This window comes from Nocardia vinacea NBRC 16497 (genome assembly GCF_000308835.1).
Classification (GTDB): Bacteria; Actinomycetota; Actinomycetes; order Mycobacteriales; family Mycobacteriaceae; genus Nocardia; species Nocardia vinacea.
Window position 1 is genome coordinate 57,672 of record NZ_BAGN01000015.1, and the last position, 56,770, is coordinate 114,441.

At 62.9% G+C, this 56,770-nt stretch carries 54 protein-coding genes, 1 tRNA gene, 1 pseudogene and 1 riboswitch (1 of these 57 running past the window's edge); of the genes and pseudogenes, 29 read left to right on the top strand and 27 right to left on the bottom strand.

The window, feature by feature from the left end; all coding sequences use genetic code 11:
* Positions 1-1,390, top strand: the 3' portion of a protein-coding gene (locus ON44_RS52265) for an ATP-binding protein (RefSeq protein WP_245566983.1). Its footprint begins 356 nt before the window's first position; only the last 1,390 of its 1,746 coding nucleotides appear in the window; the start codon falls outside the window, past its left edge; its stop codon occupies positions 1,388-1,390.
* A 13-nt stretch (positions 1,391-1,403) separates the two neighbouring features.
* On the opposite strand, the pseudogene ON44_RS52270 reads toward ON44_RS52265, so the two are convergent.
* Positions 1,404-1,645 (bottom strand): annotated as a pseudogene (locus tag ON44_RS52270) (carboxylesterase family protein); the annotation flags it as partial.
* Positions 1,646-2,357: 712 nt separating this feature from the next.
* Between ON44_RS52270 and ON44_RS02245 the strand changes: the two are divergent.
* From ON44_RS02245 to ON44_RS49845, 8 genes are all read left to right on the top strand, one after another.
* A complete protein-coding gene (locus tag ON44_RS02245; protein ID WP_040686080.1) occupies positions 2,358-3,473 on the top strand; it encodes a radical SAM family protein in 1,116 nt (371 codons plus the stop codon).
* Positions 3,474-3,683: 210 nt separating this feature from the next.
* Positions 3,684-4,355 (top strand): dTMP kinase, encoded by a 672-nt coding sequence (locus tag ON44_RS02250; protein ID WP_157187027.1) that lies wholly within the window; start codon positions 3,684-3,686, stop codon positions 4,353-4,355.
* Between the two features lie 5 nt (positions 4,356-4,360).
* A complete protein-coding gene (locus ON44_RS02255; protein ID WP_040686082.1) occupies positions 4,361-5,605 on the top strand; it encodes an MFS transporter in 1,245 nt (414 codons plus the stop codon).
* A gap of 526 nt (positions 5,606-6,131) precedes the next feature.
* Entirely contained in the window at positions 6,132-6,800 is a 669-nt protein-coding gene (locus tag ON44_RS49840) for a hypothetical protein (protein ID WP_157187028.1), read from the top strand.
* Complete coding sequence (locus ON44_RS02265; protein WP_040686084.1) at positions 6,797-7,981, top strand: nucleotidyltransferase family protein; 1,185 nt, start codon at positions 6,797-6,799, stop codon at positions 7,979-7,981. The genes ON44_RS49840 and ON44_RS02265 overlap by 4 nt, the downstream gene beginning before the upstream one ends.
* Positions 7,974-8,858 carry a class I SAM-dependent methyltransferase gene (locus ON44_RS02270; RefSeq protein ID WP_083897607.1) on the top strand — a complete coding sequence of 295 codons (885 nt, stop codon included), beginning with the start codon at positions 7,974-7,976 and terminating at the stop codon, positions 8,856-8,858. The genes ON44_RS02265 and ON44_RS02270 overlap by 8 nt, the downstream gene beginning before the upstream one ends.
* Positions 8,830-9,258 carry a hypothetical protein gene (locus tag ON44_RS02275; protein ID WP_157187029.1) on the top strand — a complete coding sequence of 143 codons (429 nt, stop codon included), beginning with the start codon at positions 8,830-8,832 and terminating at the stop codon, positions 9,256-9,258. Before ON44_RS02270 ends, ON44_RS02275 begins: the two co-directional genes overlap by 29 nt.
* 9 nt (positions 9,259-9,267) lie before the next feature.
* Positions 9,268-9,996: a hypothetical protein gene (locus ON44_RS49845; RefSeq protein WP_157187030.1), complete on the top strand. Its 729-nt coding sequence runs from the start codon at positions 9,268-9,270 to the stop codon at positions 9,994-9,996.
* Positions 9,997-10,013: 17 nt separating this feature from the next.
* Here the strand turns inward: ON44_RS49845 and ON44_RS02280 are convergent, their stop codons facing one another.
* Entirely contained in the window at positions 10,014-10,658 is a 645-nt protein-coding gene (locus ON44_RS02280) for a hypothetical protein (protein WP_040686087.1), read from the bottom strand.
* A gap of 902 nt (positions 10,659-11,560) precedes the next feature.
* Positions 11,561-12,085 (bottom strand): hypothetical protein, encoded by a 525-nt coding sequence (locus ON44_RS02285; protein ID WP_040686088.1) that lies wholly within the window; start codon positions 12,083-12,085, stop codon positions 11,561-11,563.
* Positions 12,086-12,249: 164 nt separating this feature from the next.
* Here ON44_RS02285 and ON44_RS02290 point away from each other — a divergent pair.
* The 3 genes from ON44_RS02290 to ON44_RS02300 all read left to right on the top strand — a co-directional run bounded on the left by ON44_RS02290 (position 12,250) and on the right by ON44_RS02300 (position 15,827).
* Positions 12,250-12,322: transfer RNA gene (locus ON44_RS02290), tRNA-Thr, on the top strand.
* Between the two features lie 309 nt (positions 12,323-12,631).
* Complete coding sequence (locus ON44_RS02295; RefSeq protein ID WP_169338026.1) at positions 12,632-13,786, top strand: TetR/AcrR family transcriptional regulator; 1,155 nt, start codon at positions 12,632-12,634, stop codon at positions 13,784-13,786.
* A 205-nt stretch (positions 13,787-13,991) separates the two neighbouring features.
* Positions 13,992-15,827: an acyl-CoA dehydrogenase gene (locus ON44_RS02300; protein ID WP_040686125.1), complete on the top strand. Its 1,836-nt coding sequence runs from the start codon at positions 13,992-13,994 to the stop codon at positions 15,825-15,827.
* Between the two features lie 37 nt (positions 15,828-15,864).
* Here the strand turns inward: ON44_RS02300 and ON44_RS52275 are convergent, their stop codons facing one another.
* Positions 15,865-16,137: a hypothetical protein gene (locus tag ON44_RS52275; RefSeq protein WP_051181358.1), complete on the bottom strand. Its 273-nt coding sequence runs from the start codon at positions 16,135-16,137 to the stop codon at positions 15,865-15,867.
* On the opposite strand from ON44_RS52275, the gene ON44_RS53905 reads away from it, so the two are divergent.
* The gene (locus tag ON44_RS53905) at positions 16,093-16,281 is read left to right on the top strand and encodes a MarR family transcriptional regulator (RefSeq protein ID WP_245566980.1); all 189 of its coding nucleotides are present in this window, start codon (positions 16,093-16,095) and stop codon (positions 16,279-16,281) included. The two genes, ON44_RS52275 and ON44_RS53905, sit on opposite strands and share 45 nt — an antisense overlap.
* A gap of 346 nt (positions 16,282-16,627) precedes the next feature.
* Here the strand turns inward: ON44_RS53905 and ON44_RS02310 are convergent, their stop codons facing one another.
* From ON44_RS02310 to ON44_RS02330, 4 genes are all read right to left on the bottom strand, one after another.
* Positions 16,628-17,299, bottom strand: coding sequence for an MspA family porin (locus tag ON44_RS02310; protein ID WP_040686089.1), 672 nt, complete (start codon positions 17,297-17,299; stop codon positions 16,628-16,630).
* 323 nt (positions 17,300-17,622) lie between these two features.
* Complete coding sequence (locus ON44_RS02315; protein ID WP_169338027.1) at positions 17,623-20,049, bottom strand: ATP-binding protein; 2,427 nt, start codon at positions 20,047-20,049, stop codon at positions 17,623-17,625.
* A gap of 118 nt (positions 20,050-20,167) precedes the next feature.
* Positions 20,168-20,950, bottom strand: coding sequence for a Zn-ribbon domain-containing OB-fold protein (locus tag ON44_RS53690; RefSeq protein WP_306306456.1), 783 nt, complete (start codon positions 20,948-20,950; stop codon positions 20,168-20,170).
* A 135-nt stretch (positions 20,951-21,085) separates the two neighbouring features.
* Complete coding sequence (locus ON44_RS02330) at positions 21,086-23,401, bottom strand: ATP-binding protein (protein WP_040686090.1); 2,316 nt, start codon at positions 23,399-23,401, stop codon at positions 21,086-21,088.
* A gap of 280 nt (positions 23,402-23,681) precedes the next feature.
* Between ON44_RS02330 and ON44_RS02335 the strand changes: the two genes are divergently transcribed.
* The 3 genes from ON44_RS02335 to ON44_RS02345 all read left to right on the top strand — a co-directional run bounded on the left by ON44_RS02335 (position 23,682) and on the right by ON44_RS02345 (position 26,354).
* Positions 23,682-23,999: a hypothetical protein gene (locus ON44_RS02335; protein ID WP_040686091.1), complete on the top strand. Its 318-nt coding sequence runs from the start codon at positions 23,682-23,684 to the stop codon at positions 23,997-23,999.
* Positions 23,984-24,991, top strand: a complete 1,008-nt coding sequence (locus ON44_RS02340) for an alpha/beta hydrolase (RefSeq protein WP_040686092.1) — start codon at positions 23,984-23,986, stop codon at positions 24,989-24,991. Before ON44_RS02335 ends, ON44_RS02340 begins: the two co-directional genes overlap by 16 nt.
* 64 nt (positions 24,992-25,055) lie before the next feature.
* Positions 25,056-26,354: a YhgE/Pip domain-containing protein gene (locus ON44_RS02345; RefSeq protein ID WP_051181364.1), complete on the top strand. Its 1,299-nt coding sequence runs from the start codon at positions 25,056-25,058 to the stop codon at positions 26,352-26,354.
* 6 nt (positions 26,355-26,360) lie between these two features.
* Here the strand turns inward: ON44_RS02345 and ON44_RS51870 are convergent, their stop codons facing one another.
* The 3 genes from ON44_RS51870 to ON44_RS02360 all read right to left on the bottom strand — a co-directional run bounded on the left by ON44_RS51870 (position 26,361) and on the right by ON44_RS02360 (position 29,991).
* Positions 26,361-27,212 carry an aggregation-promoting factor C-terminal-like domain-containing protein gene (locus ON44_RS51870; protein WP_218007506.1) on the bottom strand — a complete coding sequence of 284 codons (852 nt, stop codon included), beginning with the start codon at positions 27,210-27,212 and terminating at the stop codon, positions 26,361-26,363.
* Between the two features lie 52 nt (positions 27,213-27,264).
* A complete protein-coding gene (locus tag ON44_RS02355; protein ID WP_157187031.1) occupies positions 27,265-28,635 on the bottom strand; it encodes a S1 family peptidase in 1,371 nt (456 codons plus the stop codon).
* Between the two features lie 363 nt (positions 28,636-28,998).
* Positions 28,999-29,991 carry an alpha/beta hydrolase gene (locus ON44_RS02360; protein WP_040686132.1) on the bottom strand — a complete coding sequence of 331 codons (993 nt, stop codon included), beginning with the start codon at positions 29,989-29,991 and terminating at the stop codon, positions 28,999-29,001.
* A 321-nt stretch (positions 29,992-30,312) separates the two neighbouring features.
* On the opposite strand from ON44_RS02360, the gene ON44_RS02365 reads away from it, so the two are divergent.
* Positions 30,313-31,710, top strand: coding sequence for an FAD-binding oxidoreductase (locus ON44_RS02365; RefSeq protein ID WP_040686094.1), 1,398 nt, complete (start codon positions 30,313-30,315; stop codon positions 31,708-31,710).
* 5 nt (positions 31,711-31,715) lie between these two features.
* Entirely contained in the window at positions 31,716-32,534 is an 819-nt protein-coding gene (locus ON44_RS02370) for an alpha/beta fold hydrolase (protein ID WP_040686095.1), read from the top strand.
* On the opposite strand, the gene trpS is transcribed toward ON44_RS02370, so the two are convergent.
* From trpS to ON44_RS02385, 3 genes are all read right to left on the bottom strand, one after another.
* The gene (trpS, locus tag ON44_RS02375) at positions 32,524-33,564 is read right to left on the bottom strand and encodes a tryptophan--tRNA ligase (protein ID WP_040686096.1); all 1,041 of its coding nucleotides are present in this window, start codon (positions 33,562-33,564) and stop codon (positions 32,524-32,526) included. The genes ON44_RS02370 and trpS overlap by 11 nt on opposite strands.
* A gap of 227 nt (positions 33,565-33,791) precedes the next feature.
* Positions 33,792-34,847 (bottom strand): alpha/beta fold hydrolase, encoded by a 1,056-nt coding sequence (locus ON44_RS02380; protein ID WP_040686097.1) that lies wholly within the window; start codon positions 34,845-34,847, stop codon positions 33,792-33,794.
* A 308-nt stretch (positions 34,848-35,155) separates the two neighbouring features.
* Positions 35,156-35,425: a hypothetical protein gene (locus tag ON44_RS02385; RefSeq protein WP_040686098.1), complete on the bottom strand. Its 270-nt coding sequence runs from the start codon at positions 35,423-35,425 to the stop codon at positions 35,156-35,158.
* A gap of 77 nt (positions 35,426-35,502) precedes the next feature.
* On the opposite strand from ON44_RS02385, the gene ON44_RS02390 reads away from it, so the two are divergent.
* Genes ON44_RS02390 through ON44_RS02400 form a run of 3 tightly spaced genes read left to right on the top strand, consistent with a single transcriptional unit; the run spans position 35,503 to position 36,608 of the window.
* Entirely contained in the window at positions 35,503-35,880 is a 378-nt protein-coding gene (locus ON44_RS02390; RefSeq protein ID WP_040686133.1) for a glyoxalase superfamily protein, read from the top strand.
* A 57-nt stretch (positions 35,881-35,937) separates the two neighbouring features.
* A complete protein-coding gene (locus ON44_RS02395; protein WP_051181365.1) occupies positions 35,938-36,396 on the top strand; it encodes a DUF2752 domain-containing protein in 459 nt (152 codons plus the stop codon).
* Positions 36,397-36,419: 23 nt separating this feature from the next.
* The gene (locus tag ON44_RS02400) at positions 36,420-36,608 is read left to right on the top strand and encodes a hypothetical protein (protein ID WP_040686099.1); all 189 of its coding nucleotides are present in this window, start codon (positions 36,420-36,422) and stop codon (positions 36,606-36,608) included.
* 7 nt (positions 36,609-36,615) lie between these two features.
* Here ON44_RS02400 and ON44_RS02405 read toward each other — a convergent pair whose 3' ends face one another.
* From ON44_RS02405 to ON44_RS02415, 3 genes are all read right to left on the bottom strand, one after another.
* Positions 36,616-37,959 (bottom strand): M1 family metallopeptidase, encoded by a 1,344-nt coding sequence (locus ON44_RS02405; RefSeq protein WP_085998465.1) that lies wholly within the window; start codon positions 37,957-37,959, stop codon positions 36,616-36,618.
* Positions 37,959-41,984 carry a Pls/PosA family non-ribosomal peptide synthetase gene (locus ON44_RS02410; protein ID WP_051181367.1) on the bottom strand — a complete coding sequence of 1,342 codons (4,026 nt, stop codon included), beginning with the start codon at positions 41,982-41,984 and terminating at the stop codon, positions 37,959-37,961. The genes ON44_RS02405 and ON44_RS02410 overlap by 1 nt, the downstream gene beginning before the upstream one ends.
* A 117-nt stretch (positions 41,985-42,101) precedes the next feature.
* Positions 42,102-42,524 carry a MarR family winged helix-turn-helix transcriptional regulator gene (locus ON44_RS02415; RefSeq protein WP_040686101.1) on the bottom strand — a complete coding sequence of 141 codons (423 nt, stop codon included), beginning with the start codon at positions 42,522-42,524 and terminating at the stop codon, positions 42,102-42,104.
* 82 nt (positions 42,525-42,606) lie between these two features.
* On the opposite strand from ON44_RS02415, the gene ON44_RS02420 reads away from it, so the two are divergent.
* Entirely contained in the window at positions 42,607-44,034 is a 1,428-nt protein-coding gene (locus tag ON44_RS02420; protein ID WP_083897612.1) for a DHA2 family efflux MFS transporter permease subunit, read from the top strand.
* 44 nt (positions 44,035-44,078) lie between these two features.
* On the opposite strand, the gene ON44_RS02425 is transcribed toward ON44_RS02420, so the two are convergent.
* Positions 44,079-44,714: a LysE family translocator gene (locus ON44_RS02425; protein WP_040686137.1), complete on the bottom strand. Its 636-nt coding sequence runs from the start codon at positions 44,712-44,714 to the stop codon at positions 44,079-44,081.
* 114 nt (positions 44,715-44,828) lie between these two features.
* Positions 44,829-44,942: riboswitch (SAM riboswitch) on the top strand.
* A 45-nt stretch (positions 44,943-44,987) separates the two neighbouring features.
* On the opposite strand from ON44_RS02425, the gene ON44_RS02430 reads away from it, so the two are divergent.
* Together ON44_RS02430 and ON44_RS49850 are read left to right on the top strand one after the other, a co-directional pair.
* Positions 44,988-46,352, top strand: a complete 1,365-nt coding sequence (locus tag ON44_RS02430; RefSeq protein ID WP_083897613.1) for an aminotransferase class V-fold PLP-dependent enzyme — start codon at positions 44,988-44,990, stop codon at positions 46,350-46,352.
* A gap of 16 nt (positions 46,353-46,368) precedes the next feature.
* Positions 46,369-46,518, top strand: coding sequence for a hypothetical protein (locus ON44_RS49850; RefSeq protein ID WP_157187032.1), 150 nt, complete (start codon positions 46,369-46,371; stop codon positions 46,516-46,518).
* 33 nt (positions 46,519-46,551) lie between these two features.
* Here the strand turns inward: ON44_RS49850 and ON44_RS02435 are convergent, their stop codons facing one another.
* Together ON44_RS02435 and ON44_RS02440 are read right to left on the bottom strand one after the other, a co-directional pair.
* Positions 46,552-47,019 (bottom strand): flavin reductase family protein, encoded by a 468-nt coding sequence (locus ON44_RS02435; RefSeq protein ID WP_083897614.1) that lies wholly within the window; start codon positions 47,017-47,019, stop codon positions 46,552-46,554.
* A 117-nt stretch (positions 47,020-47,136) separates the two neighbouring features.
* Entirely contained in the window at positions 47,137-47,610 is a 474-nt protein-coding gene (locus ON44_RS02440; protein WP_040686103.1) for a YbaK/EbsC family protein, read from the bottom strand.
* Positions 47,611-47,772: 162 nt separating this feature from the next.
* Here ON44_RS02440 and ON44_RS02445 point away from each other — a divergent pair, with 162 nt between their 5' ends.
* The 3 genes from ON44_RS02445 to ON44_RS02455 all read left to right on the top strand — a co-directional run bounded on the left by ON44_RS02445 (position 47,773) and on the right by ON44_RS02455 (position 50,989).
* A complete protein-coding gene (locus ON44_RS02445; protein WP_040686104.1) occupies positions 47,773-48,594 on the top strand; it encodes a crotonase/enoyl-CoA hydratase family protein in 822 nt (273 codons plus the stop codon).
* Between the two features lie 89 nt (positions 48,595-48,683).
* Positions 48,684-49,190: a MarR family winged helix-turn-helix transcriptional regulator gene (locus tag ON44_RS02450; RefSeq protein ID WP_051181368.1), complete on the top strand. Its 507-nt coding sequence runs from the start codon at positions 48,684-48,686 to the stop codon at positions 49,188-49,190.
* Positions 49,187-50,989 (top strand): MDR family MFS transporter, encoded by a 1,803-nt coding sequence (locus tag ON44_RS02455; RefSeq protein WP_281005000.1) that lies wholly within the window; start codon positions 49,187-49,189, stop codon positions 50,987-50,989. The genes ON44_RS02450 and ON44_RS02455 overlap by 4 nt, the downstream gene beginning before the upstream one ends.
* 137 nt (positions 50,990-51,126) lie before the next feature.
* Here ON44_RS02455 and ON44_RS49855 read toward each other — a convergent pair whose 3' ends face one another.
* From ON44_RS49855 to ON44_RS02485, 7 genes are all read right to left on the bottom strand, one after another.
* Entirely contained in the window at positions 51,127-51,675 is a 549-nt protein-coding gene (locus ON44_RS49855) for a hypothetical protein (RefSeq protein WP_157187033.1), read from the bottom strand.
* Positions 51,672-52,526 carry a hypothetical protein gene (locus ON44_RS02460; protein WP_040686106.1) on the bottom strand — a complete coding sequence of 285 codons (855 nt, stop codon included), beginning with the start codon at positions 52,524-52,526 and terminating at the stop codon, positions 51,672-51,674. The genes ON44_RS49855 and ON44_RS02460 overlap by 4 nt, the downstream gene beginning before the upstream one ends.
* Positions 52,526-52,840, bottom strand: coding sequence for a hypothetical protein (locus tag ON44_RS02465; RefSeq protein WP_040686107.1), 315 nt, complete (start codon positions 52,838-52,840; stop codon positions 52,526-52,528). Before ON44_RS02465 ends, ON44_RS02460 begins: the two co-directional genes overlap by 1 nt.
* Entirely contained in the window at positions 52,840-53,412 is a 573-nt protein-coding gene (locus tag ON44_RS02470; RefSeq protein WP_040686108.1) for a hypothetical protein, read from the bottom strand. Before ON44_RS02470 ends, ON44_RS02465 begins: the two co-directional genes overlap by 1 nt.
* An 806-nt stretch (positions 53,413-54,218) precedes the next feature.
* A complete protein-coding gene (locus ON44_RS02475; RefSeq protein ID WP_040686109.1) occupies positions 54,219-54,434 on the bottom strand; it encodes a hypothetical protein in 216 nt (71 codons plus the stop codon).
* Complete coding sequence (locus tag ON44_RS49860; protein WP_157187034.1) at positions 54,431-54,583, bottom strand: hypothetical protein; 153 nt, start codon at positions 54,581-54,583, stop codon at positions 54,431-54,433. The genes ON44_RS02475 and ON44_RS49860 overlap by 4 nt, the downstream gene beginning before the upstream one ends.
* Before the next feature lie 415 nt (positions 54,584-54,998).
* Positions 54,999-55,319 (bottom strand): hypothetical protein, encoded by a 321-nt coding sequence (locus tag ON44_RS02485; RefSeq protein WP_040686111.1) that lies wholly within the window; start codon positions 55,317-55,319, stop codon positions 54,999-55,001.
* Between the two features lie 200 nt (positions 55,320-55,519).
* Between ON44_RS02485 and ON44_RS49865 the strand changes: the two genes are divergently transcribed.
* Complete coding sequence (locus ON44_RS49865; protein WP_373283118.1) at positions 55,520-56,347, top strand: helix-turn-helix domain-containing protein; 828 nt, start codon at positions 55,520-55,522, stop codon at positions 56,345-56,347.
* 5 nt (positions 56,348-56,352) lie between these two features.
* Positions 56,353-56,685, top strand: coding sequence for a DUF397 domain-containing protein (locus tag ON44_RS02495; protein ID WP_157187036.1), 333 nt, complete (start codon positions 56,353-56,355; stop codon positions 56,683-56,685).
* Positions 56,686-56,770: the final 85 nt, after the last annotated feature.

The window sequence follows — 56,770 nt, forward strand, 5'->3', positions numbered from 1 at the left end:
CGCCACATCGGACACCACGACCCAACCGCCGTATCCGAATGCCGATGGGTTCTCAGAAGGGCAGGAGCCTGCCTTCTTCGGGCGGCAGCGTGCGATTGGTTCCATCCTGGAGATGGTTCGAGCATCGGCAAGTTCACAGCGCAATGCCGATGCCATAATGCTCACCGGTGCGTCCGGTATCGGCAAGACCGCGCTGCTACAGGCCGGCGTTATTCCGGCTCTGAGCACAGAGTCGACGCGGTGGGAGGTCGTCGTCACTACGCCAGATCGCAATCCTCTCCGCTCGCTGGCGCGAACATTCTGTGCCACAGAATGTTTCAGCACAGCCGAGCCTGATCTCGACGCCGTCCGGCGATGGGCTGGTGACCGTCGGCTGCTGCTGATCGTCGACCAATTCGAACAGTTGTACCGGCCTGATGTTGATGCGACGGTCCGCGAGAGGTTCCTGATCTGGCTGAAGCAGGTGTCGACGATCGGGTCGGTCCTCGTTGCGGTGCGATCCGACCAGCTCACCAGTTGCTCCCAGCATCCATGGCTGGCGCATGCCGTTCAGCACAACAGCTTCACACTGACCCCCCCAGATCGTCAGGAGTTGATGTCGGCCATCGTCGGTCCACCACGCACATGCGGAGTCATTGTCGACCCTGCCGCAGCAGAACTGCTGATCACCGAGTTGGAAGTAAACCGACCAGGCAGCGACGGCCCTACCGCCGACGCCGGCGCGCTACCCCTGCTGTCGGCGACCATGCGATCGATGGGGGCAGGGCACAGCGGACGTCGACTGGACCTTGCCGCCTATCGCCGGGTCGGAGGCGTGACCGGAGTAGTCAGTCGAATCGCCGAACAGACCTGGGAGGCGTTGACATCGGCAGAACAGCTCGATGCACGTCCCATCCTGCTGGCATTGGTGACCGTCCATCGCGACGGCACCATCACCCGCCGCCGGACATCGACCGCCGAACTCGCTCGAGTCGCCGCACGAACCAGCACCGGGCCCGAACTCGTTCACCGGTTGGTGCATGCACGACTAATCACCCTGGAATCCCGGTATGCCTGGCTCGTGCACGATGCCCTACTGAAGTGGGATCGACTATCTGGCTGGATAACCGAGTATCGATCACAACTGATCTGGCGGCAACGCATCGAGGACGACGCCGCCGAATGGGAGGCCGCCCATCGCGATCCCGGCTTGCTCTACAGGAGTATCCGGCTGACGACGGCAATCCAGCATGCCGACCCCACCATGACCACCCTGGCCACCGCATTCCTCCGCGCTTCCGCCAGAGCTGAACTCGCCGCACCGCCAGCTCAGCCCCCATCCGAGATTGAGTATCCGAAAACCGTCCGACATGAGGGCCAGGGTGCTGGTCCGCGGCGGCTGGTGACGTAGCTGCGGACGGATTCGCGGCGGCGTTGTCATGTACCCACCGCAGCGCAGCCTGCTGGTCTAGCAACCCCGTCGTAGAGAACGCCGGATCGGCCAGGAATCCCAACGCCCCAGCCGGTAGTTGCTGGTGACTACGACCATGTCCCTGGCGGCGACGAGCCGCGACGGATCGTAGGAATCGCTGCTGCCAACCTCGAACGCCCCGCTGTGAATCCATACGAGCACCGGCCGCTTCCTCGCCGCGGTCCCGGGCGGGGGTCCCCCCGCAATGCCCCCGACGCCGTCGTGACCACCGCGACATCGACCTAGTCGGCGTGTGCCCGGGACCACCGCATTCACTGACCCACCTCGCCAGCACACAAGCCGCGGCCAGAACCGCCAGCACTCGCAGCACCGGTCCGCGCCGCCGGGCGATCGGCTCGGGGGCAACCAGGATTCTGCCAGGTCTCGGACGGTCCGCACCGACACCGCCGGCGGGCACGGCCAAGACCCGCAGGAGCACCGGAACTGCGGCACAAGATGTCCCCTCGTACACCCCAGCCAACCATCGGACCTGTTCGGCACCAGCCACAGCGACATCGAAGATGCGACCAACAGATGCATCTTGGGCCATCGCGCTGTCATATCGAGGGACGCAGGGCGGCCACAGCGGAGCAGGTTCACGCATCCGCGATCGATCGCCGTCCCTGTCCCCCGCCGAGTATCCCTGAATCAGCTCCAAGTAGAGGCTCGTCGAACGGGAAGGCCCTCGAGACAGCGCAACTGTCCGGACCGGACAGCGAATTCAGGGTGATGACGTCGGATGATGGAAACAGCGTCGCGCCTAAGGTGCGGGTGGATGACTTTTAATGGGTAGGGTGAATGACGTTGATCAAATCAGATAAGCACCTACAAATATCTGAATGCTGTCTGCGTGCCGACTCAGTGTCGGATATATCCACTCTGCTCGAGATCGGGGGCCAATACAAATATGGTCGAGGTAAATGTAAATTCCACGGATGACCGATGGTGGAAGCGCCTACCGGTCTCGATAAATTGCGCCTACGGGGATCCGCTGATTCGTCAGCAAGAGCAGGACACTGCAGAAAAACTGCTTAGACTTCAGGCGGAGGATCATCTGGCACCCTACGGGTTCTGCACAAAAGGACTTCTGTCCAAGCAGGGAGAAAGTCTGCTGTCCCAGATACGTAGAACACCTAACCTTACGTTCAGATACTCGTTAACCGGTCTGGACGAAGGAAAGTACGACTGGGATTCCAGGATCGACACCATACAGCGGCTACACGCAATCTTTCCGAACCGAATCATAATCAGTGTCCGCCCTATTATTCCCGGACGAAACGATGACGAGGCCACGCTCGCACGCATACTCGACGTTGCCGCCGAAACCAGCGGCATTGCGATTATCGGCGGAATCCACGACAAGAATAAGCACAAGCAGCTTGCGCAGCGGGTCGATTCCTTCATGCGGCAATACTCCGAATCCATAGGTGTCAAGTATTTCTACAAGAGCAGCTGCTCCAGTGCGTACTTGACCGGCAGCCCATGCTGGATGCACGTCGACCGACGCGCACCAATAAACCTGCACAGGCTGACGGAAATCGGCATCGATTTCGAACTGGTCCAGGACGGCGAAGGATGCACGCGAATACAGATAGCGCGCGGCACGACCGGAGATATAAATTTCATCCGTTCGATCACCGCGTCGCGTCCAATTATCACCGACCTGATCAGTAATTTCAACGTTATCAGCGGCAGTCCGCGCGATCTCGACATTGAGCACACATCCAGCTGGTATGTCTGGGCGCGTAATCTCCCGCAATGCCTGGGATGCGATTACTGCATAATCGACGATATCTCCTATCTCCAGCGCAACCGTAAGAATCTCGGAGCCGATCCTTCCGAAATTCTTGCAGCGCTCGACTATGGGACAGTTAGCGTCCATCAATACAAAGGCGGATCGTACGAGGCTATGCCGGCCCGGTCCGAGCTAGGCATACAGTACGAGGATATTCGAATCGCACGAGAATGTCGGACCGAGTACTACCGGCAGCAATCCGAAACCGTATCGCATACTTCGGCCTGATCGGCCGAGGAAAATTCACCGCAATAAGAAGGGAGGGTGTCATGGCAGGGCCAATCTCGACGAGCGTCGGACCGGTTATCGTTTCGAACGGACGGATCCAGCGAATGCGGAAGCTTGTTGCTAAGCTGATCCGCGGGTAATTAGTGAGCTTTGTGTGTGCGGCGGCACCGGCCGCCGCACACACAAAGAATGATTTGAGGAGTGCCACGGTTGACTGCTATCACCTCGGCTGTCATGCGCAAGACCATGCGGCTGGTCAACAATGCACCCATTGTGTCGATCTCGGGCATTGACGGATCGGGCAAATCAGGGCTTATCGAGGCATTGGTAAGAAAGTTTCGGGAAGCCGGGATCAACGCCGCGAGTATGCGCTTCGATCTGGAGGACATTGTGTCAGGCTACTCTCTGCCCGACTATATATACTCGCTACATACCAGCGCAGACGAGTACCTCTCTGAGGAAATTATCGCCGATTGTATCGCATTCGAATACATGCGGTTCTATATGAAGGCGGTCGCGGCGCGTGAGCCGGACCTGGATTTGCTGATACTGGACCGATATCTTTGGGACTATCTTCTTACCAATGACATCGCATTCAATGCACTCACAGATACACAACGTGCGCTGATGAAGGTTCTTCCGATGCCGGCGGTCAGTATTTTTCTCGACTGCGATGTCGAGATCACATTGGCGAGAATCATGAATCGGGCGCGGGTCCGGACGAAGCTTGAGCGGGAAGACATACTGAAGGTAAAGCGGCAGAGATATGTCCAGCTCGGAGCCGAACTGGGTGGAGTCGTCATCGATGCTGCACAGTCGCCGGAGCAAGTACTGAAAGACGCGATGGCGGCGGTCCTTCCCCACGTCGTAACGCCCAGGTGAATAAAATGAATGAGCGCATCCGCCGTCCGCACGCGACGGGCCGCCTGCGGTTCTTCCTCGCGGCAATGTTTGTTTCGAGTTTCGGCACGTATCTAATGCCCAACATCATTGCATACACGATGTTGGAATCCAGCGGAAGCAATCAACGGTGGTTCGCCACGATCTTTCTTATTGGTCAGGTACTTCCATTCCTTGTAACACTGTCTCTTGCGAGCGTGGTCGACCGCGCTGGCCTCTATTCTAAACTCCTCGCGACGCAATCCGTTCTAGCCCTCTCATGCTTTACCTATGCGGCATTCTCGCACCTGTATCAGTCGCGGATCATGTTGATAATCGGACTGCAGGCTATTCTTACTGCGCTGGCTGCGATATCAACGCCTGCCGTGACCCGCAGTCTCACCATAATAGCCGCCGACGACCAGTGGCTGGAGGAAGCGGCGAGGAAAACCACGCTGTATCGAAGTGTTTCTCAACTCCTGGGGCAAGGGCTCAGCGGAGTTCTTATGGCCGCCGTTGGTGCAGGAATTCTGGTAGCCATAAATGGAGCCAGTTTTCTGGCGATGTTGATGGCAGTATTTTTGAATCGTCATAGCTATCAGGAGGTCGATCGGCGGGAGGATATCGCCAGCCGAAGACCGGCGATAGGAGGGGTTCTAGGGCCCCTACATGGCCGGCCGAGCTATCAGCTCAGTATTCTCTATCAACTTCTCACGAACATCGTGGTGGTTCACCCGTATCTAATCTTCACCCCTGTGATCCTCAGTCAGCGGTTGGGTGTTTCGGATGCTGCCGTACGTTGGGGGGTGCAGGGCGCAGCTTTCGCGTTCGGTGCGATCGTCGGAGCAGTCATCACGAAACGGATCAAGTTCCGCCAGAGACTGTCTCTCTCTGTCGGGTCGGGATTTCTGGAGATTCCTATAATGGCGATCCTCGCTTTAGCTCCGACATCGGTGCTACTGATACCGGTGGCAACGATCAGCGGTTTTCAGAGTGCGGTCAGCCGTATCCTATTCTCGCAGCAGATGTTCAAAGACTTCCCAAAGAATGAGATAGGCCGCATGGCATCGTTGGGAAGTCTTACCTGGATAGCCTCTTCAGCGATCGTCTCTTTGGCCAGCATGGCAATAGGTTCGAATCATTCGACCACCTTGTTCGCCACGTTGTCCGTAGTGAATGTTCTCATTACCGCCGCGTTTCTGGCTGCCGTAATACGAAGTGAGAAAAACAATGAGGAATTTGCAACAATATGACACGGATCTCGAGTCGGTGGCCGTCAGTTGCGCTAACGAGTTTGATCTCGTCAAGGCTAGGAAGCTAGGTGTCCAGACAATTCTCGTGGCGGGACACGTGAATGTTGGCATTGAACATACCCACCTCGTCGACTTTCTGGAAGTTTCAAACGAGTTTCCTTCGGACCATTTCACAACCGAATGCCTACTGTCCGGGGCGCGGGCCGTACGCTCGGCCACGGGCAGTATGACTGTCCGGCCCGGGAGTTGCTACGTCATTCATCCGAACGGTCTGGTGGAACCGTTCAGCGGATCTGAGCCAGCTCTCATGGGGTTCCAATCCAGCGCGCACGCGATACACAGCGCAACCCAGGGAATGACGGTGTCGGCAATGCTCGCCATGGACCGATTTCATGGATTCGACAGACGAGCTCTCCTCCATTCCGATTATATTGGGCTGGGTCCTGTTCGAATGGAAAGACTGCTGACGTCGACTGACAGATCCTACGCGCTGCGGCAGCTCGGCCGAGGTCTACCACGCGAGTCCGTGCGGTCGATCACCGGAGCCGTTCAGAATGCGCTCATTCCGGCCCTCGAGCTCGCAGAGGCGGAGCACCTGCCGCTGTACATCAGGCTTCCACTCTACCGATGGGAGGAGGAGCGCGCTGTCCTCGACGGCCGGGAGGGCGCAGCGCCGAGTCCGGACGTGCTGAGCAAGTTCTATGAAATTCACATTCGGGGTCTGATCTCGGCGGTGCGCAGGTACCCCGGTACGGACTTGACTCTCGTCGTCCCTATGTATCAGGACGAGTCCCAGGTGATATCGGCCATGGAAATCGCAAATGAGATCGGCAGTCTGAACTGTGGTCGCCCGGGCGTGGGAATTGTCGTCGAGACACCCTTCTCATCCATTTCTTTCGGTGACACGTCCCCGCGTCCATCTACTATCTGCGTTGGGACCAATGATCTCGCATGTGCGTTCACTGGGAGGACTCGCAAAGAACTCAACATGCTGAGCGGGTCGGAGACGGATTTGCTTATCGACCGATTGACGGACTACCTGCATACTGAGCTGGATTCGTTACTTCACCGCTTCGAAGATCGCCCCAAGACGGTCTTTTGCGGAGCATTCGGGGCTGTACTGAGCAACCGGCTCATGGCAAGAGGCGTAGTCGTAGACGCTGTGTCGATCCGACCGAAGAACGGTTTGAGATGAGATCACTGTCGGCGGCCGGCGCGTGGAGTATCTTCCCGGTTCGATCGACGGGAAGTCTGCTGTTTCGCAGGCTGCCGCGTGAATATCAGAGGTTCCTGTTCTGGTCAGCTTGCGGCGATTATGCCTCGGCAGATCGCGCTCTAGAGGGAAGTAACGAATGCGTCGGGCTCGACCACCTACTGCTCGTGGCGTATCACAACAGTGTGCTGCCGGCCGTTGCAGCAACGATCGGAAATAGATGTGACGGACTGATATCTATTGCGGCGCAGGCGTCCGCGGAGCGATTGGCGCTGAGACAAAAGTATGTGCGAGATGTCGAGGACAGCATCGCCGGCGCACTTGACGCGGATGATGTGATATATCGCATTATCAAGGGGGGAAGGCTCGCTCGATATTACCCGGATGCGGCTTTGCGATCCTATCGTGACATTGATATCCACATTCAGCGGCCGGACGGTCTTCGGGCAGCGGTAGCAGAGTTGGGAAAGCTGAACGCCAAGATTTATCGCGCGCCCTGTTCGCTTGACGAATGGAATATGAAGGGCTTTGTATTCAAGTGTGCTGTGCCGGTCTCGGCAAATGAGACTGTAATTGTCGAACTACATGTCGGTTCTGTACATCTGGGCTATGCCGGTGGTTGCTTGGCCAATCTCGATGAATCGGTCGAGCCGGGATCATCCGCATATGACCTGCTGATTCAATCGTGTGAATGGAAGAGTCGTTATGGATGGTACCAGCTTCGCGATTACACGGACTTCCATTTCTTGACCGGGGGCACCGGCGAGCTGCAGTCGTCCGTTCTGTCACAGGCACGCTCATCCGAGCTCATCATGTCCCTTTTGACTGTTGCCGCTGGTCATAGTTCGATGGTCGATGCTGCGATGGACCTACATCTGCTCGGGCGACGTGAGGCACTCGTAGGTCTTTTCCCGGAGATATACCGGTGTTCCCGTCGTGCTCTCCTGCCGATACACGGCATACAGTCAATATTTGGCATGGGTCCGTCGGCGCAGGCGGGTGTAACGACCTGGCTGGAGGGAGAATTGGACGCCGACGCCGTATCCAGTGCCGTCGAATGGGTGAGACGGAGCAATGGCGATATCGGCTTAACCTCACCGATGGGCACCATATTCCCGCCACAACAGGCAGTGTCAGAGTTTTTGGCGGCTAGCAATGAATAGCTTCGAATATGACCCGAAATCGACCGACTACACCGCAACTCGGCATATCCCAGATGAGGTCAGTGCAGGTGTAGCGTCTACAATACTGGATGAATGTCCGGGGGCAATCCTCGATCTGGGATGCGGTAACGGTCGCTTTCTATCTCGTTTCGAACTATCAGGCAGAGCAATTGGACTGGATCTGTCGACGGCGATGATACGGGAGTATCGTGGCAAGAACAGAAGCGGTTGCCCAGTACCTACGGTGCGCGGTGATGTCGCACAGCTGCCGTTCATTACCGACTCGTTCGGCGCTGTTCTCGTCGTTTCCGTGTTTCAGCTTCTGTCCAGCAGTGCCTTCGAGGCTTGCCTAGAGGAGATCGACCGCGTGCTTGTGATCGGCGGAAGGCTGTATTATGGCTGCACACTTTACGAAGGTATGGATAGTCATCTGTTCGAGTATGTTCGGTTTGCGTTACCGCGGTCATTGAACCGGTCGGTGGAGCGCTCCGAGGAGCGAATCGGATTCGATAGCATACCGTCGGGGATACTTCAGCGATTCAGTCTTGAAATGACCACATGTGTCGGCAGCTGGATGTATACGGCTCGAATCGCCGATGTTATAGCTGACGTGTGCGCGAGGAAGTTCTCCGAATCGTTCGATTGGTCGACCGACACGATCGAGATGTACCGAGAGACGGTATCGGCCTTCGTCGGTCGTTCGGGGCATAGAACCAGCGACGAGATATGCGTACGCAAGGTGTTCAACCTTACCCGATACTGTGGCGAAAGTGGTGGGCGATCGGCGATGCCCGGCGACCAGCCACCGTGCGGTGCTGCGGATCCGCTCGAGAACCAATGGAGTCGTCGTGGCACTTCACTCTCATTTTGTATTTGAACAGTCGCGGGTGGATAGTCTCCAAGACGGTGGCATGACTTACCGCCTGGTGCGGGCACTGGGGTCGACTGATACAAGTGGTCCGTTGGATCAGCCTGGACGGTTGTGTCAGTGTGTCGAATTGCTGGCGGATGTGGCAGGGGCCCACTTTGCGGTGTCGGTTTCCGCGTGCCACCGTGGGTTTCAATGGGTGCTGGGACGTTTGGCCGAGGGGCTGATCGACGGCCCTGCCGAAAAGCTCGTCATCGATACGCCGACAGCGGATGGCTGCAGATGCCTTACGGAAATCAGTCGTGAATATCTTACCCATGAGATTCTATCGGAACAGGTGGTCAGCAGCTTGTTGTATACGCCCGTCCGTGGCCTGTCGCATAATTATTGGTTTGCCCACCTGATTTGAAAGCCGCCAATGTTCGCATCATCCCTCGCTGCAGTTAGGTACATACGATCTGCGCTGGCCGCCGGAATCGAAGGCGAGACGTCGTCAGAGCCGTTTCTATCCGTAGGCAAAATCCGCCGGAATCTGCGACTGGCCGTCGAGTTGCGCAGAATTCGCAATCGGTTCGGCAAGCTTGACTACGTCGGTTTATCTTCTCCATGGATTCGCGATGTCGAGCTCTTTGCCGATAATTTGCGGTCGGTGTTCGTGTATGAAATACATCTTCATTTTGTGCCGGTGATGGTGGCGAATCTCCACAGCGTGTTCGGGTGGCAAGATGTTCGCTATTCGATAAAAGATATCTGTGAGGACTTGCGAAGTGGCAATGTTCTCACCGCAGGGAGCTGTGACTTCAATTCTCCATGGATCATCAACTTGGATTTCTGTGCTGATGTGCCTGCGGATCTTGTCGTTGATGTGGCGTTCAGCGTCCGTGAGCGCGTTGCACTGCAATCAGCACCAACGGCTGGGATCGTGGCCATAACGTTCCGCTGTGCCGATCATGACTTTCCGGCGCACTTACTCCGGGACTTGATAGCGTGTTTATCTGGCGCAGGGGTAGACGTCGCTGCCGCAAAATCGAGTAGCTACCGCGGAAACCTGAGCGAGCTGATGGGGCACATATGGGTTCGCGTCGATGCAGCGGGGCTCGCGGCCCCGAGTTCAAGCAGATGGCCTGGCATGAGCGGGCACCGCTGAGGGAGGTGCCCCACGCACTATACGACGATCCAGCGCTGTTTCTTGGCAAGCTCGATACGTGCAGTTCTGAAAGAGTCGGACGCCTTATGGAGCAGTCGTTCCGTGGGATCGATTGTTCTTATGCCATTCGGGCAGTCGAGAACGAAGAACGCGTTGAAGCCGCCATTGTCGATTGCGACAAGGCTGTAGCCACGCGGCTCCAGTAAGTTGGAATACGCTCGTAATGAAGCTCCGAAATACCATGATCGGCCGACTTCGTCGGAGTTCGGATCCACTGCAACCGAAGTGCTGTATTGAAAGATCTCTTGAAATTCGACCACGATAAGCCGCGGCAAGTTGAAATCAAAACTCTTCAGGACCCAGTAGTCGAAGCTATCGATATCGAGCATCAAGATGTCGATCGGCTGGTCGCCGAATAGTTCTTCGGCGTTTCGAGCTGTGACCTTGCTGCGCAGGATCTGGATATCCGCCCACCGAGTCTCCGGTCGTGATGCATAGAATCGGGCAGATCTCCTGACACGGCGGGCGGATATGTCCACGAGGCGACCGGAAAAGCCCCAGTTCAGAAGTAGGTTGGCCGAGTTACTCATTTCTGGGTTGCCACAGCCTATATCGAGCAGTCGGCGGTTGCCGTGTCCGATGTACTTCAGTATCGCCAGCATTATTCCGTCCTCATTGTTCTGGCTGTATACCGAAATGTCGGATAGTGTACTAATTGTACCGATATCGACAGGTGTCGTCGCGCAATCGATGGTATTAGCATATGCTTGTTGCTGCAGATGTCGCGCAATAAACGTGACCGCTCGATCGGTGCTGCATCTGTCGATATTCGGAAACAATAGGAACTCCAGGTTTCGGGCTGAGGTGCGACGGTATCGATCAGCACAAACTCGGACCACAGGTGACCGAGTGGATTTTCTGCCTCGGGCGCATGTAGCTTTCAACCGTTGGATGGAATTCATGCATTTTTCCATCCCCGGATCTCTCGAACCGACTTGTCGAATCTTAGCTTTCCGGAACCCTGTGAAGTCAACCGGTATCGACACAAAACCGCCGCTCACCAGGGTCGGATTCATGTCCGGTCCGGACAGAGGCGCTTGTACGGAGCCGGGACGGCCCGATGTGACGGGAGGTACGCGAAGGCGACCTCGTCCAGACGAGTAATTCCTATCGTGCGACCCCGCGCTATTCGGCCATCTTTCGGGGGACCAGGAATCACTCGGCTGTTGAACGAGCGAACCGTCCTGTCGTAGAAACTCCACCGCCGTGCCCAGGCTGGTACCCATCTTATTCAGGTGCTCGCCCACGTGGCGATGCGCTTGTAAAGCGCGGCTCCGAGTTGTCCTATCTGTCACGCTGCGATCGCTCGCGCACTGCGCGGCTTGCCGCCATCCAATAGCCCGCCACAGCTTCGGAGACGCCGGAATGGAAACAGGCCGTGGTGGCACGCTCGATCCAATTGCCGATGGGCGCGCTGGTCGTCCGAAAGGCCGGCGCGCGATCGTGCGAATTCTTACCTATGGATACCGTGGGCGAAACAACGGCTGTTTTGCGACCACTTGCTTCAGTCCTTCTCGGTAGTGACTGTCAGAGTCCCACGCGCGAAGGTCTTGAGGATGCGTTGGTGGGTTTGGCGGGGCAACTGGCGGTTGCCGGGCTCGCCGAAGCGGGTTCCAGGGCTCGCCGAGGAGCCGACCGATTCCGGGCCACGACCAGCAGCCCGAGGGTGGCACGGCTGCAGGCGACGGCCAATCGGCCGAATGCCGAGTTGAATTCGTCGCGTGGTGAGAACGGTTCCGGTCGGGGTTCCGGTGCCGTCGTACTCCGCTTGTTCGAGCGAAAATCCCACTGAGAGAAGGTCATCGAGCCGCGATTCGACCGCCTGCATCAGCGGCAGGTCGATATCCGCCGCTTCGGGGTCCGGCAGGCCGGCGACCTCGAGTAGCGTCGGCACACCGGTTCCGACCTGCTGCCAGACCCGGGCGACCGACGCGGACAACCCGTCGCCGACGACCAGAGCCCGATCCGGCTGCCGAGACGATAGGGTCGCCGCGCCGCCGTAGCTCAGTCGGTAGAGCGCTTCGCCCATAGTGAAAGGTCGGGGTTCGACCTGCCTCAATGCTCGACCAGGCGGGTATACGTCCGACCTAGAAGGGACCGCACACAGCCATCTAGTCTGCCCATCGTGCTGCGATGACCTGCTCGTTTCGCTATCCGGCCCCGAGACGATAGACTCGCGTGGCCGAAAGGCACGCCGCCTTAGCTCAGTCGGTAGAGCGCTTCACTCGTAATGAAAAGGTCGGGGGTTCGATTCCCCCAGGCGGCTCAATATCTTTTGCTATACGTGCAGGCTGGGCCTATTTTTTGGAGTCTCAGATTTGCTCGAGACGCTTTCGGCGCCATTCCATTGAGCCCCATGACCTACGTTCGCGATGGCTTCCTCGCCGCTTTCAACGGGGCGTCCGGATTCACGACCCATTCCTGACGGTTGTCGCGATCGCTGGACTTGCCGCCCTGCCCAGCCTGCTGGCCGTCGCGGATCCGGAGCTGCCTGGGAGACTGGTCGATGATGGACACCAGCCAGCCCGTGCGATCATCTGTCCGCCGCCGACCGCGCGATCGTCGCGCTACGATCGTGCGCGCGGCGAGCGAGGCCTTCGCCCGGCACGGCTATCACGGCACCTCGATGTCTGACATCGCCGCGGCGGTCGGAATCACCTCCACCGCGCTGTATCGACATTTCCGCAGCAAGCAACAACTGCTCGGACACTGTTTGCTCGATGGTCTGGACGTCACCGTGGCGCGGCTCGACAACGCCCACCGCGCCGACCCTTCGGGGGGATCGGTGCTGACCGAGTTGGTGCGGGTCGCGCTGGAATTGCGGGGTCTGCCGCGATTGTGGCAGCTCGAGTTCCGCAACTTGCTGCCGACGGATCGCATGGGAGTGCTCGCGCGTGCGGTGCGTTTGACTTGCTATCTCCGCACCGCGATCCGCGCACGCCGCCCCGACCTCGCCCCGGCCGATGTGGAATTGCTGAGCTGGTGTGTGCTGTCGGTCGCGGTCAGTCCGTCCTATCATCGGGTCGAGCTGCCGGGGCCGCTGTTCGCCGAGGTGCTCGACAACGCTGTGGCCGCAACGATCGACGTCCGGCTACCGACCGGCGTGGCCTCGGAGAGGCGCGCGGCGCGGGCAGCATGGGTGACCGGTGACGTCGAATTCGATCGCGGAGTGCGACCGGAACGGTTGATCGTCGCTGCCGCGCGCTTGTTCAATACGCGAGGGTACGCCGCGGTGAGCATCGAAGACATCGGCGCGGCGGTCGGGGTGAGTGGGCCTGCTTTGTACCACCATTTCGCCGGTAAGGCGGAGCTGCTCAACCAGATTATCGATCGCAACGATCAATGGATTCGCCTCTACATGTCGCGGGCATTGACCGAGGGTGACGATCCACGTCAGTCGCTGTTGCTGCTGCTGTCCTATTTCGCGCGCTTCGCTGTCGAGCAGCCCGATCTGATGGGGACGACGGTCAGCGAGGTCGCGCATCTGCCGCGGGATCTGGCCGAGCGCTACCGGCAAGCACACCGTGACGGCGTCATCCGCTGGGCGCGCATGCTGCAGACTGTGCGTCCCGAGCTGTCGTTGCCGACGGCGCGAGTGTCCATCCAGGCGGTTACCACCGTTGTCATCGACGCGGCACGCAATCCGCGGCTGAGCCGCCGAGGTGACATCGTCGAGGCTCTGGTGGCCGTGGGCGACGCGATCGCCTTCTCCGGCCGCACCCGCTCCTGATCCAGGGTAAGCGCTGTTCCCAGAAATTTATCGTTCATTAACTTACTGACCTTTTTGGGCTATTGCTGGCTGGCGTCATCAGACTGTAGCTTAGCGTCGAGTAACTTAACGGTGCTCCCGAGCTGCCTGAGATGTCCGGGCGCTCGGCGGGCGCGCGTATCATCTCGCCCGGCTGCAGGCCGGGCCTGTGCGAAGGCGAGTGCTGGTGGGGCATTACAAGAGCAACGTGCGTGATCTCGAGTTCAATCTGTTCGAGGTGCTCGGTCTCGAGGCGGTCCTGCAGTCGGGGCAGTTCGGTGACCTCGATGGCGAGACCGTGCGGTCGATGCTGGTCGAGGCGGCGCGCCTGGCCGAGGGACCGGTGGCGGAGTCCTATGCCGACGCCGACCGCAACCCGCCGGTGTTCGACCCGGCCACGCATTCGGTGCGGCTGCCCGATTCGCTTCAGCGATCCGTGCGCGCCTGGTACGACGGCGACTGGTGGCGGGTCGGCAAGGCCGAGGCGATCGGTGGGGTGCCCGCCCCGCGAATGCTGGCGTGGGCGATCAACGAGTTCCTCCTCGGCGCCCAGCCCGCGGCGTACATGTACCTGTGCGGGCCCGTCATGGCCGACATCGTCCACAGCCTCGGCACCGAGCAGCAGCGGCACTGGGCGGAACTGGCGATGCAGCGCAACTGGTCGGCGACCATGGTGCTCACCGAACCGGACGCCGGCTCCGACGTAGGTGCAGGGCGCACCAAGGCGATTCCGCAAGCTGACGGCACCTGGCACATCGAGGGCGTCAAACGGTTCATCACCTCCGCCGACTGCGGTGACCTGTTCGAGAACACCATCCACCAGGTCCTCGCCCGCCCCGAGGGTGCAGGCCCCGGCACCAAGGGGCTGAGCCTGTTTTTGGTGCCGAAGTATCGGTTCGATCCGCAGACCGGTGAGATCGGTAACCGCAACGGTGTTTTCGTGACCAACCTCGAGCACAAGATGGGTTTGAAGGCGTCCGCGACTTGCGAGCTGACCTTCGGCGGGCATGGCACACCAGCCATCGGGTATCTCGTCGGCGAGGTTCACGACGGTATCGCGCAGATGTTCGAGGTCATCGAGGAAGCCCGGATGATGGTGGGCACCAAGGCCATCGCCACTCTCTCCAGCGGCTACCTCAACGCCCTCGAGTACGCCAAGACTCGCGTGCAGGGCAGTGATCTGATCCAGAGCGCCGACAAGAACGCGCCGAAGGTGACCATCACCCACCACCCCGATGTGCGGCGCTCGCTGATGATGCAGAAGGCCTACGTCGAGGGACTGCGCGCGATCTACCTGTACACCGCCGCCCATCAGGATACCGTTGCGGCCCAGCATGTTTCAGGTGCCGACGCCGAACTGGCCGCGCGTGTGAACGATTTGCTGCTGCCGATCGTCAAGGGCGTCGGATCAGAGCGGGGTTATCAGTATCTGACCGAATCCCTGCAGTGCTTCGGGGGCTCGGGTTTCCTGCAGGACTACCCGATCGAACAGTACATCCGCGACTCGAAGATCGACTCGCTATACGAGGGCACCACCGCCATCCAGGCCCAGGACTTCTTCTTCCGCAAGATCGCCCGCGACCACGGTGTCGCACTCGCGCACGTGGCCGGCAAGGTACGCGAGACCACCGAATCCACCAGTGACGGCGGCAGGCTCAAAGCCGAGAAGATCCTGCTCGCCACCGCCCTCGAAGACGTGCAGGACATGGTGGGCAAACTGACCCAGCACCTGATCGCCGCCCGCGAGCAGCCGACGGAGCTGTACAAGATCGGCTTGGTCGCGGTGCCGTTGCTGCTCGCTGTCGGTGATCTCCTCGTCGGTTGGCGGCTCATCGTGGCGGCCGAAATCGCCCTCACCGCTCTGGATTCCGATCTGGGCGAGCAGGACCGGGCCTTCTACGACGGCAAGATCGCCGTGGCGTCGTTCTTCGCCAAGACCGTGCTGCCGCACCTGAGCGCCGAATGGTCGATGATCTCCGACATCGACGACAGCATCATGGAACTCGACGAAGCAGCATTCTGACACGAAGGAACACTGTGCGGATATATTCCGTTTTGGACTATTTCCATAACGGAAATACTGGCGAGAGGTGTGAGCCGGTGGCAGTGCTGACGTCGCCAGGTGACATTGGCTCCTCAGACAGGGTGATGACGTTCAAGGCTTGCAGATCTTGGGAGTGCAGGCCGACTTGTTTGGCGATGCGCTCGTTGGTCAGCACCGAGTTCGCCACCAACCGACGCAGCCCCACCTGGATCCGCGTCTCAACCTCGGCGCGTCTGGACACCACTTGCCGCCGAGCACGACCACCCGCGTCGTCGACCGCCTGGAACAAGCTGGCTACCTGCGCCGTGTCGCCGCCCCGAACGATCGACGCAAAGTGCTCTGGAAGCGGACCCGGCCAAGATGGACGACCTGCGACAGCGATACGCCGCCGTGGCCCGCAACCTCGACACCCACAGTGCGCGATTCACCATGACTGAACTCGAAACCGTCGCACGGTATCTAGAGCTGCTCGAACCCTCGCCCCAGTCGGCCGAGCAACCAGAAGTCGCTCCCGAATAACTTCGTCCGATCCGCTTTCGACTGAACTCGGATCCGGATCAATCGACTGGATCGGACGGAAGGCGATTGTCCCGGCTGATCGGATTCAGCTGCTGGCAGGTTTATCCTTCGGGTTCCTGCTCGTGAGTCCGTGGTCATGGGTACTGTCGCCGCAGTCGCGGCCGGCGATGCCTGCATGGTGCGTCCGGCGCTGGCCCGGATCCCTTCCAAGCGGTCGCTACGTCCGGGAAACAGGTCGGCGTTTGCGGTGGCAATGTCCCCTAGAACGTGAATTCTGTTCCGTAGCCGGTTGTCTGGGCGGTCCCGTTGATACCGTCGACGCGCGCGGTGACGAATGGCATGGCCGATGCGGGCGTCAGGCATCCGCTGATGTTCAGTGGCGTGTTGGTGTGACTGAATGTGTAGGGGTACTCCGCGTCCTGATCCAGGCTGGCCGCACCGATTATCACCGCCGTGACGCTCCCCGGTGCGAGGGTTAGCGAGACCGCTCCGGCGAGACCGGCATTGACGCCGAAACTCGGTTGAATTGCGACAGTGAGGGCGGTCGAATCGCCGAGGGTCAACGCGAGCGAGGGTGCGATACCCGCGCTGACGCCGATGCTCGGCGCAATCCCGATGGAGATGCCTTGGGAGAGATCCACGCCGCAACCGAGCAAGTATCCGATCGCGATTTCCCCATCGCGAACGGATCGACCGCCGCTGACAGACACCGAGTAATCCCCGGACACTTTGACTGCGTGCACGAACGGGATTCCTTGTGCCAGATCGGCTCCGGCTGGGACAGTATTGTTCATATCCACTGCCGCGACGAGGTGCATTCCACCGGCACCGGCTTCGCCGGGTGCCGCCTCGGCGGGTGCGTTGGCGATGCAAGTCGCTGCACCGACTATCGCCGTGAGCGATGCAATGATCCTGAGAAATTTCCTGGTCATACCACTCCAGTCGAATAAGTACCGACACAGACTGTTCCGTAGAAATAGATCGCTCGCGACACCGGGGCTCGAAGTGTCTACCCGCGCAGGAGGTTCGATACGGGACCAGCACTCGAACCTTCCGGCAGACCCTACCGCATCTACGGGACAACTGATCTCATGAGCCCTGTTACTCATCCGGCCTGTCGACAAACGGGACGTTTACGGGTCGCGCCTCGAGACTGCGCGTCCCGAACTCGGGGCCCGGCGAGATCGTCGCGGCCCTGGCCAGTTGTGCTACGTCTCAAGGGGTTTCGATTACCCCGGGCGGCTCGACCCGACGGTCAAGAACTCTCGTGCTCGGCCTCGTCCACGATCCAGGCGGCGATCTGGGTGCGGGAGGTGAATCCGAGTTTGCTCAGGATGTGTTCGACGTGGTGCTGTGCGGTGCGTTGGGAGAGCACCAGTTTTGCGGCGATCTGTTTGTTGGTGAGTCCTTGGGCGACAAGGTGGGCGACCTCGAGTTCACGTCTGGTCAAAGTCGTTGCGGAATCGTGTGGTGCGGTGGTCGGCGGTTCCCCCAGGGCGTAGGACACCGCGGCGCTCATCCCCATGGCCTGGCCACGCCGGAAGGCGGCATCGAATCCTCGGTCACCGAGTGTGCGGCGCACCTTGCGCTCGCATTCGTCGTGATAGTGGGATAGCTCGTTGAAGAAAGTTGTGACACCTGAGGCGGAGCGCAACAGGTATTCCGCGGCACCCATCAGAATTGCCGCGCGTTCACCATTGTCGGCGGTCCAGGCCAGTGCCTCGATGTCGAGCGCCGCGACGAGGGGGCTGGGTATGTGTCGGCTGATCCGCAACGATTCCAGCAGCACTTCTTCGGCCTGCGAATGCTCGCTCTGCTGCCATGCGGCAATGCCGCTCCCCCACAGCGTGGTCGACCGGAACAGCGATTCACCGCACGCTTCGGTGATGGAAAGTATCTGCTCGCGATATTCGATTGATCGCTTTGCATCTCCCAGGAGTTCGTGTGCCCATCCGAGCATCGACAACGTGGAGATATACAAATGTCCTCGCGTATTCGATTCGAACACCGCGAGGGCGGGCTCGAGCACGGATACCGCCCGATCGTGTTCACCTCGATACAGTGCCAGGGCTCCCTCGGCGGCCGCGGCCAGCGCCTCGGTGGTGGGAGCGGGGTCCTGTTCGGCGAGCGTGCGCGCCTGCTCCACGAAGGTGGCCGCGCGCTCCAGGTTTCCCTGTACCGCCGCCATGATCGTGCTCACAAGTAGTGCTTTGACGCGATCGGGTATCGAGCCGGCGTCGGGGTGGGCGAGAAGGCGGTCCAGCCAGCGCCGGCCTTCGCCGTACTGGCCCCGGAAGCTCCAGAACAGGTATAGGGCGGCGGCCGTGCGCAGCCCGGCTTCGGCGGCCTCCGCACTGTCTTCGGCAAGGCAGAACTCGAGCATGTCCCGGAAATTCGGTTGTTCACGGTCGAGCCGCGCGAGCCATCGGAGCTGCCGATCGCCGATCCACCCGGCCTCCGAATCCAGGGCCAATCGCTCGTACCAGTCGCGGTGGCGTCGACGCAGATCCCGGTATTCGCCGCTCTCGTGCAGCTTCTCCCGACCGTAGTCGCGCATGGTCTCGAACATGCGGAAGCGCACGACGCCATCGGGCTCCTCCCGGATCACGATCGACTTGTCCACCAGGGAGGACAACGCATCGAGCAGACTCTCCGGCGCCAGGTCGGCACCGCACACCTGCTCGACGGCATCGAGTTCGAAGCCGCCGGCGAATACCGATAACCGGGCCCATGTCCGCTGCTCGACCGGTGTGCACAGCTGGTAGCTCCAGTCGATGCACCACCGCAGCGTCTGCTGTCGCGTCGGCGCGGTGCGGCTACCGCGGGTGAGCAGCGCGTACCGGTCGGTGAGCCGCTGCAGGATCTGTTCGGGCGACATGGCGCGCATCCGAGCCGCCGCGAGTTCGATCGCCAGCGGCAATCCGTCGAGCCGGGAACAGATCCGAGCCACGGTGGTCTTGTTGTCCTCGGAGAGTTCGAAGCCCGGCACCACTGCTGCGGCGCGGTCGGCGAACAATGTCACGGCGTCGTATTTGGGCAGGCCCCGAAATGCGGGCTCGTGGTCGGGATCCGGGACCGTCAGCGGCGAGACCCGCACGGTCGCTTCCCCGGCGATATCCAGCGGCTCGCGGCTGGTGACAAGAATCCGCAGATTCGGACAGGCCAGCAACAGCGTCTCGACCAGATCCGCCGAGGCCGCCACCACTTGTTCGCAGTTGTCGAGAACCAGCAGCATTTCCCGCGAGCTCAGAAACCGGACCAGCACGTCGAGCAACGGCTGGTCGGACTGGTCGAGCAGGCCAAGGGTGGCCGCCACGATTTCGACCAGCATCGACGGGTCGCGCACGTCGGCCAGTTCGACAACCCAGACCCCATCTGCGAAATCGCGTCGAGCGTTCGCCGCCGCTCGCAGCGCCAGTCGGGTTTTGCCGACGCCACCGATCCCGGCCAGCGTCACGAGGCGGTGGGTGGACAGCAGATTTTTCACCTCGGCCGTCTCGGTGCGGCGGTCGACGAAACTGGTCAGCTCCAGCGGCAGCTCGCCGGTGCGGCCACCCGCCAGCGGTGGCGGCGGGGCCCATACCGGGATCTGCGACGAGTCCTCGAATCCGGACGCGCTCGAATCGGCCGTGACGGGTGCGATCGCGTCGCGGCGGGTCTGGAGTGGATCATCCGTTGTCACCAGCGGCGGGCAATCCACTCGGGATGTGCGCGAGCACCGGGCGCCATGCGCTCACCTTTCGACAATGTCAGCGTATCGCCAACGAAGGTGAACGGATCGCGAGTCGTGCGTGTCTACATCAGGTGGTCGGGAGCGCGGTGGGACTCATCTGCCACGCCTGTGCCAAGGCGTTCCGCAAATGGCGCTTCAACCCGCGCACCTTGACGCTATCGGTCCGCCGTGGGTCCAGTGCCTCGTCCACCATGTGCAGGAACCGCCGACGGGTCACGCCAAAGGTCACAAGCAGTTCGCCGGCCGAGGCGCCGCCGAACGGCGCCCATCGAATCGCAAAGCTGATCAGGGCTTTCGCCGCCGCGTCGAGGGCCTTCGCGCTCTCCATGAGCTCACACTCGCGCAGCGAGGTCCGCACCCACCACGCGTCGAAGCGATATTCGACAGGGGGACGATGCGTCGGGCGCATATCGTTCGAAGCACACACACGCTGTGACGCGGGACGAGCGCTGTCATCCGAATCGGGCGCCGCTCGGCAGACGGTGAACACCGGGAATCGATCGATCCGAGGACGCGGCTCGAATCGCACCCGGACCGGCAGATCCGCGGCAGGTGCGACATCACCTTCGATCGTCGCGTACACCCACGGACCCTCGTCGAGTTCCACAATGGCGATGGTCAACGGCACCACCTGGGCGTGCGGACGGCTCACACTTCGGTGTACGAGCCGCCACGACACGATCGAACCGAGACCCGACGATGGCGACCACTCGAGATCCCAGGACCGACACGCCGAACATTCGGCGGTCAGCGGCGCGAACAATTTGTCACAGCGTCCACAGCGCCGGATCATCATTGCGGTATCGGTCCCTGTGGGTCTGCCACCGGACTCGTATGTTTGCTCGGACATGGGAAACCTCGGTGTGATAGCCATGGATGCTGTCCCCACCAAGCGTCGCCTTCTCGGCGCCCGAACACGACGGTAGAACTACCAGGGGTATACCCATTTCTGCCGACCGGTCCGTATCGCGACCCGGTCGAGGGGCTAGTGCAGGCGGTGCGTGCGCGCGGTCCAGGCGGCTATCTGTGCCCGAGACGAGTAGCCGAGTTTGCAGAGGATGTTTTCCAGGTGCCGGTCGACGGTGCGTGTTGACAGCACGAGCCGTTCGGCGATCTGCCGGTTACTGAGGCCCTCTGTGACGAGTTCGGCCACCTGCCGCTCGCGTGCTGTGAGCATGGTGTCTTCGTGCTCGTCGGGCTCCTGGGCGGTCTGGCTGGGATCGAGTGCGTATTGGATCGCGTGGGCGTGATCCAGTGCCGCACCGTGCCCTCTTTCCGCGTGCTGCTCCGCCTGCCGCAGCGACTTGGTGAGGGTGTGCTCGCAGGCCGAATGCTGTGCGCCGAGATGTGGTCCGAACGCCGCGATCGAGGTGCCGATGCGCCGCCATACCGATCCGACCGCACCCATCAGTCGCGCCGCGTGCCGGTACTCGCCGCGGGCGGCGGCGATCCAGGCCAGCAATTCCATCATCAGCGCCGCGCCGACATGGTCGTTGAATTCGCGCTGGATCTCCAGGGCGGCGCGCGTCGACTGGACCGCATTGCCGTATTCGCCACGGACGTACTGGTCGTAGCCGAGGGCCCAGAGTGAATAGGATTTGGTCCACCGTTCGCCCTGCTGGTCGGCCAGTTCGATGCCGCGGCGGGCGGTTGCACCCGCGCTGTGGTCACCGGCGTGTGCCTGGGTCATGGCGAGTTGGAACAGGGTCATGCGGACCACATCGTCGTCGTCCGAGTAATCCTCGACGGTCTGCTCGAAGGCCGCGATGGCCGGTACCAGGTGTCCGGGGAACAAATCCGCCGTGCCGCGCAGACAGCTCACCCAGCCGAGCGCGTGGCGGTCGCCCATTGCCGCCGCACCCGTCGCGCATTCGTCAAGCGCCGCGGTGGCCGCATCGATGTCGCCCAGCAGCAGCCGTGCCCAGCCCGCCACCCACAGTGCGGAGATCCGCTCCGGGCCGGAGTAGTCGGCAGTGCACAGCGCCTTATCGATCCACCGCCGTCCCTCACCGAGGAACCCGTCGGCGCACCAGTGATAGCGCAGGGCGGTGACCAGCGCCAGCGCCTCGCGGGCGGCGGCCGGTGTGCTCGTCGCCCAGTCCAGCGCGGCTTGCAGATTGTCGCGTTCGGCGCGCAACTCGGCCAGACCGGCCGCTTGGCCGGGTCCGTTCCAGGCTGCGGCGATCTGCTCGGCGAGTGCGAGGTAGTGGTCGCAATGCCGCTTGCACAGGGCGCTGGTCTCGTCCCGCTCGGTCAACCGATGCGAGCCGTATTCGCGGATCGTTTCCAGCATCCGATACCGCGGCGGGCCGCTGGTCGGTACTGGCGCCAGGATCGATTGCGCGACCAGATGGTCGATCAGGTCCAGAATGCGTTCACGCGGCAGGTCGTGACCAGCGCAGACGCCCTCGGCCGCGGCGAGGGTGAAGCCACCGGAGAACACCGACAGCCGGGCCCACAGCAGCTGTTCGGTCGGCAGGCACAGCTCATAGCTCCAGTCGATCAGGGCCCGCAGCGTTCGCTGCCGTGGCACAGCGGCCCGGGCCGAACCGGCCAACAGCAAGAATCGGTCCTCGAGCCGGTCCAGGACGGCGGGCAGCGATAGCGACCGTAACCGGGATGCGGCGAGCTCGATAGCGAGCGGAATCCCGTCCACACGCTGGCAGACCCGCACCACCACATCCGCATCACGTTCGGTCAGGGTCAGGTCCGGGCGCACCGCCCGAGCCCGCTCCACCAGCATCGTCGGCGCATCGTAGGCAGTCAGCCCCCCGAGCGTCACCGGATCGTACGGGGTCGGCATCGACAGCGTCGGAACTGTGTACACGTGCTCGCCCGCGACGCCGAGCAACTCGCGACTAGTGGTCAGAATCCGCAGCTCGGCGCAGGATCGCAGTAGCACGTTGCAGAGCGCGCTGCACGCATCCACCAGGTGTTCGCAGTTGTCCAGCACTATCAACGCCTGTAGATCGGCAAGGTGCTCGACGAGCTGCTTCTCGATGGTCCTGTTCGATACGTCCACCATTGCCAGGCTGGTCAGTACCGTCTGCGCGACCAGATCGACATCACCGACGGCGGACAGGTCGACCAGCCACACCCCGTCCGGGAACGACCGGCCGGAAGCGGCCGCTACCTCGCTGGCGAGCCGAGTCTTTCCGACACCGCCCACACCGGTGAGCGTGACCAACCGAGCCGTCGCGAGCAGCTCCCGGACCTCGCGGATCTCCCGTTGCCGTCCGACGAAACTTGTCACCGCGAATGGCAGGTTACCGACCACGCGAGTGGGCTTACTTCGCCCCATGAGACCTAATCTAACCGTGCCAGGGGCTCTGTGAGGGCCCGGTTTGCGAAGGTCGTTCCCGAAGCGATTGCTACCTGATCGCCCGGCGCGCGGGATGCGGTTTGTGCCCCGAGCGCTACCCATCAGTGCGTCCGAATGCGGTCTGAACATGCGCGAGCTGCGGATTTGGGTGGAGAAGTGGGTGTTTCTACCCATGTCTGTGCGTGCCGGATCTGTGAGGCTCGGACGATCAGTATGAGCAGGAGGTCGACCTTGACATCTCACCGAGCGTGCCCGATCGATGAGGGTCGCCAAAGGCGCGAGCTACATCCACGACAACCGGGGGTCGGCGATGGATGACGTATGTCGAACCGAATTCGACGGACTGCGCGTGACGTGGCGATTGATCCAGAATCGGCTGATCTCGATCGTCGCCGTGCATGACGCATCCGATGCCTCGCCAGTGCTCTCGTTCGGCCCCGCCGCTTATCCGGATCTCGTGCAAGCACGAGAACTCCATCCGGGTCTGACGAAGGTGTGGGACGCGGTGCGCCGCGACTTCTGGACCACCCTTATTCCGCCACGTCGGAATACGGGCAGACAATGGCAATGGACGTGACGGCGGTTGCGCAGCCCGAAGCATCGTCACCGTTTATCGAACCAACCAACCAGGCAAGTATCGGAACTCGAATCGCCCATCCGCTGCTGCGCGGCACAGTCGGATTCGGGTTGGCAACCCTGGCGCTGATAGGTGGCAACAGCCGGTTCGAGCACGCGCTCTGGCTCAGCCGACTGATCGATCTACCGGCTGCCGCACTCTTGCCTCCCAAAGGCACCAAACGCTGGACCGTTCAATTGGGCAACTTCCGCGGCGAATGGTTGTGGAACGACGATCTGCCCGCCCCATGGCAGCGACAAGATTCGGCGCTGCTGTACTTCCACGGCGGTGGCTTTATCAGCGGCGGTTTGAACACCCATCGGCGCCTCGTCGCCAAAATCGGACGCGCCAGCCGGATGCCCGCATTCAATGTCGACTACCGGCACTTGCCCCGTGCGCATTTCACCGAGACACTCGACGACGCCGTCGAGTCCTATGAATACCTGCTCGAGCACCGCTTTCAACCCGAGCGCATCATCGTCTCCGGTGACTCGGCAGGCGGCGGGCTCGCCTTCCGGCTGGTGCTGGCAATCCGGGAACGCGGCTTGCCGATGCCCGGCGGCATCTCCGCGATCGCACCGTGGGCCGACTTCGATTCGACGACCCGAAACGCCCACCCCAACCGGTACCTCGATTCCTATATACCCACTCGGATCCTGGAAACAATCGCGCGGCGCGGCGTCGCCCTCGATGGCGAACTCGATCCGACATGGTCGCCGGTCAACCACGACTTCACCGGTCTACCTCCGGTCCTGATCCAGGTCGGCTCCACCGAATGCCTGCTGCCCGACGCGGAAACGCTGGCCCGCCGCTGCGTCGAAGCGGACGTCCCGGTACGGCTGCAGGTCTGGGACCGCGCACCGCACGTCCACCACGTCGCCTCGGATTTCCTTGCCGACGCCCGAGCCGCGATCGATGACCTGGGCCGGTTCCACCGCCAGATTGTGGCTTGACCCCCGCTGAGACACAGTCCGGCAATCACCCCATTCGTTTCGATCCAGCAATTACGGTGCTGTCATGACGAACCAGGAAGAGGTCGAGCAGACGAGTCCTCGTCGATCGCGAGTGCGTGTCTGGCTGGCGCCGGCTGTTGTGGTCTCGCTGCTCATGGCCCTACTGGCCACGATGTATCTCGCGTATGTGGTCGATCCGTCGAAGCATCTGCACGGCTTTCCGATCGCGCTGGTCGATCAGGACAGTGGGGATCTGATCGGCGGGAAGCCTACCAATGTGGGCAAGCAGATCAGTGATGCGCTGGTGCAGCAGATCCCGAGCGACAAAATCGATCTGCGGGTGCTCGGCATCAACGAAGCGCAGCAAGAGTTGAACTCGGGCACTGTGTACGGGGCGATCGTCATTCCGAGCGACTTCACCAAGCGTCTCGGAATTTTCGCCACCGCCAGCGTGGTGCCCGGCGATGTCAGCCGGCCGATCATCACGGTGTACACCAATCCGCGGTCGGGGGCGTTCTCATCGCAGGTCGTGCAGACGGTGGCCGGAAGCGCACTCGCGCAAGCGAATCAGACGGTCGGCAAGCAGCTCACCGAGACCGTGCAGACCCAGCTGCAGTCGTCTGGATCGGCTCCGGAACTGGTCGGCCTGAGTCGGCTGATGCTGGCCCAGCCGATCGATGTGGTCACCACCCCGTTCCATCCTCTGCCGTCGGGTACGGGCGGCGGTCTGACGGCTTTCTTCTACACGATGATGGTGTTGCTGGCCGGATTCACCGGCGCCATGGTGATCAACGGGATGGTCGATTCGTCGCTCGGTTTCGCGCCGACCGAATTCGGTCCCTGGTACGTGCACTATCCGCCGACGCCGATTTCCCGGCTGCGGACGCTGCTGCTGAAGTGGGGCGTGATCACCGGGACCGCGCCTGTTGTGGCCGGGATATTCATGGCGGTCGCGCATTGGCTGGGTATGCCGATCGAGCGGCCGCTGCTGCTGTTCCTCTACAGCACCTTCGCGATCATCGCGGTCGGCGTCACCGCGCTGTCGATCGTGTCAGCGCTCGGCACTGCCGGTCTGCTGGTCAACCTCATCCTGTTCATCGTGCTCGGCCTGCCGTCCTCCGGCGGCACCATTCCGATCGAGGCGATCCCGAAATCCGTTGCCTGGCTTGCTGATTTCGAACCTATGCACCAGGTTTACCTCGGCATCAGAGCCATCCTGTATTTCAACGCCGACGGCTCCGCCGGGCTGAGCCGCGCGATCTGGATGACGCTGTTGGGCCTGGTCATCGGACTCGTCGTGGGAGGCTTCGTCACTCGCTACTACGACCGGAAAGAACTGCACCGCGCACCGGCAAAGAGTTGATGCTGGTCAGTACCAGTGGTGTTGCTGCCAGAATGCCCAGGCGCCGTCGGGGCTGCCGTAGCGCGCGTTCATGTAGTCGTAGGTCCAGCGGATTTGGGTTAGCGGGTTGAAGCGCCAGTCGGCGCCGTGGGTTTGCATCTTTTCGGCGGGCAGTGCTTGGCCGAGGCCGTACGCGCCGCTTTTCGGGTTGATGGCGAAGACGTCCCAACCGCTTTCGTGGGTGATGACGGCATCGAAGGCTGGGAACTGGTGGAGTGGTACCACTGTCAGGGCGAGGGCTCTGGTGCCTAAGCGGACCAGTGAGAGCGCGAGTCCGGCAGGGTTTGTTCCACTGTCGGGCGGGCTGGCGGCGGGCGTGACGGCGATAGTGTCGTCGGTCTCCTCGGTCTCGTCGGCGGAGGTGACGAGGCTGTCATCCGGGCCGTTGGCGGGTGGGGTGACGCCGTCGTTCAGTGTGCCGGGGGAAGTGGTGAGGCTTTCGCCCAGACAGTCTGTGGGCGTGGCGAGGCTGTCATCCGGGTCGTTGGCGGGTGGGGTGACGCTGTCGCCCAAACCCGCGGCGGAAGTGGTGACGCTCTCGCCCGGACTGTCTGCAGAGGCGGCGGCACTCTTGTCGGGGGAATCGGCGGACGTGGCGGCGCCGTTGTCGGGAGAATCGGCGGACGTGGCGGCGCTGTCATTCAGTCCGTCGGCAGATGTAGGACCACTATCGGCCAGACTGTCAGCGGACGTTGTGGCGTCGTCGTTCGGGGCATTGGCGAACGTGACTACGCTGTCGCCCAACCCCTCGGCAACGGCTGGACCGGCACAAACCATGAGTGCACTGACCGCAATGGCGGCCGCGACAACGCGCAGCATCGATTCGCTCCTTAGATGTATTTGCCTTCCATATCGATGGGTGTCATGAGCATCAGTTCGTCCGAATCGTCAAACCCGGATTGTCTTGCAGCACACTGCTGATCGGCTGCCCGAGCAGCAGTGGGACGTGGCCGCAGCCGAGGTCGAAGGAGGAGCTCACCGTGACGATGGCGCTGCTGAGGCCGAGTGCCTTGGTGCCCGCGAAGATCGGTCCGCCGCTGTCGCCGCGCTGGCCGCAGAGGGCGGCATAGAACATATTCTCGATCTTGACCGGTTGGTCGCCATGGCCGCGTAACAGGCCCTTTTGCCCGGCCGCCAGCACCGTCCCGCACGAATATCCGGATGTGAAGCCGGTTTTGCAGACGGCCGCTCCGACCACCGGTTCGGTGGTTCCGTCGATCCGCAGGACATCCGAACCGGCGGTTCGCGACTGTCTCGCATTGCTGCCGTTCACATTCACGTCGGGCGCCTGCGCCGGTGAATCCATTTTCTGGGTGGACACCAGGTTGTTCCGGAAGCGCGGCGCGAATGTCTCGTTGATCCGCACGATCGCGTAGTCCTTGGGGGCGAACTGGGAGACCGCGAAGTCACCGATCTCCTTGCCGAGCTGCCCATCGTTGAATTCGTAGACATGTTGGGGCTCAGTGGTTTTCGCGGATGGCTCGACAACGTTGTTCGGGTCGCAGTGCCCGGCGGTGATATTCACGGTATTGCCGCCGGCGTCGGTGGCATTGAAGCCGAACGAGCATCGGTGCGCTTTTCCGTCGACCTTGATGCCGAACGGCTGGCCACCGATGATGTCGCCTTCGGCTTCGATTCCCGCGATCGCCTGGATGCCGACGGTGGAGTCGTCGGAGCGGGCTTCCGGCAGTACGGCCGTCACCGACTGGATCGGCCCGATATCGGTCGGCAACTGCACGTCATTCGCGAGGTGAACGGCGAAACTGTTGGTCACCACGTCGATGCCGTAGGCGGCGATCGAGTCGACGACGGTGCTCGGCTGACCGGATAACCAATGTTCGAAGGCGATGCGGCGGGCATCGAGGGTGCGCTCACTGTCGGCGACGGTTTCCACGCTGAATCCGGCCTTTGCGGCGATGGATTTGGCGTCCGCCGCGCGCTCACCTTCGGCGAGGGAGACGATCGGGCGGTCGTCGTTCATTCGGATCCCGGCGAATACGGCCGGGAATGCGGTGCGGGCCTGCTGTGCGAATTCGGCCAGCCGCCGGGCGGTTTCGGTGCGTACGAGATATTCGTGTGCATCCATTCCGAGGTCACTCGCGAGGGCCGCGATCAGTCCGGGCGGCAGCGGGGCGGTATCGGGCTGTGGTGCACCCGCCGCTGGATGCGCGATCGAACCTGCCATTGCCAATGCGGCACAGCAGGCGAGCGCTGCCCGCCGCGTACGAATACCCGACCTCATCGAGCCGCCTCCTGACCAAGCACCGAAGTATTCGATGACGCTATGTCACATGCGTCACAAATCGGACTATTTGGTCCCATAGCGTGTCGGTGCCCTCCCTGGTCAACGCGATGACTACGCCGGACAACTTGCCGACACGCCGAGACTGTTGAACTGCCGACTATGCACCGCTTGGGATGATCTCACCGGTCCATCGCCACACCGCCGAAAATAGGAGGACACACCGTGCTGTTGCTGGGTCTTGGAAGCGTTCTCGGACCGGTCATTGGCGCATTGCTCGGTCTAATTTTCGCCATCGTCTAGCCAATACGAACGCGGGGCCGACGTCGAAAGGGCACCGCCCCGCGTTCGGTTTTCAATGCACTATGTCAAGCCGAGTCCGTGCGCAAGGACCGGCCACGACCGCTTCAATTCGTCTTCCCAATAACCCCACGAGTGCGTGCCCTCGTCGAAGTTGTACGTCGCCGGAATACCGAGCGATATCAGCTTCGCCTGCAGATTCTTCATGCAGTAATTGGCTGCTGCCTCGATCGCGCCACCGAGTACAACTTGATTCGTCAGTCCATCGAGACCGGGTTCGGCATGCGCCCCGTTCAGCGTGTCATATTTTCCGGGCAGGCCATTGCCTGACGAAAGATAGAGATCGATACCGCGCAATTTATCGGCGTGCAGGTACGGATCGTTTTCCATCCATTCGGGCGAGCCGACCGGGCCCCACATGTTATCGGCGTTTCCGCCACCCCAGGCGATCACGAGCTTCAGGAACCTGGAACCGATCGGATCGCTCGTCTGCGCGCAGCCGCTATATGCGGCAGCCGCCCGGTAGAGATCGGGTCTGGCAATGGGCAATGCCAACACCGTGGCGGTGGAAGCGGAAATTCCCGCGATCGCGTTGACTCCGTTGGTGCCGAGTGCGGCATTGATCAGCGGGGGCAATTCATCGGTCAGGTAGGTCTTCCATTTATTGCGACCCAGTACCGGATCGTCCTCGAGCCAGTCGGTGTAGTAACTGAACCTGCCGCCGATCGGCTGGACCAGGTTGACATTTTTATCCGACATGAACTGCCGCGCGTCGCTCTGGGCCTGCCACGATGCGTCGTCCTCACCGCCGCCCGCACCGTTCAATAGATATAGCGTCGGCCGGGGAACCGAGTCATCCGCGGCCCGCTGGATCTCCACCGGAAATTCAGCGTCCATCGCCGCGGAATAGACCTGAAGTCGGATATATCGATCGTCGATGTACTCGACGTCGGTTATGTGCGAGCCGTCGTCCGACGCCGTATCCGTAGAAATCTGCGCGGATGTGGTGACCTCGGCAAACGCCGACGGCGCACCGAGTGTCGTCCCGACCAGCATCCCCACCAACGCGATGCCGACTACCGATCTATGTACTCCTTCGATCACACCCCTGTCCATACCCAAGCTTTTAGCACCAAGATTCCGGCCGGTGCCGCACCGACACGTCGCCGGTAGGTCGGCACCGGACCGAAACCAGGTACGGCCGCGGTGCACCGGCGTTAATATGTCAAGCGCGCCACATCACCCGGATGGGCTGGTTGTGTGCGTGGCATTCGGATAGCACCACCTACGTGTCGGTGCCGCAGCAAGAGTCGGCGACGCGGACAGCGTGACCCGCTCTTCCACGAGTGGTCGGGGACCGGTGGCTGGAGAAATGCCATGACCCAAACAATGAGTTTCGACTTCAGAGCACTGCGATCCGCGATCGGCGGGCCGGTATTCGCTCCTGACGACGCGGGTTATGACCATGCCCGCTCCATCTGGAACGGGGCCATCGACCGGCGGCCCGCAGTGATCGCCCAGTGCCTGTCCGTCGAGGACGTGGCCGCGGCCTTGGCTTTCGCCAGGGAAAACGACCTCGAGGTAGCGGTGCGCGGCGGTGCCCACGCTTACAGCGGCACGGCGGTCGGCGACGGCGGCCTGATGATCAATCTCGGCGTGATGAGTCGCGTGGTCGTGGACCCGGCGGACGGGACAGCCCGGGTCGGCGGCGGCGCGACGATGGCGGATATGGACGCCGCGACCCAGGCGTACGGACTGGCCGTGCCCGGCGGCGTGATCAGCGATACCGGCGTGGGGGGCCTCACCCTGGGGGGTGGCATAGGTTGGCTGACCCGCGTAGCCGGACTGTCGATCGACAATCTCGTCTCGGCGCAGGTCGTCCTTGCCGATAGCCGGATCGTGCGGGCGTCCGATAGCGAGCATCCGGACCTGTTCTGGGCGTTGCGTGGTGGTGGCGGAAACTTCGGAATCGTCACCGAATTCGAATATCGCACCCGTCAGATCGGGCCCGAAGTGCACGTCGGGATCATCTTCTGGCCACTGACGGATGGGGATGCCGCGCTACATCTGATTCGTGAGTTCATCCCGACGATGCCGCCCAGGTCGGGAGTACTGGTCTGCGTCGGACTATCCGCGCCGCCGGAACCGTTCGTACCGGAGCAGTACCACTTCGTACCGGGCCACGCCCTTATCGTCGCCGGTTACGGTACCGCCGAGGAGCATGCCGAGATGGTGGCCCCGATCCGCGATGCGCTCGCCCCGCTCTTCGAATTCATTGCCCCGATACCCTTTACCGGATTGCAGTCGATGCTCGATGTGGCGGCGCCGTGGGGCATTCACGGATATGAGAAGGCGCTCGATCTCGACGACTTCTCCGATGACGTGATCGCGATTCTGACCGAGCAGGCCGGGAGGAAGACATCGCCGCTCTCGTTCATGCCGATCTTCACACTCGATGGCGCCTTCACGGCCGTAGGGGAGGACGACACCGCATTCGGCGGCGCGCGCTCGGCACATTACGTATGCAATATCGAAGCCGCCGCCCCCGACGCCGAGATATTGGCCGCCGACAGGGCGTGGGTGCGCTCGACCTGGGAAGCGCTGTGCCCCTTCGCCTCCAACCAGGGTGGGTACGTCAACTTCATGGCGGAGGCGGGCGAGGACCGGGTCCGCGCATCCTATGGACCCGCCAAATACGCGAAGCTGGCCGATATCAAGACCGAGTACGACCCCGAGAATGTTTTCCACCGCAACGCCAATATCAAGCCGAGCTGATCCCGATGAAGGTTGCGGCCGATTCAGCTCGGATCGAGGTCGATGGGCGGTCGATCGCCTACCGGATGGTGGGTGCCGGTCCACCGCTGGTGTTGCTCCATGGCGGATGGGAGGACAGCCGATCGTGGCGGCTGCAGTTGGAGTCGCTTGCCGATGAGTACACGGTCATTGCGTGGGATGCGCCCGGGTGCGGCAGGTCCGACGATCCGCCGGAAGGTGTGCGTCTCGGTTACTACGCCGACACACTGGCGGGATTGATTCGGGGACTCGGGATCGAACATCCACATGTGCTCGGGCTGTCGTTCGGTGGCGGCCTGGCCATCGAGTTGTATCACCGCCACCCTGCTGTGCCGCGCTCGTTGATCCTGGTCGGTGCGTACGCCGGATGGGCGGGATCGTTGCCGGCGGATGTGGTCGACGAGCGGGTGCGGCGGATACGGGAGGAGACCCAGCGGCCACCGGCCGAGTGGGCCGAGTCCTATCTGCCGACATTTTTCGCCACGCCGATTCCCCGGGAGTGGATCGACGAGATGCTGGCGATCATGTCCGATTCGCGGCCGAGCGGTATGGTCGCGATACTTTCGGCATTTGCGGAGGCCGACCTGCGCGGCGTGCTACCCACCATCGCCGTCCCCACACTGATCCTCAACGGCGAGCTCGACGAGCGAGCGCCGCTGCGCATCGCCGAGGGATTGCACGCGAATATCCCCGGCTCGCAGTTGGTCGTGATTCCCGGTGTCGGCCACTGCTGCAACCTCGAGGCGCCGAAGGCGTTCGACGCCGTGGTCCGCCATTTCCTGCGACAACATCCGATCAGTAAGTAGTTCCCATCGCGCCCCGCACCTCGTCGAGGGTGCGGTTCGCGATTTCGTTGGCGCTTTCGTTTCCGGCGCGGAGGACCGTGCGCACGAATTCCGGGTCGCGGGCGAGGTCTGCGCGTCGTCGGCGGTGGGCGGCGAAGTAGTCGTTGACCGCGTCGGCGGTGAACTTTTTGAGGGCTCCGGCTCCGGCACTGCCGATTTCGTTGGCGAGGGTTTGCTCGTCGATGCCGGTGCAGAGGGCGGCGGTGGTCAATAGGGCGGAAACGCCGGGGCGGTGTTCGGGGTCGAAGGTGATGGTGCGGTGGGCGTCGGTCCGGGTGCGGCGGATGAGGGCGGCGGTTTGGTCGGCGGTACTCGAGAGGGCGATCGCATTGCCGTAGCTTTTCGACATCTTTCGGCCGTCGAGGCCGGGAATTTCGGGGGTCGCGGTCAGCAGAGGTCGTGGTTCCGGGAAAGTGTGGCCATAGCGTTCGTTGAAGCGGCGGGCGATCACTCTGGTCAATTCGATGTGCGGCAGATTGTCCTTGCCGACCGGGACCAGATTTCCCTTGCAGAACAGGATGTCGGCGGCCTGATGGACCGGGTAGGTCAGCATTAAGCCGCTCAATGCGCGCCCGGCCACGGCGTGTTCGGCCTTGACCGTCGGGTTGCGGTGTAGTTCGGCCTCGGTGACCAGGCTCAGGAACGGCAGCATGAGCTGGTTGAGCGCGGCGACGGCCGAATGGGTGAAGATCGTCGCGCGGGTCGGGTCGATGCCTGCGGCGAGGTAGTCGAGTACCGCGTTGTAGACGTTGTCGCGGACGGGGCCGATGCCGTCGCGGTCGGTGATGACCTGGTAGTCGGCGAGTATGACGAAGGTATCGACGCCGAGGTCGTGCAGCCGGACTCGTTCGGAGATCGTCCCGAAGTAGTGGCCGAGATGCAGTGGGCCGGTCGGCCGTTCGCCGGTGAGGACGCGGTACCGGGTCGGATTCGCGGCGACGGCGGCGGTGAGTTCGTCACTGCGGTCGCGGGTGGCGGAGTAGGAATTCAACGTGGGGCTCCTGGACGATCGAGGGCCGTACGAAACCTCGTTCCGCGCAGGAACATTCACGGGCTGCGTACAGCCCGTGGACATGGTTGCTCAGGGCTGCTGGGGCAGCCGACGCCATGTCCGTCGAATGGTGATCACCGGTCCACGATAACAACGGTGACGAGCGGTATTCCAGGAATTTTCTGCTGGGGCCGGGCGCCGTTGACCAGCCCCAGCAGAGGTTCGGGTCAGCCCGCGGCGGCCCTGAGTGGGTCGGCGCGCTGGACTACGTCCGCGAGCAGGGTGTTGAAGCGGTCCGCGGCCTCGATATTTCCGAGGTGGCCGGTGGGCCAGACCTGGTAGTCGGCGAGGTGACCCGCCTTCGACAGGGCCTCGACGATCGGGCGGGACATGCGCTCGGGCAGCAGGTGGTCTTCGGCGCCCGCGATGACCGTGGTCGGCACCGTCAGGTGCTTCGCGGCATCACCCAGGTCCAGACCGGCGAGAGCGGCGGCGTGTAGACCGCGGGTGAGCGGGCGACACGAGCGGATGATGCCGAGTGCGAAGTCCACCTCGTCACGGGTGGCGGGCTTGGACATCACCCGGGCTTTGAATACCGCGCTGACCGGCCAGCCGCCCGGCAGCGGAATCGGCGCGGCCAGTGCGGTTTCGGCGATGACGAGCGGGACGCGGACGCTGGCGCCGAGTATGGTCACCGGGCGCTTGGCCACCATGAGCGGCTTGTTGAACAGCGGCAGCAGATCGGTTTCGTAGCGGATATCGCTGGCCGCGGTATTGGCCATGACGACCGCGGCGGCGCGCCGAGTGACCTGATCCGGATAGCGAGATGCCCACGCCTGCAGGGTGATTCCGCCCATGCTGTGGCCGACGAGGACGGCGCGCTTGCCGAGCGGGAGAGCGGCCTCGAGCACTGCTTCGAGGTCGTCGGCCAGTGTCTCCGCGCCCGGGCCGGTGCTGCCGAGGGTGCTCTCGCCGTGGCCGCGCTGATCGTAGGCGAGGACACGGTAGCGGTCGGCGAAGGCATTGATCTGCGGATTCCAGTACTCGATGCAGCAGCTCCAGCCGTGGATCAAGACGATGACATCGCCATCGGCGGGACCGTATGCATGGACCCTGAGCTTGGCCCCGTCCCCGGTGGTGACCGGGATGATCTCGGGTGTGGCGGCGGGCTTGTTGAGCGACGTGGTCCGGTATGTCCGCGACCGTAGTCCAGCACGGTAGGCGGCGGTCAACGGTTCGTCTCCGCGCACTTCCGCCAGCGTCCTCATCGACTTGACCAGCATTCGAGCACTCCTTTGTGTCTGCCGCCACAGTACAGTGCAAGCTGAGTGCTTGCTACTGCTAGCGCTCCCAGTGGCGGAATCCTGGCTCTATCGGATGGATACCCGAAAATAGGTCGGCCGAATAGTCCTACCGGAAGAAATATCGAGCACGAGCTCTTTTCCTGGATATCGCCCCTGCCCGAGCCGGCCGTTACCCCGCCGCCCACCCTGTCTTGCCCTCGATCTCCCTGTCTCACCCCACAATCCCGCACCCGTTCTCGAGATCAGCCCGGTTCTGGGGGCGGATCCCGACAAGGGGTGGTTGGAGGTCAGCTGGGGGTCAGGAAGTCGACGATATCCTCGGGCATCACCAGGCAGACCTGGTCGTCCGGATGGAAATCGCCGGGGATGTCGCGACGGTTGGGGGCGCGCACGAAAACGACCACGGATGAGCCGTCTCCGGGGTCTATTTCGACCGCGACCGAGCCGGAGAAATCGCTGTCCGGGGGTGCGTACCAGTGGCCCACATGCCCGAATTCGAGCTTGCGAGCCGCGCTGCCCCCGAATCCGTCGAGCCGGGTAACACCAGCGGCGTCCACGCCGCGAAATTCTACTCTAGCTGCGGAAATGCCGGACCGAATCGATCATGTCGGTAGCTGCTGCGATGATTTCGCCCATGGCTTCCGATGCGGTCCGATTGGCGGCGCCGATTCCGGTGCTGCGCATATTCGATACTGCCAAGGCGTACGAGTTCTACCGCGACTATCTGGGATTCACAGTGGACTGGGAACACCGGTTCGGTGCGAACTTTCCGTTGTATGCGCAGGTGTCGCGGTCGTCGGCGAGGGTGCATTTGAGCGAGCATCACGGTGACGGCACTCCCGGATCGGTGGTGTGGATCGCGGTGGGCGACATCAAGGCGCTGCACGCCGAGCTGGCGGGCAAGGACTATCGGTATGCAAAGCCGGGGTGTCCGGAGGATGGGCCGGGCGGGCCGGGATTCGAACTGGCCGATCCGTTCGGCAATACGTTGCGGTTCGCCCAACCCGAGTAGTGGGCACGAGCTGTGGCGGGTGTGGGGCGGCCGCGGCTACCGTTGATGCTTGTGGAGATGAGTCATGCGGTACCGGTCGCACACCAAGAGGCGGTGGCGGAACAGCCGAGGCGCACCGGGCTACGCGCCATGGGGTGGCCGCTGGTGGCGGCGGGCGTCGGGGTCGGAGTCGCGGTCCTGCTGCATTTCCGGGATCCGCACAGCGAAGGTTCCTATGGAATCTGCCCGGTCTATGCGCTGACGGGGCTCTACTGCCCCGGCTGCGGAGGCATGCGGGGCATGCACAATCTGACCGACGGCCGAATTCTCGATGCGATACACAGCAATCTGCTCGTACTGCCGCTAGTGCTGGCCTTCGTGCTGTGGATCGGTGACTGGTCGATCCGTGCCTGGCGCGGTGAGCGGATGCGACTACCTCGGATCGGCCGCACCACGATGTGGGTGTTCTTCGCGCTGCTCATCGGCTATACGGTGTTGCGAAATACGCCGTGGGGGACCTGGCTCGCGCCGGTCTAGCGGTTTTCAGGCAGGCTTCGTATATGAGTGATTCGCTGAAGGAACGCGTGCGGGCGAAACTATTGCGCCAGCTCGCCGAGGACGGCACGCCCGACTCGGAACAGGATGATCCGCGCCTGATCTCGGTCGAGTCAGATCTCGATGTGCTGAACACCGTCGCCGACGACGATCCGTTGGTCGAAGAACTGGCCGCGCGCTACTTGGTCTTCTGACCGCGCCTCAGCGCGATGGCGTGTCGGAGGGCGGCAGTTGCGGCAGCGGCTCACTGAGCAGCCACGCATCCCACAGCGGCCGCAGCGGCACCAGAGTGTAGTGGCCCGCCAGATCGGTGAATTCCTCCGTGGTGACCGAGCCGTGCCGATAGCGGATCGTCCACTCGCGCAGCAGATCCCAGAAGGCGAGTTCGCCGAGTTCCAGGCGCAGTGTATGCAGGGTGAGCGCGCCGCGTTTGTACACGCGGTCGTCGAACATACGTCGCGGGCCGGGGTCACCGATGATGATGTCCTGCGGTTCACGGGACAGGTTGTGCCGGGCGGCGCGGGCCAATTGGTCCGCGGTGGGCCCGCCCGCGGCTTCGGACCAGATCCATTCGGCGTAACAGGCGAAACCTTCGTGTAGCCAGATGTCACGCCACTGCCAGATGGTGAGGCTGTTGCCGAACCACTGGTGCGCGAGTTCGTGTGCGACAAGGCGTTCCGCGCCGCGGCGGCCGTCGCAGTGGTTGGCGCCGAAGACGGAGATGCCCTGGGCCTCGATCGGGATCTCGAGGTCGTCATCGGTGATCACGACGGTGTACCCCTCGAACGGATACGGACCGAACTTCTCGACGAACAGCTCCATCATCTGCGGCTGGCGCTCGAAGTCGTGTTCGAAATTTGCGCGCAGTCGCGGCGGGAGCACGGCCTGCATCGGCACCGAACCGCGCGGACTGCCGATGCGGTGTTTGCGGTACTGCCCGATCTGGATGGTGGCCAGATAGCTCGACATCGGTTCGGACTGTTCGTAGACCCAGGTGGTCTGACTGGCCTTGGTCTGCTTGCGCACCAAGGTGCCGTTGGCGAGCGCGTAGTACGGGGTGTCGGTGGTGATCGAAATCCGGTAGCTGGCTTTGGAACTCGGGTGGTCGTCGCAGGGGAACCAGGACGCGGCGCCGTTGGGCTGGCTGGCCACCAGCGCGCCCTCGGTCAGTTCCTCCCAGCCCACCTCGCCCCACGGCCCGCGCACCGGCTTCGGCAGTCCGGCGTATTGGATGACCAGCTCGAGCACCCCACCCGCCGGGATTCGGTGCTGCGGCGTGATAACGAGCTTGCCGTGCTGGTGGGAGTATTTCGCGGCCTTGGTGCCGTTGACGAGCACCTTGGACACGGTGAGCGACTGGGACAGGTCGAGTGCGAAACGGTCACGGACGGCTTCGGTCACCGCGATGATCTGAGCTCGGCCTGCCATGCGATTACTGGCGACCTTATAAGTGATCTCGAGCTCGTACCGCGATACCCGGTAGCCCCAATTTCCGTTCTGCGGTAGATATTCGTCGACGGGTTCTTCGTAGTACTTAGCCGCCATCAGGAGGTTGCTCCGGCCTCGCTAAGGCTTGGCACCGCACTCGACCACGGCGCGATCGGATTGCCCCACCAGCGGGTCGACGGCGGCACGGTGTCACCGCGCATGACCAGCGAGGCGGGGCCGATGGTCGCGCCCGCGCCGATGCCGGCGGCGGGCAGGGCGACGCAGTGCGGCCCGAGGGTCGCGCCCGCGCCGAGGGTCACGGTGTCCATGGCCATGATTCGATCGTGGAAGAGATGGGTCTGCACCACACAGCCGCGTTCCACGGTCGCGCCGTCACCGAGTGTCACCAGGTCCGCCTCCGGTAGCCAATAGGACTCGCACCATACTCCGCGTCCGATCTTCGCGCCGAGTCCACGAAGCCACAGATTCAGTACGGGGGTGCCGGTCGCGGCGCGCGCGAACCACGGCGCGGCGACGGTTTCGACGAAGGTGTCGGAAACCTCGTTGCGCCACACGAACGAACTCCACAGCGGATGCTCCTCGGCGCGAATTCGCCCGACCAGCAACCACTTCGCGGTGACCGCACTGGCCCCCGCGATCGCACCGGCGGCCATCAGGACAAAACCGCAGAGCAGTCCGGCGACCAGGTATCCGGCCGATTCCGCGATCCAGGCCAGCGTGAAAAGCACACCGAGGCCGATAGCGAAGGTCACGAGCACCGGGACGAGTCGGCAGGTCTCGACTATGCCGCGGAACACCTTCAGCCGCAGCGGCGGATCGAAGGTGCGTTCGGTATCACCGCTTTCGGAGGCGCGCCGCAGACGCACCGGTGGGCTGCCGAGCCAGGAGGAACCTGCCTTGGCCTTGGACGGTGCGGCCGAAAGCACAGCGACCAGGCCGTTTTTCGGCACCCGTCGACCGGGTGCGGTCATACCGGAATTGCCGAGGAAGGCGCGCTTGCCGACCTTCGCCTCGCCGATGTGCAGCCAGCCGCCGCCGAGTTCGTAGCTGGCGATCATGGTGTCGTCGGCGAGGAACGCCCCGTCGGCGACCGTGGTGAATTTCGGCAGCAGCAGCACCGTGGACGCCTCGACGCTCTTACCGACCTTCGCGCCGAGCAGGCGCAGCCACAGCGGGGTCAGCAGGCTTGCGTAGAGCGGGAACAAGAATGTCCGCGCAGAATCCAGTAGGCGCTCGGTGGCCCATACCTGCCAGCCGACCCGGCTGCGGACGGGATGATGGCCCTCGGTCAGTCCGATGCTGAGCAACCGGACCGCGATGACTGTTGCCACCGTGTATACGGCGAGGCTGAGCAGCGTTGCGACCGGGAGGATGGCGAAGCCCTTGCCGAGCGCACCCGCGAGTGTGCGGGCGTCGCGAATGAACCAGGCGATGGATGCGCCGCCCGTGGCCAGACCGAGAATGGGCATGGCCGCCAATGCCATCGAGGTCACCCCGAAAATCGCGACCCAATGTGCGGCCCGCGCCGGAGTGTGGGCCGGCCAACGATGCCGGGCCTTACCGACTTTCGCGGCGGGTGAGCCCGCCCACTCCTGTTCGGCCTTCACCTTGCCCGATACCGAAGATCCGGCCGCTATCTCGGCATTCTTACCGATTTTGCTGCCGGGCAACAGGATCGAGCGCGCGCCGACCACCGCGCCCGCACCGATGGTGATCGGGCCGATATGCACCACATCGCCATCGATCCAATAACCGGACAGGTCGACCTCGGGTTCCACACTGCATCCGTCGCCGAGTTCGAGCATTCCGGTGACCGGCGGCAAGGTGTGCAGATCGATGCCCGTGCCGATCTTCGCGCCGAGTGCCCGTGCGAACGGCGCCATCCACGGTGCGCCGGAGAGACTCTCGGCGCCGCTGGCCTCCGAGAGCCGCACTGCCGCCCATAGTCGCAGGTGCTCCGATCCGCCGCGCGCATAACTGCCGGGCCGCACGCCGCGCAGCAGAATCCGAGCGCCGGTCGCGCAGATCACCATGCGACCGGGCGGTGATATGAACAGGACAAAGGCGGCCAGCGTCCACCACCAGGACAGATGCGGTAGCCAGGGCAACGAGCCGGACCAGCCCGCGATATTGCCGACAATGGCCAACCAGGTGAGCCACTGCAGCCCGGTGAGGGTTGTCAGCGGGATGGTGGCCAGCACCTGGATCCACTGGGCGCGCAGCGGCGTGGGGCGCACGATGCGTTCCTCGACGGCGGCGCTCGGCGCGGTCTCGTCGAGCAGTTCGGCCAGTGCGCCGAGGCGTGGATGGTCGTAGAGATCGGCGACGGTGATGCGCGGATGACGTTCGCGCAGTGCGGTGACCAGTTGCGCCGCCGATAGCGAGCCACCACCGAGATCGAAGAAATCGGTTTCCGGACCGGTGACCTGGGCGCCGAGGATCGAATCCCACAGTCCGGCAATCCATTGCTCGGTTTCGGTGAGATCATCGGTCGCGGTGTCGGGTTCGGCGGTGTTCGGCAGCGGCCACGGCAGGGCGTCGCGATCGACCTTGCCCGAGGTGCGGGTGGGCAGGTCGGCGACGATGGCGAGCCGGGGGACCAGCGGGGCCGGAAGTTGTTCGGCGAGTTGGGCTCTGGCGGCCCCGAGGTCGAAATCGGGTGCGGTGCCGGTCAGGTAGCCGACCAGGATCTTATTGCCCGCCTTGGTGGTTCGGATCGCGGCCGCGGCACCGGTGACGCCGGGTAGGTGCTGCAGGGCGTTGTCGAGTTCGCCGAGTTCGATGCGGCGGCCGCCGAGTTTGATCTGATCGTCGGCGCGGCCGAGGAATACCAGCCCCGCGCTGTCCTTGCGGACCAGATCGCCGCTGCGGTAGGCACGGTCCCAGCCGAGTGACGGTAGCGGAGCGTACTTTTCGGCGTCCTTGGCGGGGTCGAGGTAGCGGGCCAGGCCGACGCCGCCGATCACGAGTTCACCGGATTCGCCCTCGTCCACCGGATTTCCGGCGGCATCGACGACGGCCAGATCCCAGCCGTCCAGCGGGAGTCCGATGCGGACCGGGACGTCGCCGTCCAGCAGTGCCGCGCACGCGACCACCGTTGCTTCGGTGGGGCCGTAGGTATTCCAGACCTCGCGCTCGGAATCGGTATCCGATTCGGGGCTTTCGCCGGGTGCTGCGTGGTCGGCTACCTCTTCGCGGCTCTTCGCGCGCGTCGCGGATTTTCCGGCGAGGCGTTCGGCCAGCTCGGGCGGCACCGCTTCACCGCCGAAGATCAGTAGCCGGACCGGGTCGAGCGCCTCGGCGGGCCAGGTCGCGGCGAGTGTGGGAACCGTTGAGACGATGCTGATTTCGCGGCGGACCAGCCAGGGACCGAGATCCGCGCCGGTGCGGACCAGCGCGCGCGGCGCGGGCACCAGGCAGGCGCCGTTGCGCCAGGCGAGCCACATTTCCTCACAGGAGGCGTCGAAGGCGACCGAGAGTCCGGCGAGAACCCGGTCGTCCGGACCGATCGGGGCATCCGGCAGGAACAGGCGCGCTTCCGCGTCTACGAAGGCGGCGGCATTGCGGTGGGTGACCGCGACGCCTTTCGGGGTTCCGGTGGATCCGGAGGTGAAAATGATCCACGCGTCGTCGCCGGGGGTGGGGCGAACGGTCGAGGCGTCGGCGGACTCGGGCCGTTCGACGGCCGTCGGTTCGACGCCTGCTGCGGTCACGATCGCGGTGACGCGGGCCTCGCCGAAGACCAGCCGGGCGCGCTCGTCCGGATCGTCGGCGTCTACCGGAACGTAGGCCGCACCGGCATAAAGAATGGCCAGAATAGTGACGTAAAGCTCATGTGTGCCGGACGGCATGCGCACGCCGACGCGGTCGCCGGGACGTACACCCGCCGCGGTCAAGCGCATGACTCCGGCATCGATCTCGGCCAGCAATTCGGTGTAGCTGAGCACCACGCGACCGTCATCGATCGCGGGCGCCTCCGGGTGGGCTTCCGCGGTGCTGTTCAGGATGTCGACAAGGGTCCTGGCCTGCGGCGCGAGTGCGGCGCGTAGCAAGGGTTCAGGCGTGCGGAGCCCGTCGGTCGGGTCTATCCCCGCCGTGGCGTCGACCTGCGGCCGCAGCATCACGTCCTGCCCACCTCTCATAGACCTGCCTAGCGCTTCCTCGTTGTTGTTCCACAGCAGGGTTACCAGTGGGCAAACGCCACGGTGACCAACTGTCTACGGTACCTGCGGTATCGGTCAGAATTCTTCGCCCAGTGCCTTCAGCGCAAGGCGGTGCAGGGTCTGCCGCTCGTCCTCGTCGAGGCGGTGCAGCACCCGCTCGGCGGCCTCTTCGATGAGTTGATCGGTCTTGCGGCGCTCGGCGCGTCCGGACTGGGTGATGGAAAGCCGGTATTTGCGCCGGTCCGTCGCATCGCGGGTGCGGATGACGAAACCGGCCTCCTCCAGGCCATCGATCAGCCGGACCACCTCGCTGCGGTCGATGCCGAGCGCGGTGGAGACCTGCTGCTGGGACAGGTCGTCGAATTCCTCCAGGCAGACCAGCACCCAGTGTTCACGCAATGACGTGCCCATCTCGGCGTGTACGGCCTTGTGCAGCTTGCCGAGCGCGTACGTCGGGAAGCGGAGCAGGCCGCGGGGGTGAATGTGGTCGGCGGGCATTCGGTAATTGTATCTATTGTTGAGTAGCTAGATTGTTGATAACCTCCGCAATCTAGGTTGTCTACAAATAGCGGAGGATCCCATGTCGGATACTCGAACGGCCGTCGCCGCCACCGCGCCCGCACTCGAACCCATTCCCGCACGGGTCTGGCGGGTGGCCGGTGTGGTGGTCTTCGGCGCCGTTATGAGCATGTTGGACACGTCGCTGGTGAATATCGGGCTGAACTCCATCGCGACGGATCTCGGTGCGGCACTGGACAGTGCCCAGTGGATCGCGAGCGGCTATCTGCTCGCACTCGCCGTCACGCTGCCGCTGTGTGGTTGGCTCGGGCGGCAATTCGGAATGGACCGGGTCTGGTTGACCGCGCTGGCCGGATTCACGGTGACCTCCGGACTGTGTGCGCTGGCTCCGAATATCGGCTGGCTCATCGGTTTTCGGATTGCGCAGGGTCTGGCCGCGGGGCTATTGGTGCCCGCCGGGCAGACGGTGCTCGGGCAGGTCGCGGGTCCGCAGCGGCTGGGCCGGGTGATGAGTGTCGTCGGTATCGCGGTGGTCGCCGCGCCCGCGATCGGGCCGACCATCGGCGGCGTCATGCTGGCGAATCTGGACTGGGAGTGGTTGTTCCTGATCAATATCCCGTTCGGGCTGGTCGCGTTCGTCCTGGGGCGTCGGGTGTTACCGCGGGCGGAAGCGACGGGCAACGGCGGTCGATTCGATGCCACCGGATTCGCATTGATCGCGGTCGGACTGTCGGCGCTGGTCTATGGCCTGGGTGAATTCGGCAGTCGCGGTAGCGTTTCCGCGCCGACGGTGTGGGTGTCGGTGGTGGTCGGGGTGCTCGCGCTCGGCCTGTTCGTGGTGCGGTCGGTGCGTGGGGGTGGCGGCAGTCTGCTCGATGGCGGACTGTTCCGGCATCCGGTATTCGCCACGGCGAATGTGGCGAACTTCTTCGCCGGTGCGTCGCTGTTCGGGGCAATGTTGTTGCTGCCGTTGTACTTTCAGGTGCTGCATGGCGACGGTCTCATCGCGACGGGTTTGCTGCTCATGTCCTTCGGGATCGGTGGCATCATCGCGCTGCCCGTCGGCGGCCGGTTGACCGATCGGTACGGCGGGGGAGTGGTCGCGGTGGTCGGCAGTGCGGTGACGGCCGCGGTCACCGTGCCATTCGCGCTCGCCGACGCCTCGATGAATCCTGTTGTCGTACAGGCACTTCTGTTGATCCGCGGCGTGGCAACGGGATTGACCGGGGTGCCGATCATTTCCGCGGCCTACGCCTCGGTGCGGCCCGAGAAGATGCCGGATGCGGCGTCGTTCGTGAATATTCTGCAGCGGGTCGGCGGGTCGATCGGAGCGGCATTGCTCGCGGTGGTGCTGTATCGCGCGGGTGCGGCCGGACTGCCGGTGGATGCCGGTTTCCGGCAGGCGTTCTGGTGGCTCACGGCCGCGTCGGTCATCTCGTTGATCGCGTCACTATTGCTGTGGCGCAAGGAGATTCAGCCGAACCCGTGACACTGTGCGCCTGGTCGGTGGCGACCGGCCAGGCGCATGACGGATTACGCGGCAGAAGCGGCCGTGCCGATGCCGAGTGCGGCGAGGATGGCCGCGCTGATCTGTTCGAGCCGATCCCGAACCTGTGGGCGGCGCAACATCGCAACCGCTCGTGACGCCAGCATGGCGAGCAGGATCATCTCGACGGCGGCAATGGAGCATTCGATGGCGCCGAGGGCGAGGGTGTTCAGAAAGGTGACATCGGTAAGGAATTGCGGCAGTACCGCCAGGTAGAACAGCCCGACCTTCGGGTTGAACATGCACGACACCAGGCCTGCGGCGAATGCCGAGCGGATCGATGCGGGAGCCTCCGCGGCCGACTGTCCGGACGCCGCGGCGGTGCCCGCCCTGCGCTGCTTGCGGTGATCGATCAGCGCCCGAATTCCCAAGTACACCAAGTAGATTCCACCGATGACCTTCAGCGTCCGGTAGGCCGTCGCGGACTGTTCCAGCAGGGCGGCGACGCCCGCCGCGACCACTACCGCCCACACGATCCCGCCCAGTGCCGAGCCGATCGCCGCGGCGATGCCGGGTCGCGCGTCCACGATCGAGAATCGCAGCACCAGGAACGAATCCGGGCCGGGCGTGATCGACAGCAGAATGCACAGGCCGATAAAGCTGAGCAGCAGGGAAAGCGTCACCGCTCGATCAGACCGCACATCGCTCGGCATTGCAAGGTTATTTATTCGACTGCATGTGTATGCAGCAAAGGTGCCGGTTGACAGGGCGGTGCGGCATCTGCCAATCTCGGTTCAGGTCATGAGTACCAGCGTCAAGCCCCGGCTAGCTGGTCGGCAACCCTCCTCCGCGGTGGGGTGCTCCGGGTGACGACCGGGCCGCAGCCCGACCGGGTGCGGCAAGCGCGGACTCGGATGATCACCTGATTTCGGGTCCCACAGCCGATGGGATTTGTGATGACCGCTGTAGTTGAGCAGAGCTGTGTTTACCCACCCCGTCGGCTCCGCCGACTGCCGTCCCCCGATGCCGCCCTCGCCCGGGTTTCCGGCGACGACCTCCAGGTGCCGCTCGTACAGGGCGGAACGACCACCTACGCGAACTTCGACTACGCCGCTAGCGCACCGGCATTGGCGCAGGTCACCGACCGCGTGCAGCAGCTGCTGCCGTTCTACGCGAGTGTGCACCGCGGTGCCGGTTACGCCTCGCGGATCTCCACCGAGTGCTACGAGGCCGCGCGCGGTTCGGTCACCCGCTTCCTCGACGCCGCCGACGACCAGGTCGTGGTGTTCACCCGCAACACCACCGATTCGCTGAATCTGCTCGCCGCCTGTGTGCCCGGCGACACCGTGGTGCTGGATATCGAGCATCATGCGAACTTCCTGCCCTGGACCCGGCACGGTCGGCGCGTCGTCGAGGCCGCGGCGACCGTCGAGGAGACGATCCGCCAGCTGATCGCCGAATTGTGCAGTAAGCCAGCGGCATTGCTCGCGGTCACCGGCGCGTCGAATGTGACCGGTGAGGTGCTGCCACTCGAGCGCCTGGCCACCATCGCGCACCAGTGCGGTGCGCGCATCCTGGTCGATGCCGCGCAACTGGCACCGCATCGTCGCATCAGCCTGCGCGGCACCGGAATCGACTACCTCGCCTTTTCCGGACACAAGCTCTACGCGCCGTTCGGCGCGGGAGTGCTTGTCGGACGCCGGGATTGGCTCGATGCCGCCGAACCGTATCTGGCGGGCGGCGGGGCGGTCCGCGAGGTCACCACTACCGGCGCGGAATGGGCATCGGCGCCGCAGCGTCACGAGGCCGGTTCCCCGAATGTCCTGGGTGCGGCTGCGCTCGCCGCCGCATGTGACGCGCTGTGCGCGATCGATCCGAAGATCCTTGCCGCGCATGAGCAGCGGCTCGCCGATCGCCTGCGCGCCGGGCTGTCCGCGATTCCGGGTGTCAACCTGCTGCGCATCTGGGACGACAGCCCCGACACCGTCGGCATTGTCGCCTTCACACTGGACGGATTCATCCCGGGACACGTCGCGGCCTACCTCTCCGCCGAACACGGCATCGGCATTCGCGACGGCCGCTTCTGTGCTCATCCGCTGCTCGAGCGGCTCGGCCTGGACGGTGCGCTGCGTGCCAGCATCGGCCTCGGCACCAGCTCCGACGATGTGGATCGGCTGGTCGAGGCCATCGCCACCCTCGTCGAGAAGGGTGCGTCGTGGAATTACGCCAGCACCGACGGACTTTGGAATCCGACACCCGAGACCCGTCCCTTCGCCCGCCCCGATTCCGCCGACGGTGCCGCGCCCTGCTCGATCGGCTGATCGTCGCGTCGAGCTGGTGAGTCCACCCGAGCCGACCGCTGATCCAGCACCGAGGGAACCCGGCCAAGACGAGCTGATCCCGGACTCGACCACGCCCTCATCGCTGGATATGGGCGCGGACACCTGCCAGATCGAGGTGCGCGCCGGCTCATCGCTCGATCTATAGCGTTGCCGCGCAGGTGAATCCGCCCGGCCGAGTTCAGTCTTCGAGCGAGGTCGGGCGGTAATAGCGGCCGCGGTAGTAGAGCAGCGGAGCGGCGCTGGGCTGTTCGTCGGTGTTGTCGTGGACCCGGGTGACCAGGCCGACGACGAGGGTGTGGTCGCCGATGGGAATCAACTGCTGGATGGTGGCGCGGATCCAGATGGGCGTGCCGTGCAGCACGGGCTCGCCGGTGTCCAGGGTGGTCCACAGGGAGCGGTCACTGAAGCGTTGATCGGCGGTGCGGGCGAAACGCTTGGCGAGATCGTGCTGGTGTTCGCCGAGGAAATGGACCACCACCGAGTCGGCCGCCTGCAATGCCTTCAGGCTCGACGAGGTGTGGGCGATATTGAACGAGACCAGCGGGGGCTCCAGGGACAGCGATGCGAAGGAGGTCGCGGTGAAGCCGACCGGGCCGTTCGCGGAGCCGAGGGTGACGACGGTGACGCCCGCCGGATAGTGCCGCATGGAGGCGCGGTACAGCTCGGCGGTGATACCGCTCAGATCATCGGGAATCTGGATGTCCGTGGCGGGGGGTTGAGCATCGGTCACATGACGAAACTACGCCGCACGCTTGTGCAGCGTTCAGTCCACGTCGATCGGAAGCCCGGCCGTGATGCGCACCAGTTCGCGAAACGAGGTGCGGAACACGGTGTTCGGATGGCCGCCCGCGGCCCAGACTTCCCGGTGCGTGGACAGCACGTTATCCACCCACGTCGGCAGGTTGGTGGGATGGCCGACCGGCGCGATGCCGCCGATGGGCTGACCGGTTACCTCCTGCACCATCGCGGCGGGAGCGCGGGTGAGCTTGCCTTCCAGCCGTTCGCCGGTGCGTCCGAGATCGACCTGGTGTGCGCCGGAAACCAGCAGCAGCACCGGATCGTCATCCAGGAGGAACACCAGTGATTTCGTGATGGCGCCCACATCGACGCCGAGTGCCCGTGCGGCATCGGCGGCGGTGGGCGTGGGAGCGGGCTGAGTGACGATGACACCATGGTGGCCGCGCGCGATCAGGGTATCTGCGACCCGGCATGCGACTGGTGGAAGCGACCTGCGCATGGAACCAGAGTAGAGCGATTGCGGGCAGTGTGCGGGTCGAGTTCTGGTCAGTGGTCGAGATGTTTCGACGGAGAACCAGTGCGTCGCACCAACTTTGCGCAGCATTTGCACGCGGCACGGACTGGTCGGCTGGCTTGCTCGCACCTGCTTTACGCTGGACGAATGACTGATTGGCAGGCTTTCACCGTTGAAACCAAGGACCACATCGCGCAGGTCACGCTGACCGGCCCCGGCAAGGGCAATGCCATGGGTCCGGATTTCTGGCGAGAACTGCCGGAGATTTTCCGCGGGCTGGACGCCGATCCCGAGGTTCGCGCCATTGTGCTCACCGGTTCCGGAAAGCATTTCTCCTACGGACTCGACCTGCCCGCCATGGCAGGCACGTTCGGTCCGCTGATGGCGGATAAGGCGCTGGCCGCGCCGCGTACCGACTTCCTCTACGAGGTGCGCCGCATGCAAGCCTCCGTGACGGCGGTGGCCGATTGCCGCAAGCCGGTTATCGCAGCGGTTTCCGGCTGGTGCATCGGCGGCGGGCTGGATCTGATCGCCGCCGCCGATATCCGCTATGCGAGCGCGGACGCGAAGTTCAGCCTGCGCGAGGCGAAGGTCGCGATCGTCGCCGATATCGGATCGCTGCACCGGCTGCCGGGCATCATCGGTGAGGGCCATCTGCGCGAACTCGCCTACACCGGTAAGGACATCGACGCGGCGCGTGCCGAGAAGATCGGCCTGGTCAACGATGTATTCGCCGACCAGGAGGCGGTACTGGACGCGGCGCACGCCATCGCGCGCGAGATCGCCGCGAATCCGCCGCTGGTGGTGCAGGGCGCGAAGGATGTGCTCGAGCAGCGCACCAGGGATCAGGTGGCCGCCGGGTTGCGCTATGTCTCCGCGTGGAACTCCGCATTCCTGCCGTCCGAGGATCTGACCGAGGCAATCCAGTCGGTGTTCGAGAAGCGAGCTCCGGAGTTCAAGGGCCGGTAAAGGCCACATATTCGCTTGCCCTAGCCGTTGGCTCGCACACATACTTGTATCACGCAACTAATTGATTGACGCAAGTAAAGGTGAGTCGAGTGGATGAGGACGGGCTGTCGGTCGAGGCGATCGCGATTCAGCTCACCCGGCTGCAGCGAATGCGCGATCGGACCGCGGCGCAGCTGCGCAGCCGGGACGGCGTGGATCCTGCCGCCTTCGCGATTCTGTTCCGGCTGCTCTGTGACGGGCCGATGCGCTCGGGCGAACTCGCCGACGCGGTGCATTCGGATGCGTCGACGGTCAGTCGGCACATCGCCCATCTGGTCGAACGGAAGCTGGTCGAGCGGCAGGCCGATCGCAATGACGGCCGCGCCACCGTGTTGGTCGTCACCGAGCACGGTCGGGACGTCGCCGAGCGGATCCGCAGGCGTCGGCACGAAAACCTGACCCGGGTGATGGCGGCCTGGACGCCGCAGGACCGGGCCACCTTCGCCGGGCTGCTGCGGAAGTTCGTCGACGACTACGAGCAGGCCAAGCCCGCCATGATCGCGGCCATCCGCCAGGACCAGAACCTGTACGACCTCGAGACGGAGAAAGATTCGTGACCGCACCTGCCACCGTGGCGGAGCCCACAGGTTTCACCCACAGACAGATCCTGACCATCATGAGTGGTCTGCTGCTCGGCATGCTGCTTGCCGCGCTGGACCAGACCATCGTGTCCACCGCGATCCGCACCATCGCCGACGATCTCGACGGCTATTCGATGCAGGCGTGGGCGACCACCGCCTACCTGATCACCGCGACACTCGCGACACCGCTGTACGGCAAGTTGTCCGATATGTTCGGCCGCAAGCCGTTCTTCATGGCGGCGATCTCGATCTTCGTGGTCGGTTCGCTGCTGTGCACGATGGCGCAGTCGATGTACGAGCTCGCGGCGTTCCGCGCATTCCAGGGACTCGGTGCGGGCGGCCTGATGTCGCTGGCGCTGACCATCCTCGGCGATATCGTCAGCCCGCGCGAACGCGCCAAGTACCAGGGCTACTTCCTCGCGGTCTTCGGCACCTCCAGCGTGATCGGCCCGGTGCTCGGTGGTGTGCTCGCCGGACAGGACAGCATCCTCGGAATCAGCGGCTGGCGCTGGGTCTTCCTCGTCAACGTGCCGATCGGCCTGATCGCGCTCGGCGTCGTCTCCAGGGTGCTCAAGCTGCCGAAGCGGCCGCATTCCACCGACCGGGTCGATTGGTGGGGTGTGCTCGTGCTCGCGGTCGGACTGGTGCCGCTGCTCATTGTCGCCGAGCAGGGCCGCGAATGGGGTTGGGGCAGTGGACGATCCATCCTCTGCTATGTGATCGGTGTGCTCGGTGTCATCGGGTTCGTGCTGGTCGAGAAGACAATGAAGGATAAGGCGCTGATTCCGCTGCGGATGTTCGCCAATAAGACCTTCGCGCTCGGCGTGGTGATCTCGGTCGTGGTGGGCTCGGCGATGTTCGGCGGTATTTCGCTGCTGCCGCAGTATCTGCAGGTGGTGCGCGGATCGAGTCCAACGTTGGCGGGTCTGCAGATGTTGCCGATGGTGCTCGGGATGATGACCGGCTCGATCGTATCCGGCCAGCTGATCTCGCGTACCGGTCGTTACCGGATCTTCCCGCTCATCGGCGCGACCATGTTGACGCTGGGCCTGTTCCTGCTGCACTTCGTGAATGCCGACAGCCCACTGTGGCTCGCGATGATCTTCATGGCAGCCACCGGATTCGGGCTCGGCAATCTCATGCAGCCGCTCACCATCGCGGTGCAGAATGCGTTGCCGCCCAAGGATATGGGCGTCTCCACCGCCGCGGCCACCTTCTTCCGGCAGATCGGCGGCACGATGGGCGTCGCGGTATTCCTGTCGATTCTCTTCGCGCAGCTGACGCCGAACATCTCCACCGAGATGAAGTCCGCGGCCACCGATCCGGCATTCCAGCACGCCGTGGTCGAGGCCGCGCAGAGCAGCAATCCCGCTGATGCCGCACTAGCGAAAGGTCTACTCGCGCAGGATACTTCGGCAGCCGCCGGGGTGCTGAAGGACAGTTCGATCGTGCAGCAGCTCAGCCCGGAACTGGCGCGCCCGTTCAAGGTCGGTTTCGCGGAATCGATGTCGACGGTATTCCTGTCGGTGACCGGTATGGCCCTGCTCGGGCTGATCCTGGTGCTGTTCTGGAAGGAAGTGCCGCTGCGAACCGTCGGCGGAATCGAGGCGGCCAAGGGTGAGGCGACGGCCAATGGATCCGATGCTCTCGAGCGCACCGGATTGTCGACCACGGGCCGGGAAACCTCGAATCCGTCCGCGGAGACGGTGGATGCCGTGGTGAGTTCAACGAACGGTGTCAAACCGCAGACAACGGGTGCCGCTGGTTCGGCGTGAATCCATCGGATGTGCCCGCGCCCGGTGCCCGTAGGTGCCGGGCGCGGACGCCGGGGTACTGACCTATTTCTCGCCGAGAGCGGAAGCGAATTCTCGCCGTACCGCGAATTCTATCGCCGTCGGGGCATATTCGAAGGCTAATTCTTCAACGCCCGAATCATATGCACGAGCGTCTCCGCGCCTGCTTGTATCGTTTGCTCGTCTCGGCCCAATAGTTCGAACTCGCCTCGCCAGCCGTCAATAGTTGCAGACAGCAGGGCGTATTGCGTCGGGGCGGTTGTAAACGGGGGTAAAGCCTGCTGTGTCTGCGGGGTATCCGTTACAGAAACATCGTCAACCATCAAGGTGCGTGGAGTTCCGGCTCCGGCAGTAGCAGACGGAGTGACCGCAGGAGGAGCGTCGAGGAATATATATCCGAGATAATCCGAGTCATCCGCAGTATGGTAATCACACCCATTTCCGGTACCGATTTTCTCGGTCAGTGGCTTTGTTGCAATGACGCCCACGCGAAGGCTTTCGGCATGAAACTTCGTGGCATAGAACTGCTTCGGGAAGTCGCATAATTCCTGGAGCGTGTGATTACTTCTTTTAATCTCGCTGGGACTGTCGGTATGAGATTTCGGCAGCAGCCCGCAGCTCGGAAGAATAAGTGCAAGCAGTACCAAAGGTATGGATCTCAGGTTCATTCTGCCGCCGTCCACGCTGGAGTCGGATCATTGGTATCCAATTCGGTCGAGGCGCTTTGCGGCCAATGATCGTTATAGATCCCTTTCGGGTTGCTTATAGAGAACTTTATCTTGTTGATACTTTCCACTTCGGCCCGGAGAGCAGTCGTTAGGGTCTTCATGAACGTCACTACATTGTCGGTTGCAACTTTAAGTAGATCGATCGCATCCGAAATTCCCCACGGCGTTTCGAAGAAGCTGGCTATCTTGGTCAAAGCTGCCGCGAAAGAAGCCAGGAAACCGGCCAATTGTCCGGCCACATCGGTGTAGTACTGCCACGCCGCGTTGGATACCGAAACGAGGCTTGTGTTCAAGGTGTCACAGATAGTCTTTACCGAGTCCATCGCGGTGTCTTGGAGCAGCCGCTTGTTGAGGTACCGATCAGCGGCAGTTCCTTTCCAATAGCCGGTCAGGTTGCCGCTGTTCACCTCGTCGTTCTGCGCCTCTCCGATCTTGGACTTGAGTTGTAACCAGTCTCCGCTGGTTTGCAGAAAGGCGATAGGTGCTTTTGTGGCTTCGATGGCATCGGAGAGGTCTTGGAGAAGATCCCGGATCTTCTTCTTGATCTCTTCCTTATTATCGCTCATATAACCAGAGAAGTCATCCTTGGTAATTGCACCGTAAGCTCCGCCAATCGCTGCTCCGACGCCCGGAATAGGGATGATTGCGTTACCCTCACTTGCTGCGGCGGCTATCGCGGCCGTGTTGAACGCATTATCGACCTTGTCGGGTTGATTCTTGACTTCCTCGACTTTATCCGAGAATGTCTGCAGCGCGTCGTTGATGTCCTTCAGGGTCTTGTCGGCCCCCATTATTGTCCTCCGTCGAGCTTGATCAATGTGCCTGCGAACCTACTGTCTTGCTCGTAGTAGACATTGGCAACATGCATTAGGACGGAACCGATCGAGTGCGCCTCATTACTTCCCTCTGTAAGTCGATCGAACATATATTTTGCAGCTTCAACCTGCGCGTCCCAGACATCTTGAAATATCGACCATTTGATTTCTTTGTGGCCATTTTTGATAGTATCTGCCTGTGCTGCGGCCTGACTGAGTGCTGTGCTTGCATCTCGCCATGCATTTGCCGCAGATCGTAAATGATCCAGGTCCACCTGGAAATTGGTCATCAGAGGTTCCCTGTCAGATATTTCTTGTATGCTCGAAGTTCATTTTCGAGATCTTCGTCGTCACGATCAGCCCAAGATCCACTTTCGTGGAAGCGTGGCCGTTGTTGACGGATTTGGTTTGCGCACTCGACGATGTCGTACGCAATATAAGATGGCTGCGTAGACGCCGCCCATCTGGCATCAATCGAAATGCTGAGAACACGAGAAAGATTCGCAGTCACGGTGACGGAAGGTATTCCGAAACTAGTTGTCGCTGCGGTTCCGATAAACTCCGCGTGCCCTCGAGTGGCCCGTTCGATCGTCTCAAATTCTGTCAGCGATTGCGTATCGAGCAACGTGATGATCTCGGCGCGACGGGAGGGGCGGGCACTAAGCGCGCTGAAGTTTCCTGTAGCAATGATGGCAGCATCGCGTATCCACAGCGCTTTGTAGTAGCCGGTCATAGCGGCAGTCGAGAAGTCGCGTGCATCCAAGTGGCTGTGCAAGTTTCGGTTCACGTCGACCTGGGCAGGTAGGCGGCCGTCGTCGAGTGTCATCTCGAATAGCCCCACCCCGATCAAAGAGGTAGTCATGTGTTATTCACTCCCCTTGCTATCCAATCTCTCGTTCAGTCGAGCGCTGCTCCCGAGTCCGGTTGGCAGCGTGAACGACCTCGGTACCTGACTTCGCCAGCGCCGGTGGTGATCCCGCACTGCGAGGGAATGACAGACGCGGACGCATCGTTATCAGTCCGGCGCGTGTCGGCCAACTGTTCCCCCTCATTTGATCTTCGACACCGATCCTATCGAGGAATCAACAGGTTAGTGCGGCGTCCAGGTCACTCCTGCTGTATCGAGCCTGGGGCTTGGGAATTCCGTCGAACGCAGTCGAATTATGGTCGCCCACGGTGTGTTCGACCGCCATATCACCACGGCCGGCGACCGGCCTGAGCTATCTCGACGCGCCAATAGGCGGACCGATCGGCAGCGAGACTGGGTCTGTCCGGTTCTTGCGTCCCCGGTTGATGTCGACCCGCCTGAACCCTTACATGCTGACGGGTGCACATGACCGGCGGTGAACGCAATGATCTCGGAGTTGCGGGAGCCCGAGCAGCGGGGGCAGTGGCGGGCATCGAGGGCGGGCCGGGGCAGATGGTTGTTTCGCCGAAGGCGGAGCGGGGGCGTAGGAAGACGCGGTCGAGTTGGTCGACGGGGCCGAGGTCGTGGGCGCGGCGGACGTGGCGGCCGCGGTCGGCGGTGGTGGCGCTTCAGCTCATCGAAGTCGGCGATCTCGGTGCGATAGTCCAGTGGATAGGGCATGCGGGCCGGTTCCGAGCGAACCCGTCCGAAGCGAATCGCGCCCGGCCCCGGCCGTCGTCAGGGCTGGGCGCGACTCCGTTTCAAGGTTCCAGATAGAGGCGTTCGTCGGGCAGTCTGGGTAGTCCGGTGGCGTCGCCGGGGATGACCTGTACCGCGCCGAGGTAGTGGCGGGCCTGGTGCTCGAGTACGAAGATCAACGCGGCGGTGACACAGGCGGCGAAGTCGAACCGCGCGCCGTGCAGGAAAACGCTGAGGTGTACGTCGGACTCGCCCGGTCGTGGCGACCCTGCTGTCATTGTGTCTCCGGTGGCGTCACCCGGATACCGAAGTCAGCGCGGTCGTCCACCACGCGGGTGCCGATCCATGGGCATCCGCCGGGAACAATCGCGTCGATGGTTCCGGAATGCGCGGCGATCTTGCCTTCCACCAGGCGTGCCCAGGTCATGCAGAACCGGGATGGACACGTCACTTCGACCAGCCTCCCGGTGCGCCGGTCGAACTTCCCGACTCCGTACTGGGACAGCTTTATCCATGGACCGCAGTCGCATCCGCACTTCTTCATCCCCATGTTCCCGTCCGTGCGTAGTGGGCCGGTCTTCCCACGGTGACGCGAATGCGCGGCGAATAGATTCGCGCTCGAATGCTGTTCTGATTGTGGATGATTCGGGTCGGCCGAGCGGAAATCGGGCGCACGTTGGTCACTTTCGCGAAGTCCCGGCTTCGGTCCGGTCGAGGTCCGCGGACCGGAATCGGGTAGTCCTGATCCGCGCGAAGTTCCATTCGGCTTGTCCCCACGAGGAAACAGGCCATCCACACGCCGACGACGGCGGCGGTGATGAGTAGCACGTGCCACAGGTCGTTCATCGACATTCCCCCGTACGCCACCACCGCCGGCTTCGCGCAGGCTTGTGTAGCGAGGTCTCCCACGGGGGTTCCCGAAGCGCCAGCCCCATGGTTTCGAGCGCGGTGAGGCCGACCAGACCAGCCATCATGCCGACGACCGCCACCGCCTCGACGACCGCCACCGCCTCGGCGGCCTGCATCGCCGCTGTCGCCTGCACCGTGGTCAGCGTCCTACCGGGCAGGTAGGAGACCACCCAGCAGCTATCGCCAACACTTTTTGCCTGATGCTCGGACTGGTCGCTGGTCATCAGCGATCCGCCGACTACGTGTACCGCCATGGCTCCCCGATCCGCTCGGCCCTGCCGATGCAAGCGCGTACTGTGGTATTGGATACGGAGAAGAATAAATCACTTGATTAAAGTATTCAATACGTAGATGAAGGTTGCCGTGTGTCCGTGCTATACGGTGATCACGGCTCATCCCAGGAAGGATCGACGAGATGGCACGGACGTCTCCCACCGTTGCTGGCTGGGAACTCATGCTTCGAATCCGCAAACAGGCTGACGCTCGCGGTGAGAAGTCGAATGCCGTCGCCCGGGCCTTGGATGTCAGCCCGCAGTACTGGTCGCAGCTCGTCAAGGGCAAGGGTGTGCTCGGCGAGGACAAGCTCAAGACCCTGATGAATCTGTTGGAGTTCGACGCCGACGAGCAGGCAGAGCTACTGGTCTTGCGAGATGTCGCCAAGGGGCGTGGCCCATATGCGGAGTACTCGGCCCTTTTCAGCGAATCACTGATGCGGTTCTACGGCCTGGAAGACGGAGCCCAAAGCATCCGAAGCTTCGAGAGCGGCGTGATCCCTGGCCTGCTTCAGACCGAGGACTACATTCGCGTGCTGATGAAGGCAAACGTCACCACCGGACGGCCGACCGAGGTCGAGCAGCGCGTCAGTACGCGACTACAGCGTCAGCAGCGCCTCAACGAGCCTGATTCCCTCCAACTGTCGGCAATCATCGGACAGGCGGCCTTGATGTATCAGGTGGGCGGTCCGGATGTGCATCGAGCACAGCTTCGACATCTCCAGCGTCTGGTGGATCAGCACCCCGATACGCTCGATCTGCGCGTGATCCCGTTCGAAGCTGGCGGCGCGATCGCGAGCCTCAACGCCTCGACGTTTCATCTGTTGGATTTCGAGAGTGCACGTCTGCCGACGTTGGGCTGGGTCGAATCCGCCGCCTATGGCGAGATCGTCGAGGATCCCAAACGCGTCAACGACCTCGACTACCTGTACAACCAGGTACAGCTGATCGCTCTCGACCCAGGCGACTCGCAGAACTTGATCGACCGAATTGCAAGCCAGATAGGATAAGCACTGTGAGCACACCCTTCTTCAAATCTACTTTCAGCGGAGGGGATCAGACCTGCGTGGAAGTTGCCCATCGAAGCAGCGCCGTGCTCATTCGCGACAGCAAGTACCCGAACAACACCTCGCCGATCATCACCGTCCCGGCTGAACACTGGGCGATGGTTCTCGATCTGGCCCTTGGTAAGAACTCGGGCACGGTGGCCGATATCCTCACCGTGACAGTGGATCAGGACGGCGGCGCGACCCTCAGCAGCGACAGCGTGACGCTGGTCTACAACGCCGACGAATGGGATGCCTTCGCGAAGGGTGTTGCCGACGGCCAATTCGACCGCCACGAGTGAACCCGGACAGCCGTAGCCGTCGAATCCTCTTGCTGCGCTGAGCTTTTGCTGTTCGGTAAGGTAGTTAGTGTGAGCACTACGTGGT

What these genes read in the sequence shown, in the direction of transcription:
- ON44_RS49865 (WP_373283118.1), top strand. Translation starts at nt 55,520, where the DNA reads ATGCTTCGAATCCGCAAACAGGCTGACGCTCGCGGTGAGAAGTCGAAT.
- ON44_RS02415 (WP_040686101.1), bottom strand. Translation starts at nt 42,524, where the DNA reads ATGCCCGCCGACCACATTCACCCCCGCGGCCTGCTCCGCTTCCCGACG.
- ON44_RS02395 (WP_051181365.1), top strand. Translation starts at nt 35,938, where the DNA reads ATGAGTCATGCGGTACCGGTCGCACACCAAGAGGCGGTGGCGGAACAG.
- ON44_RS02440 (WP_040686103.1), bottom strand. Translation starts at nt 47,610, where the DNA reads ATGCGCAGGTCGCTTCCACCAGTCGCATGCCGGGTCGCAGATACCCTG.
- ON44_RS02485 (WP_040686111.1), bottom strand. Translation starts at nt 55,319, where the DNA reads ATGGCGGTACACGTAGTCGGCGGATCGCTGATGACCAGCGACCAGTCC.
- ON44_RS02285 (WP_040686088.1), bottom strand. Translation starts at nt 12,085, where the DNA reads ATGGGCGAAGCGCTCTACCGACTGAGCTACGGCGGCGCGGCGACCCTA.
- ON44_RS02475 (WP_040686109.1), bottom strand. Translation starts at nt 54,434, where the DNA reads ATGACAGCAGGGTCGCCACGACCGGGCGAGTCCGACGTACACCTCAGC.
- ON44_RS02470 (WP_040686108.1), bottom strand. Translation starts at nt 53,412, where the DNA reads ATGACTACCTCTTTGATCGGGGTGGGGCTATTCGAGATGACACTCGAC.
- ON44_RS02420 (WP_083897612.1), top strand. Translation starts at nt 42,607, where the DNA reads ATGTCGGATACTCGAACGGCCGTCGCCGCCACCGCGCCCGCACTCGAA.
- ON44_RS02390 (WP_040686133.1), top strand. Translation starts at nt 35,503, where the DNA reads ATGGCTTCCGATGCGGTCCGATTGGCGGCGCCGATTCCGGTGCTGCGC.
- ON44_RS02270 (WP_083897607.1), top strand. Translation starts at nt 7,974, where the DNA reads ATGAATAGCTTCGAATATGACCCGAAATCGACCGACTACACCGCAACT.
- ON44_RS51870 (WP_218007506.1), bottom strand. Translation starts at nt 27,212, where the DNA reads ATGCTGCGCGTTGTCGCGGCCGCCATTGCGGTCAGTGCACTCATGGTT.
- ON44_RS02330 (WP_040686090.1), bottom strand. Translation starts at nt 23,401, where the DNA reads ATGGGGCGAAGTAAGCCCACTCGCGTGGTCGGTAACCTGCCATTCGCG.
- ON44_RS02340 (WP_040686092.1), top strand. Translation starts at nt 23,984, where the DNA reads ATGGCAATGGACGTGACGGCGGTTGCGCAGCCCGAAGCATCGTCACCG.
- ON44_RS02430 (WP_083897613.1), top strand. Translation starts at nt 44,988, where the DNA reads ATGACCGCTGTAGTTGAGCAGAGCTGTGTTTACCCACCCCGTCGGCTC.
- ON44_RS02245 (WP_040686080.1), top strand. Translation starts at nt 2,358, where the DNA reads ATGGTCGAGGTAAATGTAAATTCCACGGATGACCGATGGTGGAAGCGC.
- ON44_RS02370 (WP_040686095.1), top strand. Translation starts at nt 31,716, where the DNA reads ATGAAGGTTGCGGCCGATTCAGCTCGGATCGAGGTCGATGGGCGGTCG.
- ON44_RS02255 (WP_040686082.1), top strand. Translation starts at nt 4,361, where the DNA reads ATGAATGAGCGCATCCGCCGTCCGCACGCGACGGGCCGCCTGCGGTTC.
- ON44_RS02380 (WP_040686097.1), bottom strand. Translation starts at nt 34,847, where the DNA reads ATGCTGGTCAAGTCGATGAGGACGCTGGCGGAAGTGCGCGGAGACGAA.
- ON44_RS02355 (WP_157187031.1), bottom strand. Translation starts at nt 28,635, where the DNA reads ATGAGGTCGGGTATTCGTACGCGGCGGGCAGCGCTCGCCTGCTGTGCC.
- ON44_RS02405 (WP_085998465.1), bottom strand. Translation starts at nt 37,959, where the DNA reads ATGGCGGCTAAGTACTACGAAGAACCCGTCGACGAATATCTACCGCAG.
- ON44_RS49855 (WP_157187033.1), bottom strand. Translation starts at nt 51,675, where the DNA reads ATGAACCTGAGATCCATACCTTTGGTACTGCTTGCACTTATTCTTCCG.
- ON44_RS02335 (WP_040686091.1), top strand. Translation starts at nt 23,682, where the DNA reads ATGAGGGTCGCCAAAGGCGCGAGCTACATCCACGACAACCGGGGGTCG.
- ON44_RS02435 (WP_083897614.1), bottom strand. Translation starts at nt 47,019, where the DNA reads ATGCGGCACTATCCGGCGGGCGTCACCGTCGTCACCCTCGGCTCCGCG.
- ON44_RS02365 (WP_040686094.1), top strand. Translation starts at nt 30,313, where the DNA reads ATGACCCAAACAATGAGTTTCGACTTCAGAGCACTGCGATCCGCGATC.
- ON44_RS49860 (WP_157187034.1), bottom strand. Translation starts at nt 54,583, where the DNA reads ATGACCTGGGCACGCCTGGTGGAAGGCAAGATCGCCGCGCATTCCGGA.
- ON44_RS49845 (WP_157187030.1), top strand. Translation starts at nt 9,268, where the DNA reads ATGTTCGCATCATCCCTCGCTGCAGTTAGGTACATACGATCTGCGCTG.
- ON44_RS02280 (WP_040686087.1), bottom strand. Translation starts at nt 10,658, where the DNA reads ATGCTGGCGATACTGAAGTACATCGGACACGGCAACCGCCGACTGCTC.
- ON44_RS02445 (WP_040686104.1), top strand. Translation starts at nt 47,773, where the DNA reads ATGACTGATTGGCAGGCTTTCACCGTTGAAACCAAGGACCACATCGCG.
- ON44_RS02310 (WP_040686089.1), bottom strand. Translation starts at nt 17,299, where the DNA reads ATGACCAGGAAATTTCTCAGGATCATTGCATCGCTCACGGCGATAGTC.
- ON44_RS02265 (WP_040686084.1), top strand. Translation starts at nt 6,797, where the DNA reads ATGAGATCACTGTCGGCGGCCGGCGCGTGGAGTATCTTCCCGGTTCGA.
- ON44_RS02410 (WP_051181367.1), bottom strand. Translation starts at nt 41,984, where the DNA reads ATGCTGCGGCCGCAGGTCGACGCCACGGCGGGGATAGACCCGACCGAC.
- ON44_RS02400 (WP_040686099.1), top strand. Translation starts at nt 36,420, where the DNA reads ATGAGTGATTCGCTGAAGGAACGCGTGCGGGCGAAACTATTGCGCCAG.
- ON44_RS53690 (WP_306306456.1), bottom strand. Translation starts at nt 20,950, where the DNA reads ATGTCCGAGCAAACATACGAGTCCGGTGGCAGACCCACAGGGACCGAT.
- ON44_RS02360 (WP_040686132.1), bottom strand. Translation starts at nt 29,991, where the DNA reads ATGCTGGTCGGGACGACACTCGGTGCGCCGTCGGCGTTTGCCGAGGTC.
- ON44_RS02465 (WP_040686107.1), bottom strand. Translation starts at nt 52,840, where the DNA reads ATGACCAATTTCCAGGTGGACCTGGATCATTTACGATCTGCGGCAAAT.
- ON44_RS02460 (WP_040686106.1), bottom strand. Translation starts at nt 52,526, where the DNA reads ATGGGGGCCGACAAGACCCTGAAGGACATCAACGACGCGCTGCAGACA.
- ON44_RS02345 (WP_051181364.1), top strand. Translation starts at nt 25,056, where the DNA reads ATGACGAACCAGGAAGAGGTCGAGCAGACGAGTCCTCGTCGATCGCGA.